The following is a 57,671-nucleotide window of genomic DNA, read 5'->3' as shown; positions in this document are numbered from 1 at the left end:
GAGGCTCGGGATGCCGGCCGAGGCGAAATGCCGCGCGACCATGCGCGCCACCACGAAACTCCCGTCCAGGATATCCAGCACCACCACGCCCGGCGCTTTGCCCTTCTGCTGCGCGGGCACGTAGTACTCGGCGTGGACGGTGTTGCATTCGGGCATCTCGTAGCGCCGCGGCGAGGGGAAGGTGACGTGGTAGACCACGTGGGTGTCGGCCGCGGCGGTGCGCTCCATTTGCCACGGAAACGGGTCGGGGGGGAAGTTGTAGCGCTGAAGATGCTCGTGGACCCTGGGGTCCGGGTCGCTGAGCGTCTCGAGCGAGCGGCCGCAGTGGATGGTGCCGCCCATCGGGCGCACGCGGGCGCAGGCCCAAGCGGCCAGGATCAGGCAGAGGGGGAGGAAGCGCCTCATCAGAGCCCCACGACCGAGTAAACGACGTCCTGGAGAATGCCCTCTCCGGCGAAGCGGGCGAGGATGGGGTCGAGTTCGCTGGGCGAGCCGGCGACGAAGTACGTGTAGATTCCGCGCTCCTGCTTCATCAATTCGCAGGTGATGAAGGCCTCGCGGCCGGCCACGTCGTGCGGCGACAGGCGGCGCGTGGTGTGGAGCAGGGCGCTCTTGCGCAAGGTCTCGGAGTCGTACGGATGCTCCTCGAGCGTGGTCACCTTGGTCAGGCGCTTGACCACCCGCACGATCTCGTCCTTCTCGGCCTCGGTGCACCAGAAGGTCACCACCACGGTGCCGTCGTGCCGCGTGGTGTAGGCGGCCCCGTGGCCGACCACGGTGTCAATCGAGATGCCGCGGTTCGAGAACGCCGACGCGATGCTGGTGAGCGCCCCGGCCCGGTCCGCCAGGCCCACGCGGAACACCCAATGCTTCTTCTCTTGCTCCTGAGCCATTTGTGCGATCCTCTGCGAAGCCCGAGAGGTGGAAGGCAGCAACGGTGCACGCTTCGAGCCGCGAGCGCCGCGCCTGAAGTCCCGTGATGCCGCTGCTCCGAAGGCCCATGGCCCGCTGCTCGGGGCTACCCGGGCGGCACGTAGCGGCGGGCCTGTTCCTGCCCCGCCAGCACGCGGCAGGCGCCCATGGCCATCTCCTCCATCTCCGGCGTCTCGCGGAGCACCAGGACGGGCAGGAGGTGGCTCAGGCGGTTCTTGAGCGAACGCACGATGAGCTCGGACCGGGCCAGGCCGCCGGTCAGGATCGCGGCCTCGCAGTCGGGCCCCACGGCCACGGCCATGGCCCCGATGTTCTTGGCGATCTGGTAGACCATGGCCTCGACGACGAGGCGCGCGCGCTCGTCTCCCGCCTGGATGCGTTTCTCGATCTCCTCCATGCGGTGGTCGCCCAGGTACGAGTGGAGCCCCCCGCGCTGGGTGAGCTCCTCGTAGAGTTCCTCCTTGGTGAACCGCCCGCTGTAGCACAGCTCGATGAGGTCCTTGAGCGGCAGCGTGCCCGCGCGCTGCGGAGTGAACGGGCCTTCGCCCAGAAGGGCGATGGTGTTGTCCACGATCCGCCCGCCGCGCACGGCCGCGATGGTGATGCCGCTGCCGAGGTGCGCGACCACGTAGTTGGCATGCTCGATGTGCGCCCCGGTCTTCTCGGCCATGCGGACCGCCGCCGACCGGACGCTCAGGACGTGCGCCACGCTGCGACGCACGATGGGCGCGTAGCCGGAGACCTCTGCCTCGGGGCTGAACTCGTCCACGACCACGGGGTCCACCACGAACGCGGGCACGCCGAACTCGCGGGCCAGCTCGGCCGCCATCGGGATGCCGAGATTCGATGCGTGGAGGCCCTCGGGGGTCTGTGTGATCGCGTGCACGAGCCCTTCGTCCACGACGACCTGCCCGTCGCGCACCTCGGCGATCACGTAGGTGCCGCCGGGCAGCTTGCCGGCCGGGCGCGGCAGCAGGCCGCCGCGCGCCACGATCGCGTTCAGCTCGCGGATGTCGTGGCGGCTCAGGAAGTCGCGGACCACGGCGTCGCGTCGCCGGGCCTCCGACTGAAGATCGCGCGCGGGCTCGGGCGGGGCCTCGTGCTGGACCTCGGCTGAGCGGAGGCACTTCTGGCCCTCGAAGAGCGCGATCTTGGTGGAGGTGGCCCCCGGGTTCAGCACAAAGACGCGGAAGGGCCTCGTCGGGGTGGCCGAAACGAGGGGACGCGGCGGCGGGGCTGCGCGGTGGCGCATGTCCATCCGCTCCGCCGCGATGCTGCACAGGGCGAGCGACTGGAGCTTCGTCTCCACGTTGTCGGCCCGCGACAGGATGACGTAGGGCACCTGCACGCCGACCGTGATGCCCGCGAACGTGCCGAGGCCGTAGCCGACCATCTGCATGATGACCTTGTAGAGCACGTTGGCCGATTCGATGTTCGGGCACACGAGGACGTCGGCCTGGCCGGCAACCTCGAGGGCCGCGCCGTGCGCGGGGAGGCCCTTGATGCCCACGGAGCCGGGGTCCACGGCGAGATCGAACGACAGCGGGCCGTAGACGACCGCGTTGTCCCAGTGACGGTGCGCCAGGGCATCGGCCATCTTGGTCGAGGGCAGCGAGTCGATCACCTTCTCGTTCGCCGAGAGCACGGCCACGCGGGGGCGCTCGATGCCCATGATCGCGCGGGCCACGTCCACCGCGTTCTCGATGAGGCCGACCATGCGGCCGAAGCTGCACACGGTGGTGACGCCGGGGTCGGTGAGCAGCATGGGCCGGCCGTTGGCGATGGGCGCCGCATCGAACATCGTGACGAGGCTGATCGTGTTGCGCACCACGATGCGCATCATCGCGCGGTTGAGGATGGGCGTGGAGATGTTGCCCTTGAGGATGATGTCCACGCCGCCCTGCTGCATGCGGTCCACCGTGCGGGCGGCCGTCTCCTCGGGGCTGGCGGTGGCCAGGATGTCGTCGTCGGCCACCGCGACGCCGATCGCGTGCGCCGCGCGGCGGATCGCCGTCTCGTCGCCGACCAGGATGCAGCGCTCGACGATGGCATGGTCGCGCGCCGATTCCACGAGACGCAGATCGTCCTCACGGTCGCCGCCGGCGATGAGGATGGTCTTGGGCCGGATGTGGCCCGCGATCAGCACCAGATCGCTCACGGCCTCGAGCGCCATCGGGCGGCGCCGATCGCCACGCGGAGTTGAAGACACAAGACCCCCTGCCTTCTTGTGGCCGGAAAGGGATGTGCGAGCCGGCGCCTACTGTACAGATGGCATCCGAGCCTGTCAACCGTTCCCGCGCCTTGAACGCACGCGGGGGATCGCATAGAATCCGCGCGGTGGTTCTTGTTGTGAGGTGCGCGATGAAGGCATGGGCGGCACTGGCCCTCATGTTCGGCGTGGCCGCGGCCGGCGAGGCCGTGCGGGTCTCGACCCCCGATGCCTTGCGTGAGGCGCTGGGCCGCGCGAAGCCGGGCTCCACGATCCTGGTGGAGCCGGGAGACTACCGCGGCTACTTCAGCGCGGCCCACCTCCACGGCACGGCCGAGCAGCCCATCGTCATCGCCGCCGCTGACCCGGCGAAGCCCCCCGTGTTCGTGGGGGCCGGGGGGTGCCTCCACCTGTCTTCCGTGAGCTTCGTGGTCCTGCGCGGCCTGGTTCTGGCGGGCGCCCGACTGAACGGCCTGAACATTGACGACGGCGGCACGATCACCGCGCCCTCGCACCACATTCTGCTCGAGGACCTGACGGTGCGCGACGTGGGGCCGCGCGGCAACTGCGACGGGATCAAGCTGTCGGGCGTGGACGATTTCCTGGTCCGGCGCTGCACCGTCGAGCGATGGGGCGCGGGGGGCTCGGGGGTGGACATGGTCGGCTGCCACCGCGGGCTCTTCGTGGACTGCACGCTCCGCCACACCGGCAGCGGCGCCAGCGGCATCCAGGCCAAGGGCGGGAGTTGCGACGTGGTGGTCTATCGCTGCCGCTTCCTCCACGCGGGACAGCGGGCGATCAACATGGGCGGCTCCACGGGCGCCCAGTTCTTCAGGCCGCCGTCGCCCGGCTACGAGGCCAGACGCATTGCCGCCATCGGCAACACCTTCATCGGCTCGATGGCGCCCATCGCGTTCGTGGGCAGCGACGAGTGCCTGGCCGCCTTCAACACGATCTACCGGCCCACGGCCTTCGTCCTGCGTATCCTCCAGGAGAGCCGGGGCGAGCAGTTCGTGCCATCGCGAAATGGCGCCTTCGGCCGCAACCTGGTCGTGTGGCGCGCGCGCGACCTGCGCGACGTAGCCAACATCGGCTCCCGCACCTCGCCGGCGACGTTCCGCTTCGAGAACAACTGGTGGTACTGCGAGGACCGGCCGGCCCGCAGCCAGCCGTCGCTGCCGGCCCCCGAGCGCGACCCGGTGGTCGGCCAGGACCCTGGCCTCGTCGTTCAGGACGATCGGGTCACAACCGGCCGCGACCTGGACTACGGGGCGGGCTCGCCGCGCGCCGCGACGCAGTTCGATCTCGTCGGCGCCGAGTTCGCCCCCTGGGCGTTCGGCAAGGCTCAGGATACGGGACCCCAGGCCAAGTGATGAAAGGAGTGGCAGCGTGCAAGACCTGCGGTATCAGACGAAGCGGCGCTCGCGCGAGGAGTTGCTCAAGCACCTCCAGACGTTTGAGCTGGACCTGAAGTTCGCGGTCGGCATCTGGTATTTCGCGCCCGGCGGGGGGCGGTTCCACGAGCGCTACGCGCCCGATATTGCGCTCGAGGACCGCATCGCGATGGCGGCCGAGTGGGCGAAGTGGGGGGTGGCCGGCATCGAAGCCCACTATCCCACCGAGGCCAACGAGGAGAACCTCCACCTCTACAAGAAGCTCGAGAGGGAGACGGGCATCCGCCTCACCAACATCGGGCCGTTCATCTTCTACGACAAGGACTTTGAGTTCGGCTCGCTCTCGAACCCCATCAGGGCCAATCGCGAGAAGGCCCGCGAGAGAGTGGTCCAGGCGCTGAAGTTCGTCCGGGCTGCCGAGGCCGACCACGTGGGCATCTGGCCAGGGATTGACGGCTACACCTACTCGCTCGGCACGCCCTTCTACACGATGTGGGACACGTTTGAGGAGGCCGTGGCCTCGGCGATGGACGAGGTGCCGGGGGTGCGCGTGGCGATCGAGCCGAAGCCCTACGAGCCGGCGCCGAACAACATCCTGCGCACCACGGCCGACGGCCTGCTCGCCTGCCACGACATCGAGGCCCGGCTGACTCACCCCGAGAATAAGCGCCGGCTCGCTGAGGGGCATAGGATGCTCGTCATGCAGCCCGAAATCGGCCACGTGTGCATGGGCTTCGAGGATGTGCCCTACGCCTTCGCCCGCTGCGCGCGCGAGGGACGCCTGGGGAACACCCACTGGAACAGCCAGCCCCTCGGCAACTACGACCAGGACCTCAACGTGGGCGTCGTGGGTTGGGAGCAGACCGAGGCGTTGCTCTACACCCTCAAGATGATCGGCTATCGGGGGTACTTCTGCTTCGACATCAACCCCGAGCGGATGCCCGTTGAGAAGGCCGTGGAAATCAACTGCCGCGTCCTGCGCATCATGAACGACCGCATCAACCGCCTGCCGCACGAACGGGTGCTCGACTGCTATTTCGAGCCCCACAAGCACCGCGGCGAGCTGGAGCTGATCCTGGCCGAGGCGAGGAGGTGAGCAGGCCGCTCAATGGCCGGGGCGCTTGTGCGAGGCCGCGTGGTGCCCGAAGCCGCCGAGGATCATCAGGCCCAGCGCGCCGCCCAGGCACACCATGCCCACCACGCCCATCAGCGAAAGAGCCTCCCACCTCGACACGATGAATGCGCCGGCCAGCAGGAGGATGACCGAGAAGAGCTTGGGCGCCGTGTTCAGCACGCCGATCGTCAGGCAGCGGCAGAAGAGATAGAGCATCGCCGCGGCGAGGAACAGGAAGAGGCCCCAGGGCTGCCGGCCCACCATGGTGATCAGCGTGCCCGCCGCCATCAGCGCGAGCGACCCGATCAGCCCTGCCCAGACCAGCGTGCGTTGCGGGCCGCTCCGGACCGGCTCCTCCTTCTCCTCACGCCGGGTGAGGTCAAAGTTGATCAGGCTATTGCGGTGCGGCGAACTCTCTGGAGGCGTTTCTTCCACGGTGTTCGTTCCCCCTGGGTGGCGAGGCGCTCAGCGCTTCTTGCGGCCGAGGACCTTGGCGACGATGGACTCGAATTGCCTGAGTTCGAGGAGGCCCTTCTGGCGAAGGGCTTCGTCCTTGACCTTCCGCAGGATGGCCATGAGCTGATCGTCGTCAGCCTCGTCGGCGCGGCCGAGGACTTCCATGTAGTGGCGCACGGTGTCAATGCCGCTCTTCTTGCCGATGAGCACCTTGGGGCCGCTCTGGCCCATGAGCGTCCAGTGGTAGGGGAACAGCTCGAGGGCGTGCTCGAGGCCGCAGTTGCGCAGCCAGCTCACGATGATGCCCGACTCGATCTCGAACACGCGGTCGCCCACGATCGGGGCGTTGGTGGGGAGCCTGTAGCCGCAGACCTTCTGCACGAGTTTCGAGAGGGCGTAGAGCTTCTCGCAGCGGATGCGGGTCTTCACGTTGTACATCGTCTTGAGGGCCAGGGCGACCTCCTGAAGCGAGGCATTGCCGCAGCGTTCGCCGATGCCGTTCACCGTCACGTGGGCCACCTCGCAGCCCGCGGCGATGCCCAGCAGCGTGTTCGCCGTGCCGCAGCCGAAGTCGTCGTGAAAATGCGTCTCGACGGGCACCTTGACCCGCTCTTTGACCTTGCGCACGAGGTAGCCCATCGCGCTGGGGCTCACGCCGCCGAAGGTGTCCACCAGCGCCAGCGCGTCCATGTGCCCCTCGGTCGCCACGCGGGCGATGGTCTGGAGAAACCAGTCCATCTCGGCCCGGCTGGCGTCAATGGGGAAGAAGACCGTGTAGAGACCGTTCTCGTGGGCGAAGCGGGTGGCCTCGATGGCCAGGCCGATGGCCTTCTCCAGCGGCCACTTGTAGGCGTGGCGGATGATGTGCTCGCTGCACGGAATCTCCACCACGATGCCGTCCACCCCCGTGTCGAGGGCGCGCTGGACATCGGGCACCATGCACCGGGCGAAGGAGAAGATCTTCGGGCCGAGCCTGGCCTGGACGATGGCCTTGATCGCCTGGGCGTCCTGCTTCGAGACAGCGGGCATGCCCGCCTCGATGCGGTCCACGCCCGCTTCGGCCAGGGCCTCGGCGATCCGGACCTTATCGCCCTTGCGGAAGCAGAGGCCCGACTGCTGCTCGCCGTCGCGCAGCGTGATGTCGTGGAACTGCACCTTGTGCGGCAGGTCGAGGCCGCTCGTGACCTCGGGCGCGTAGTTCCAGGGGCTGACGAAGTACTGGTCCGACTTCCAGGGGTGCCTTGCCATTGCGTGCTCCTGTCGCCAGTGGGGACGGCGATTGTAGCCGGTTGGTGCCCCTCAGTCAAAGCTTCCCGGCGTGCTGCTTGACACTCTCGGCCTGTTGCGCTAGCATGCACCCGATTCTGCGGTACGGGGATGGAGAGAGCTGGAGAGAGCAATGCCCGAAGATGCCCAGGAGAAGGTAGCCCCCGGAAAGGAGCCCTCGGCCGGCAAGGAAGAGAAGGAGATGAGCTTCGAGGAGGCCGTCGAGACGCCCGAGGCGAAGTTCACGATCCTCGTCTCCAGCCTGGCCACCCAAGTGCTCGTGAGCCTCGGCCAGATCGAGAACCCGCTGAGCAAGAAGAAAGAGGTGGACCTCAAGAGCGCCAGGTTCTCCATTGATCTGCTCCAGATGCTCTCGGACAAGACGCGCGGGAACCTGACCGACATCGAGAAGCGTTACCTGGATGGCGTGCTTTACCGGCTGCGCATGGGCTACGTCGAGGCCAGCAAGTAGCCCCCGACCGGCCCCCTGGAGCCCCCGAAGATGGATTTCCCCACCAGCCAGGCGATCAAGGATGTCATTGGGTCGCTGAAAGGCCGCCTGCCGCAGGCCGATTACGAGCGAGTCGCCCCTTTGCTGAGCGAACTCGTCGCGCTGCTCCAGCGCGCGCACGAGGAAGAGCGCAAGCAGCTCAAGGCCGAGCGCGCCGCCCTGGACCGAGACCGCGATGCCGTGAATCTCGCCCGCCGCGAGGTCGAGGCCAGCCGCGAGGCCCTTGCGAAGGAGCGCGAGGTCACCGAGCGCGAGAAGAAGGTCGCCCAGCGCTGGCGCGAGGCCGATGCCGCGATGGCCGCTGCCCAGGCCGTCGCTCCCCCCGCCCAGTCCGAGTGAGTCCCAGATCCCACATTCCACATTCCAGATTGGGGAGCGAAGAGCGGGGCCGCTGTTCGCCTTGCCCTCTTGGGTCCCCAATCTGTAACTTGCAGTCTGGTAGCCGGGATCACGCCTTGCCGTGCTCCGCTCGGCGCGCCTTCTCTCGTTCTCCGGCCTGACGGACCATTTCGGCGGCCTTTGCATCGAACGCCTCCCGCTCGCGTTCGGCCAGCTTCGCCGCCTTCTCCTTGGCGCCGAAGTGCCGCTGCCCCTTGAGTTCGCTGTCGCGGAGGCTGTAGCGGCGGGCGAAGGCTTCCGTCTCGGCAACATCGAACAGCGCATCGGCCAGGTCCATCGCCTTCTGCCACACTGGCAGGTCCTCGAAGCTCCTGTACGTCGCCAACGCCTCATCCTCCGTACCGAGGAACCCCTGGTTGCAGATTCCAGGTTGCAGAGGATCCGGGACCGCGGCGTGGGTGTACGCCGGCTCCTTGGAGCGATGAAGGCTGCCTGCCCGTTTCGTGAATCCGTAATCTGGGATGCGGAATCTGGGATTGCCCTCAAACAGCACGACCCGCCCAGGCTTTCGCCCGCGCGGGTCGCGTGTATCTCAGTGCAAGCGTGCGAGGCTCAGATGTACTCGTTGAGGATGTTCTCGAGCATCTCCTGCCGCCCGCTCTGAATCTTCGGCTCGCCGTTCCTGAGGGTATAGGCTTCGAGTTCCTTGAAGCCCACCTTGCCCGCCTCGATCTTCCTGCCGAGATCGGTCTTCCAGCCCGCGTAGCGCTGGGCGATGAACTTCTCGAGCTTGCCCTCCTTGAGCATCTTCGCCGCAGCCTTCAGCCCGCGGGCGAAGGCGTCCATGCCGCCAATGTGGGCGTAGAAGAGATCCTCGGGGTCAATGGACTGGCGCCGCACCTTGGCGTCGAAGTTGAGGCCGCCCGTGGTGAAGCCGCCGGCCTTGAGGATGATGTACATGGCCAGGGTGGTGTCGTAGAGATCGGTCGGGAACTGATCCGTGTCCCAGCCCAGCATCAGGTCGCCGCGATTGGCGTCCACCGAGCCGAAGATGCCGTTGGCCGCGGCAAAAGCCAGCTCGTGGTGGAACGTGTGCCCCGCCAGTGTGGCGTGGTTGGCCTCGATGTTCAGCTTCAGGTGGTCCACCAGCCCGTACTTCTGGAGGAAGGCATAGCACGCGGCGGCGTCGCTGTCGTACTGGTGCTTCGTCGGCTCCTTCGGCTTCGGCTCGATGTAGAACTGTCCCTTGAAGCCGATCTGCTTCTTGTAGTCCACGGCCATGTGCAGGAAGCGGGCCAGGTGGTCCAGCTCCCGGCCCATGTCGGTGTTGAGCAGCGTCTCGTAGCCCTCGCGGCCGCCCCAGAACACGTAGCCCGCGCCGCCGAGCTTCTTGGTGGCGTCCATCGCCCGCTTCACCTGGCTCGCCGCGTAGGCGAAGACCGCGGGGGAGGGATTCGTCGCCGCGCCGGCCATGAAGCGGCGGTTCGAGAACATGTTCGACGTGCCCCAGAGCAGCTTCACGCCGGTCTCGTTCTGGAGCTTAGCCGCCAGGCTCACCATCTTCTCGAACCGCTTGTTCGTCTCGGCCAGCGAGTCGGCCTCGGGCGCGATATCCAGGTCGTGGAAGCACCAGAAGCCCACGCCCAGCTTCGTGAAGAACTCGAAGGCCGCCCGCAGCGTGTTCTCGGCCTCGGTCATCGGGTCGCCGCCCTGGAACGAGCGCCGAATCGTCCCCGGCCCGAACGGGTCGCTGCCCGTGCCTTTGAACGTGTGCCAGAAGCACACGCTGAAGCGCAGGTGCTCGGCCATCGTCTTGCCCAGCACCTTCTGCTTCGGGTCGTAGTGCTTGAAGGCCAGCGGATTCTTCGAATCCGGCCCCTCGTACTTCACCTTGCCGATGCCAGGGAAGAATTCGCCCACGGCAGTCAACTCCTTTCCAGTCCCCAACCGAAGGTGCCCGCTCCCCGGCCCCACACAGTTTCCCTAGAATAGCCCCCCCTCCGACGCTTGTCAAGCCGAATCAACGCGGTCTGGCCCAGTTCATCCCGCCGTTTGGCAATTCTCGGCCATCCGGCTCAGAGTCGCACGGGGTTCTCCGTTCCGGGCGCGCCGAATCGCCGATTCTCGGCCTTTCCGCCGAGAGTCGCGCAGAGTCCCCTGCTTCCAGACTCGCGGATCGCCGATTCTCGGCCTTCCGGCTCAGAGTCGCCCAGACTTTGCAGACTCGCCCACTTCGGCGTGTGCGCTCGCGCGCGGTTGACACGGCTGGCGAGGCATGTATAGTCACAGGCTATGGGACATTGCCGCACCCGCCAGAGGCGATTCTGGTGAGGAAGCGTGGGCTTGCGACCACAGAGTTCTGCATCCTCCTGGGCGCCGTTGCCGCCGTGTGTGTGGCCGGCTGCGCCGAGTCGGGCCGCCTGGCGGCCTACCGCGACCCCGGAATCACCCTCCTCCCCAGCCAAGACGGCCCTCAAGCCCGGATTCCACGATATAGCTCTTCCCGGGATTTACAAGTCCCCGGCCCCGGTTCCGGAGCCGGTGCAGGAAGGAGACGTGACGGAGGAGACCGACCCTGACGAGGGAGTCCCGATCGAGGACATCCCCATCAAGCCGAAGACGGAGTCCGTGAGGTGGCTTTGGATGGGCAGCCTTCTGGCACCGCAGGGACTTGTGGTTGACGTAGCCGCGAGCGTTCCGCTTGCGGCTTCTCCGCCCGTTCGCCAAGCGGGACGCTTGTCGCGACGGGAGCCAGCGGCGGAAACCGCGACGTTTGGAGGCCAGGAATGTCGGAAGCAATGTCCTCCCGCGAGCGAATGCTTTGCGCCATCGAGGGGAAGGCGGCGGACTATGTGCCGCTGTCGTTCATGATCTTCTCGGCGTGCGAGCAGCGGTGCGCCGGCCCGTTCGAGTTCTTCGAACGCCAGGTGGAACTGGGCCTCGACCCCGTGGTGGACCTCTGGCACCTGAACGCCGATGAGGTGAGGGACGCCGGCGATGCGCCTGGGCCGCCCGTGACCTTCGGCCCCGAGGTCCGAGTGCGCGAGTGGCGCGAAGTGGTGAAGGGCGAACGCTACCCGCTCCTTCACAAGGAATACGCCACGCCCGCCGGCACGCTCGCCTGCACCGTGCAGCAGACCGACGACTGGGCGTCCGGCGACCACGTGCCGTTCCTCGACGACTACATCGAGGCCCGCGCGACGAAGCCGCTGGTGACGCGCTCCGATGACCTGCCCGCGCTCCGCTACCTTCTGGCCCCGCCGCGGCGGCACGAACTGAGCCGCACCCGCCAGCTCTGGGCCAAGGGCACCCGCTTCGCCCACGAGCGCGGCCTGCTCTCCGCTGCCGGCTGGGGCATCGGCGCCGACGCGCTCGCCTGGCTCTGCGGGCTCCAGGACTCCGTGATGATGGCGATGGACCAGCCCGAACTGCTCGACGCCGTCCTCGACGTCGTGAGCCGCTGGAATCACTGGCGGATGGAGGTGATGCTCGACGCGAAGCCCGACCTGCTCGTTCGCCGAGCCTGGTACGAGGGCACGGACTTCTGGTCGCCGGCGCTCTATCGCCGCTTCCTGTTCCCCCGCCTCGCGGCCGAGGTGAGGATGGCCCACCAGGCGGGGGCGAAGTTCGGCTACATCCTCACCAGCGGCGCCATGCCCCTCCTCGACATGATCATCGAGGCGGGCGTGGACGTGTTGATCGGCGTGGACCCGATTCAGGGCAAAGGCACGGACATGGCCGAGATGAAGCGTCGCACGGCGGGCAAGCTGGCCCTCTGGGGCGGCGTGAACGGCTTCCTCACGGTCGAGCGCGGCACGCCCGAGGGGATTCGCGAGGCCGTCCGCCTGGCCCTCGACACCCTGGGCCCCGACGGCTTCATCCTCAGCCCCGTGGACAATATCCGCGACACATCGGACGAGGTGTGGCGGAACACAATGGCGCTGATCGAAGCATGGAGGGAGATGAGGTAGCGTGAAACGTGATGCGTGATACGTGATGCGTGAGAAGAGAAGACAAGGAGCAGAGGTTTCGTGGCTCCTCCTCCGTCCTATCACGTATCACGCATCACGTATCACGCATCACGTTTCACGAATAGTGCGGCTTGAGCCTCGGGAGGACAGCCTTGTAAGCTGCGTAGAGCTTCTGATAGGCATCGCGCTGCCTCGACGGGCGGAAGACCGTCTCATTCAGCCTCATCGCCTTCTGGGCCGCCTTCACCGATGGGTAGACGCCCGTGCCGACGAAGGCGCAGATGGCCGCGCCCAGGACCGTGGCTTCCTTCTGCTCGATGGTGGTGACGGGCAGGCCGGTGACGTCGGCGCGAATCTGGTTCCACAGGTCGTTCTTCGAACCCCCGCCCACGACGCGGATGCCCTTGGGTGCGAAGCCCGTTGCGGTCTTGAGCATTTCAATCGCCAACTGAAGCTGGCAGGCCAGCCCCTCGAGCGCCGCGCGGTAGACCTGGCCCCGTTGTGTCGAGATGGTGAGGCCGAGAACCGTGCCCAGCGTGCCGTAGCGCTTGGTGGGCCCGGTGCCAGCCACGAAGCTCGGGATGAGCGTGACCCCGCCCGCGCCCGGAGCGAGCGCCGCCGCCTCGCCGATCATCGTGGGGTAGAGTTTCGGCGTCTCGCTCACGTCGGCGTAGAAGTGCCTCGCCAGCCACTCCAGCACGCCCGAGCCCATCATCAGCAGTTGGGGGTTGAAGAGGCCGGGGAGGGCATCGGCCTCGATGATGAGGCCGCCATCGAAGCCGGCGCGGTTGGCGGTGAACCTTGGCACGCGGGCCATGAGGATTTCCCACGTGCCGCTGCTCAGGATGGCTTCGCCCGGGCGAGCGCCGGAGCCGATGGGGGCGAACTGCGTGTCGTGGCCCGCGGCGGTGACGGGCGTGCCGGCGGGGATGCCCGTCGCTCGGCTCGTCTTCGCCGTGACCGTGCCGATGGTCTCGCCCGATTCCACGAAGCGGGGGAAGAAGCTGGCGTCCACGCCGGCCAGCTTGAGCAGCTTCGGCGACCAGGTGCGGCGGGCCAGGTCCATCGCCATCATCGTCGAGGCGCCCGTGTAGTCCATGCTCATTTCGCCGCACAGGCGGTGGCTGAGCAGGCCGGCCATCATCATCCAGGCCTTCGCGCCGTCGAGAGCCTCCGGGGCGTTCTCGCGGAGCCACAGGAGCCGGAGCAGCGTGTTGAACGAAATCACCTGGTAGCCCGTGGTGCGGAAGAGGTCCCAGGCCGACACCCTCTTCGTGATCGCCTCGGCGGTGGGCGCGGTGCGGGGACACTGCCAGCAGATGGGGGGATAGGTGAGTGTGCCGTCGGCGGCCACGGGCGCCCCGTCGGCGCCCCACGTGGTGATGGTGACGGCCGCGAGGTCGCTCGGCCTGATCCTCGCGCACACTTGTCTTGTGAGCCGGGCGAGACGCGTCCACAGCGCGTCGAGGTCCCACACGACCCAGCTCTTGTCGCCGCCGAGTTGCGGGCTGGGGCCGCTGCGCGCGCCCGCCTGGGCGACGAGCCGGCCCCGCTCGTCCACAGCCACGACGCGGGTGGTGGTGGAGCCACAGTCCATCACGAGGGCAATGCGGCGGGCCATTGGGAGTCTCCTCTCTCGTGCTGTAGGCGGGGCGTCGCTGCCCCGCGCTCAACTCTTCAACCGCTCGCGCGCATCCGCGTCCGCCAGGACGCCCAGGATCTGCCCGTAATAGAGCGTGTGGAAGTCGCCCGAGCGATAGCAGTCCTTCACCACGGCGGGCGCCAGGGCGTCGGGCATGACCTGGTTCTTGTGGATCGTGCGGCACTCGTAGGTGACGACGCACTCCTCGATGAGGGGCGCGGCCACGCGGGCGCTCGGCACCGGCGTCAAGCCGGTCTCGATGAACTTGTCGTAGTCGCGGCGGGACTTCGAGCCGCAGATGCCCACGGCCCGGCGCAGCTCGGGCGGGGGCACGTTCACGGTGAAGTCGCCGTTCTCCTCGAGCAGCGTCCACGTGTAGCGCGAGGGGCGGACGAGGACGACGAAGACCGGCCGCCCCCAGATGATCCCGAGGGTGCCCCAGCCGATGGTCATGGCGTTCTGCGTGCCGTCCTTGCCCTGGGTGGCGAGCAGGCAGCCGGGGTCGGCGAGGACAGCCATCGTCTCCCTGAGGTAGTCGGTGTACTCAACCGCGGTCTTCGGCATGGTGTGAACTCCTGAGGGGGATGACTGGATGATTGGATGGGTGGAGGACCGCCGGAAATCCATCCACTCACCCACTCATCCATTCATCCAGGTCGAACGTCATCCCGTCGCGTGCGGCGAGCACGCGCACGCCCGTCTCCTCGCTCATGCGCTCGGCGACAAGCCAGGGCTTGGCGTCGAGCACGGTCATGCCAAAGTGGGTGAGGATGGCCAGCTTGGGCCGCACCTCGCCCACGAGGCGCGTCGCATCGGCCAGGTCCATGTGCAGGATGCGCCTCTTGCGCTCGGGGTCCACCTGATAGAGGACCATGTGCACGATCAACACGTCGCACGGGGCGTAGTGCTGCACGAGTTCGGGGAAGTACGAGGTGTCGGCCACGTGGCTGATACGCTGGCGCGGCGTGTCGAGCCGCAGGCCGTAGGCCTCGCCGCTGTGCAGGTGGCGGACGGGGGTGGTGAGGGTGACGCCCGGGGTCAGCTCCCAGGTCCGCCCCTCGCCGAGCACCTCGATGCGCCCCACGTAGTGGCGCACGTAGCGCATCACGATGGGGTCGCCGTCGAGCGCCTCGCCGGGGGCGAAGAGCGTGCCGCGATGGCGGTGGCCGCCTTCGGTCATCGCCTCGAGCATCACGTTCACATCGCCCGCGTGGTCCAGATGGCCGTGGGTGAGCAGTATGGCGTCGAGCTTCGAAGGGTCCACCCTGGGGCGGCTGGCGTAGCACCGGACCAGGCAGCCGGGGCCGGGGTCCACGAGAAGCTGGAACCCGCCGAGCGAATAGAGCACGCCGGCCGAACTGCGCCGTTGCGTGATCATCACGAAGCGCGCGCCCGCGGTGCCGAGGAACTTGATGTAATCACCCGACGCTCTGGCCATAGCACCCCTTCACTGCCGCTATTCTAGGGGGTGGGCAGGCGCTGTCAAGAGAGGATGAGTGGATGCGTGGATGAATGGAAGAATGCGGGTTTCCCGCCCAGCCATCCAACCACCCAACCATCCAATCATCCAATCATCCATTCATCCATTCATCCGTTCATCCAATCTCTCCCCACCACCGGTTGCGTGTGCGGGCGGCGCCGCGTAGAATAGGCGGTAGGGGAGAGGAAGGCGCCGATGGCGAAGAAGCCGCCGCCAACCCACGTGATGAAGCGCAACGGGCGCCTCGAGGCGTTCGACCCGCGCAAGATCACCCAGGCCATTCTCAAAGCCCAGCGCGCCGTGGGCACGGCCGACCCCGCGTTCGCCGAGCGCTGCGCGGCGCGCGTCATCGCCCGCCTGCGCAGGCAGCCCACGGTGGAGCAGATCCAGGACGCGGTGGAGCGGGTGCTCGTGCGCGAGGGCCGGGCCGACCTGGCGAAGGCCTACATCCTCTATCGCCAGCGGCGGGCCGATCTGCGGCGCGTGAAGCGCCTGCTCGGCGTGGCCGACGACCTCAAGCTGCCCCTCAACGCCACCCAGGTGCTCGAGCGCCGCTACCTGCTCCGCGACGAGCGGGGCGAGGTGGCCGAGACGCCTCACGAGATGTTCGTGCGCGTGGCCCGCGCCATCGCGGCGCCCGACGCCAACTACCCGGAGGCCGATGTCGAGCGCGCGGAGCACGAGTTCCTCGAGATGATGGTGCGGCTGGAGTTCCTGCCCAATTCGCCCACGCTGATGAACGCGGGCACGCCGCTGGGGCAACTGGCCGCCTGCTTCGTGCTGCCCGTGGGCGATTCGCTGCGCGAGATCTTCGACACCGTGCGCGACATGGCCCTCATCCACCAGTCGGGCGGCGGCACGGGCTTCTCGTTCTCGCGCCTGCGCCCTAAGGGCGACCTCGTGCGCTCGACCGGCGGCGTCGCGTCCGGGCCGATCTCCTTCATGCACGTCTACGACGAAACCACCAACACGATCAAGCAGGGCGGCCGGCGCCGCGGCGCCAACATGGGCATCCTCCGCGTGGACCATCCCGACATCGTGGAGTTCGTCACCGCCAAGCTCGACGGGGCGACGCTGCGCAACTTCAACCTCTCGGTCGCCGTGACCGACGCCTTCATGGCCGCCGCCGCGAAGGGGCGGGACTACGACCTCGTGAACCCACGCACCGGCAAGACGGCGGGCCGCCACAATGCGCGCGAGATGCTCGACCTCATCGCCACCTCGGCCTGGCGCTGCGGCGACCCCGGCCTCGTGTTCCTCGACGAGATCAACCGCCACAACCCCACGCCCGCCGTGGGCGTCATCGAGGCCACCAATCCCTGCGGCGAGCAGCCCCTCCTGCCCTACGAAGCCTGCAACCTCGGCTCCATCAACCTCGCCGTGATGGTCCGCGACGGCGAGGTGGACTGGGCGCGTCTGGCCGATGTCGCGCGCAAGGGCGTGCACTTCCTGGACAACGTGATTGACGCCTCGCGCTACCCGCTCGACGCCATTGCGGCGAACACGCGGGCGAGCCGCAAGATCGGCCTGGGCGTGATGGGCTTCGCCGAGGCCCTCATCCGGCTGGGCGTGCCTTACGACTCCGACGAGGCGGTGGCCCTGGCCGAACGAATCATGGGCTTCGTGGCCGCCGAGGCGCGCAAGGCGTCGCAGGAACTCGGCGAGCGGCGCGGCTCATTCCCCCACTTCGCCCACAGCGTGTGGCCCGAGCGGGGCTTCGCCGCCCTGCGCAACGCCACGTGCACCACGGTGGCGCCCACGGGCACCATCAGCATCATCGCGGGCTGCTCCAGCGGCATCGAGCCCCTCTTCGCCCTCTCCTACGTGCGGCACGTGCTCGACGGCGCCACGCTGATCGAGGAGAACGCCCTCTTCCGCGAGGCGGCCGAGCGGGGCGGCTTCTACAGCGACGACCTGATTCGCGAGATCGCCCGCCGCGGCTCGTGCCGCGGCCTCAAGGGCGTGCCGAAGAGCGTCCAGCGCCTCTTCCCCACGGCCTTCGACATCGCGCCGGAGTGGCACGTAAGGCTTCAGGCCGCCTTCCAGCGCCACACCGACAGCGCCGTCTCGAAAACCTGCAACCTCCCGCAGGCCGCCGCCCCGGCCGACGTCCGCCACATCTTCGAGCTGGCCTGGAAGCTCCGCTGCAAGGGCATCACCGTCTACCGCTACGGCTCGGCGGCCGGCCAGGTGCTCGCCCTCGACGAGGACGCCTGCACCCGCTGCGAGCGGCCGCAAGGCGAGACGGCCTAGCTCCTGTGCCGGTTCCGCGTGCAGGTATGCGCGCCCTGTCTCTAACCTCCCGCAGGTTCGGAACCTGCGGGAGGTTCGGGCCGCCCTACGGCCTGCGGCCATACGCGCCGTGCTTGCGGACCAGCTCGATCACGCGGCGGTAGCTGGCGAAACTGACGTTGTCGGGCACGGAGTGGTCGGAGTGGTAGATATAGCCGCCGCCCTTCTTGGCCGTGCCGACCTTGGTGCGGATCTCGTCCTCCAGGGCCTTGGGGTGCTTGTCGGCCGCGGCCATCTTTCGCACGTCAATCCCGCCCATGAAGGCCAGCACGTCGCCATACCTCTTCTTCAACGCCAAGAGGTCCATGCCCGCCTTCACCTCGAGGGGCTGGAGACAGGTCCAGCCCGTCTCGATGAGGTCGGGGACCAGTTCGGTGACGTTGCCGCACGAGTGCAGGATGCAGGGCAGGCCGCGGCGCTTGAACGACTCGAGGTAACGGCGGTGGGCGGGCTGGAGCAACTCGCGGTAGGCCCGCGGCGCGAAGAAGAGGCCGTTCTTATAGCCCAGGTCGTCGTAATAGAACGCCGCGTCGAAGTCAATCCCCCGGGCGAACAGCTCCTCGACGATCTGGACGGCGAGGTCGGCCTGCATCATGAAGATCTCGGCCACCCAGTCGGGCTCCTCAACAATGGCGGTGAGGAGCCGCACGGGGCCGAGCAGGCTGCCGGAGTTGTGGTCGTAGCCGATGCCGCCTCCGAAGGTGAGGAAGAGGCCCCTCTTGCGGGCGTCCGCGTGGGTCTTCTTGACGTTCTCCCAGTTGAGGCGGGTCTCATCGAAGGCGAGGCGGGCCTTGTGCTCGTCCCAGTCGCGGCGGGTCTTGATTGTGAAGTCCACGAGTTCGGGCGTAGAGGTCTTGCCCTTCCAGTTGCGGTGGACGGCGCCGTTGGCGCCGCGCTGGGTGACGTAGGTGTCGGTTTCCTCAAGCTTCTCGGTGGGCAGTCGCAGCGAGAGGTCGGGGCCGATGCCGGCGAACTCGTAGCCGAAGAACTCGTGGGGGCCGACCTTCTCGGGCAGGCCCTCCGTGTGCCAGCGGGCGACAGTGGTGGCCCAAGGGCTGTCGTGGATGGCCACGCGGTCGGCCTCCTGGTGTTCGAGGGCGAGGCGCACGCGCTCGCGGGGGGGCAACTCCATGTCGAGCTCCTGAAGGCAAGGGCGATGCCAGCGACCGCCGCCGATTGTAGCGGCGGCGGGGGCCAAGTCAAGGCCAGGGGTGCCAACCGCCCGAAGTATCTATGTGTCAAGCTATTACGTCGCCGCGAAAAACGCACAGAAACGGCCTCTACAGCCCTCCGGAGCGGACATGAGACCTGGGGGTCATTGGCCCGCGATGAGGGGCCGCTCGCTCAACGCAAGTGAATACGGCCACCGTGCTTGCGGCGAGTCGCGTCTCGGGCCGGAATCCAGCGCGCAACGCATCCTGGGGCCTCTGGGCCATTAACGCGCATTAATCGGCGGTTCACAGGACGTGGAGCCGGCAGACCTTGCGGAAGTGGTGGCCATAGATGGCGAGGGTGACGGCGGTGGAGAGGAGTTCGGGACGGCGGAGCACCGTCCAGACGATGAGCTTCCAGTAGTGGAAGCGCTCGCTGCCCAGGATGCCGAGGCGGACGATCGAGCGGACGAATGCCCGCAGGTCGGCCAGGGTCACGCGGTTCCTGAGCTTGGGCGGCTGGTACTCGCACAGAAAGGTCTTGAGGCGCGCGTAGTAGTGCTTGGGCGAATAGATGTGGGCGAGGATGCGGCGATAGCCCTCGCGCAGCGTGTCGAGGCCCATCCGCGGCAGGATGTTCGTGGTGCCGTCCACGTTGTCGCCGGAGGTGGCGCCGGCGATGCGTCCCTCGCGCTGGAGGCGCTCGAACAATCGGGTGCCGGGCAGGGCCTCGAGCAGGCCGACCATGGCCGTGACGATGCCGCTCTGCTGGATGAAGGCGATCTGGCGCTCGAAGATTGAGGGCGTGTCGGAGTCGAAGCCCACGATGAAGCCGCCCTGCACCTGAAGGCCGGCGCGCTGGATGCGCTTGACGTCGGCCACGAGATCGCGGTTGGCGTTCTGGCTCTTCGAGCACTCGGCCAGGCCGGCCGCGTCGGGCGTCTCGATGCCCACGAACACGGTGGTGAAGCCGGCCCGCACCATGAGGTCCATCAGTTCAGGGTCGTCGGCCAGATTGATGGAGGCCTCGGTGAGGAAGCCGGAAATGGCGTGCTCCCGGCGCCAGGCGATGAGGGCAGGGAGCAACTCCGCCTTGAGGCGGTGCTTGTTGCCGATGAGGTTGTCGTCCACGAAGAACACCCCGCCGCGCCAGCCGGCACCGTAGAGGGCATCGAGTTCCGCGATCACCTGGGCGGCGCTCTTGGTACGGGGGCGGTGGCCGAAGAGGGCGGTGACGTTGCAGAAATCGCAGTTGAACGGGCAGCCGCGCGAGTACTGGAGGCTCAGGGTGGCATAGCGCGACAGGTCGGCGAGGCGCCAGAGAGGGACGGGGGTCCGATCCAGCTCGGGGAAGGCCGGGGCGATGTAGACCCGTCGGGCCTCGCCGCGTTCGAGGTCGGCCACAAGTTCGGGCAGGGCGCCTTCGGCCTCGCCGAGGACCAGGTGGTCGGGCTCAGGGAACGCCTCGGGTTCGGCCGTGAAGAGGGGGCCGCCGGCCACCACGCGCTTGCCCGCGCGCTGGCACCGGGCGATGAGGCGTTGCGCCGCCGCGCGCTGCACGGCCATGGCGCTCACGAACACGCAGTCGGCCCAGGCGATGTCGCGGTCGCGCAGCCGCCGCACATTGAGGTCTACCAGCCGCTTCTCCCAGTGCTCGGGCACCATGGCGGCCACGGTGAGCAGCCCGAGCGGCGGCAGCGACGCGCGCTTGCTCACGAACTTGAGCGCGTGCCTGAAGCTCCAGAAGGTGTCGGGAAACTCGGGGTAGACGAAGAGGGCCTTCACGGGAACTCCTGAGGCGCGATAGCCGGCGCCGTCGCCCGAGAGAGCAGGGGCCTGCGGCTCGCGCAGCCGCAGGCCCCTGAACGTTGCGTCCGTACGGATGAACCTGCGGTTCACCAGGAGGGGCGACGCTCGCTGCGGCCGCCACCGCCGCCGTAGCCGCCACGGCCGCCGCGCCCGCCACCGCCGCCGGAGCCGCCGCGGCTCTCACTGCGGGGGCGCGCCTCGTTGACGTTCAGCGTGCGACCGCCGAGGTCGGTGCCGTTGAGGGCGGCGATAGCCGCCTTGGCCTGCTCGGCCGAGGGCATCTCGACGAAGCCGAAGCCGCGCGACCGCCCGGTCTCCCTGTCCGTGATCACCGACGCCGAGGTCACCTCGCCGTGCGCCTCGAAGGCGGCGCGCAGCTCGGCGTCCCCCGTCTGGAAGGACAGGTTACCGACATAGATGTTCATGCACCATCTCCACAAGTTGGACCCCACCGTCCACCGCAGTAGGCCGCCTTGAGCTGGTCCGGGGCATCGGGCGCATCGCCAATCGCGGGCTCGACCGCGCGGCCCCTGAACGCTCAGGGGCTCCAGACGCGGTGAAAGTTGCCAATAGGAGCCTGAACCACAATGGCGAGCGCGTCACAAGGAGGGCGTTCCGGTCACATTCCGTCGCTTGCGCGTGTTCGTCAAACGCTCCATTCAACCCCCACATCATATCAGGCCCGGGGGCGATATGCAACCGAAAAGCGGGAATTTCGTGCGAACCCCGGGCTAAGGCCTCATCTTTGCCCACATGTCAGGACATTGTGGCCCGCGAACGCGGGCTACGGCTCAATCGCCCCCATTCGGGGGCTAAGCCCCAGCCCCCCCAAGATGTGGGCAAAGATCAGGGCTGAGAAACTGTCTCAGAACCCACGTAGGCTGCGACGCCCGCGGTTCTGGTCGCAGGCAAGGAGAGAGGAGGAGGGGATGCAGCGGAGGGCGTCGTTGACGGCGAACGACGTCGCCTGCGGCCAGAAGATGCGGCGTCCCTTCGGGTGGCGGCGGCAGCGGGGCGCCTGCCGCGTTGCGGCTCCTCAGCGATGCTCTCCGTGGTATCGCCTGCGTCGCCGCGCCTTGCATCCGCCCCGCTGGCGCCGGCAACGCAGCCCACGTGGGTTCTGAAATAGGGCTCATCAGGACTTGGCGATCCCGGCGCGGCCGCCATTGGGCAACGCGGGGCCGGTGCCGCGGCGCCCGCGGGGGCCATCCCATAGCCCTCTATGCCCCACTGCCTTACGCCCTCCGGCCAGTCCCGCTCCCATACTTGCTCATCGCGCAGATGAGCGAATATGGCCGGAACCGCGAGAATCGCCCATTCTCGCCCATCTGCCCATGCTGTATCACTTTCCTCCTCACAGGGTTGATACAGCATGGGCAGGCTACGCCCGCCAGCCGCTCGGCGGCGCCCTCCCGGGGAACCGCCCGGTCCGCCAGGAGCTGGCATGCCCACGCCCTGCACCGGGCCAGTCACGCCAGGGTCGCGAAACCCTGAAGACCCTGAGATAGTTTCTAAGGCCCGGGAGGCCGAATGTCCGCGCTCGGCCTCGCCTCGATGGTGTGCTTCAACGACAGGCTCTGACCCGGCGCCAGCGTGGCCGGCTGCGTGGAGAGCTCCAGGTTCACCCGATGGTCTCTCGCGCTGCGGTTCAGCAGGCACTGGCCGACCTGGGCGGGGTCGAAGCGGCAGACGATCTGGTAGCTCGCGGCCGGGTCGGCGATCCGCCACTCGCCGGCCGGCAGTTCCGCCGGAGCCAGCCACTCGTCCTTCTCGGGCGTGTCGGCGGGCAGGGCCAGGGGCCGCTGAAGCGCGGGCTTGCCAGGCACAGGCACCCACAACGCCGCCCTGCTGAGATCGCTCACCGCGAACGACGGGTGGGCGCGCAAACACGCCTGGCGCGGCTCCTTGCCGGCGTTGGTCAGTGTGGACTCGATCGTGGCCTTGGGCTCCTTGTCATCGAGCGTGATGGTGCGCGTGAGCACGAGGCCGCTCTTGAGCTTGGCTTCGAGGACGACCGACTGCTTGTCGCGCTTCACCACGCGGTAGGACTCATTCCAGCCGGCGCTGCGATATTGGCCCTCGGAGTACTCCTCGTAGCCGCCGGCGTCGGGCAGCTCGTTGCCTTCGCGGTCCTTGTAGCGCTTGAGGATGTCGCGGCCCGTGGGCTTGTGGACCATCTTCCAGATGCGTCCGCCCAGGCTGGGCAGGATGGCCAGCTCGAGCGAGTCGTTGGCGAGGCGCACGATGGGCAGCTTCTTGCCCGCGAAGCTCACGCTGGCCAGCCACTTGTCGAGGTTGCCGTACTGCTGATGCTCGCGGATCATCGTGAGCCCTTCCTTCCGCGCGATGGACTCGAAGCGCTTGAGCAGTTCGCCCTCGTCGTTGGTCGCCGTGTCCACCAGGGTGTCGCCCTCTTCCTTGAAGCCTTGAGTGGAGTTGACGATCTGCACGTAGAGGACCGGCAGGCGGGCGACCTGCACGCGGTGGAGGAGCACGGGGTCGGCGGCGACGGCCTTCTCGGCCTCGTCGAAGAGGCGGGACGCCTCGGCAATCGCCTTGTCGTTCAGGTAGGGGGCGTTCGGGCCCGTCCAGATGTGGATGTACATGTTGGGGTCCTTGAGGACCGGCTCGTGCATGAGGTTGATGTAGGCGCGGATGGGCTTGGCAGCCGCCCCGTAGTAGCCGGCGAGGAACTCGTCAATCGCCCGGTCGGTGTCGTAGCTGGGGTTCCACATCGCCTTGGCGATGATCCAGGTGCGCAGCTCGGCCAGTTCGGAGCCCTTGGTGAAGTAGCACGCCTCCTCGTAGAGGCCCTTGACGCCGTTGGCGATGAAGAAGCGGATGTTGGGGATGAGGGCGTAGAGGTTCGGCCACGGCATCACGCTGTGGCCGTAGTCAATGATGTAGTCCCAGATGTACAGCCGGTTGCAGAGCTTGTTCCAGCCCTGGATGTCTTTGACGAACTTCTGGTTCTGGGGGTGGGTGGACTGGTCGAGGGGGTGGGCGAAGTCGCACTCGATGGTGCACAGGCGCACGCACACGTTGGGTTCGACGCGCAGGGTCTTGGGCGGCGTGCGCGTGTACTGATAGGCCAGGGTGTCAACCAGCTTGCCGGGGTAGTCTTCTGCCACGTCGCGCGCGATGGCGTTCACGAAGGCGATCATCGTGGCGGCGTGGGTGCCCTCGGCGTCGTCGAGGGCCTTGCACTGGGCGCACTCGCAGAAGTTGTACCAGTCGTTCTGTGAGACCGAGAAGATGGTGGCCTTGGGCGCGTACTTCATCCAGTCGCGGACGGTCTTCTTGGCGATCGCGAGCACCTCGGGGTTAGTGAGGCAGAGCTGGGTGTTGCCGCCCTGGCGCTTGCCCTTGATCTCCGAGAAGTACTCCGGATGCTCTGCGAAGTGCTTGGCGGGGTCGAGGATGGAATTGAAGGTGTGGACGAAGGTGCCGTAGTCAATCTTGCCGCCGCGGCGCTCGTCTATCTGGGTCTGCGTGCCGTTGAGCTTATTGCGGACCGCGAAGTCGGCGGGGCGCGAGCAGGGGTAATCGGTCGAGCGGTACTCGAGGGGCGGGATGTGGTGCACGTTCAGGTCGGCGATATCGAACGCCCCCGTCTTCGGGATGACGGTGCACTCGGGCGTGAACCAGCGGCAGCCGCAGTAGTCCTCGAGGAAGGTGTAGACGGCGTAGAGGATGCCGCGCTGGTTGCCTGCGAGCACCAGGGCCGGCCCCTTGGTGCGGATGACGATGCCCTCGAGCCCCAGACCCTTGGTGTCGATGCGGACACCGAGCTTGCGGAGGGTCCTCGGGCAATTGCCTACGACGACGGGCACCTGCTGAGCGAGCGCGCTGTCGGTGACCATCGGCAGGTCGCGCCCCGTCAGGCGCTCGATGTGCGCGTTCAGGTCGTTGGCTGCGTGGTCTTCCTGGGGCGTGGGCTGGTCGGGCACGACGATGGCGTGCGTGGCGGGGTCGAGCGGCCTGCCGCCGATGCGGATGACGCACGAGCCGAGGTCGGCCCTGCGCTGGGCGATGGCTTCGCGGGCGGGCTTGAGCTTCGCGGTCACGGCCTGGGCCTCCTTTCGGGCGGGGGAGTTCTCGGGCGCCTGCTCGGCGAGCGCCCGGAGCTGGGCCTCGATCTGGCCGAGGCGCTCTTCGCCCAGGCGGCACGAGGCGTAGCGCGTGGCGTCAATCTGCTGGCCGAGTTCGGCCGCGGTGAGCGGCTTGGGCGGCTCGGCCTTCGCGGGGGGAAGCTCGGGCGCCGGCACGGTCATGCACGAGGCCGCGATCAGAACGAGACAGCCCGCCACCTTCTTCATCGCGTCTCCTCCTTGTCCCTGTGACCGGGAGCGGAACCGGTCGCATCATAGCCGGCTGTGGCCGCGCACGCAACCCGGCGCGCCGCCCGGCGATCCGCCGCCCAGAACGGCAGGTAGCACAGGCCGAACACCACGAGGGCCAACGCATCGAGAACGAGCATGTAATAAGGATACGGCCCCATCAGGTCGAGGAGCGAGGGGGTCTGCGGCTTCCGCATGATGAACAGGAAGTTCGTGCCCAGGGCTAGATTCACCGGAATGATGAGCAGCCCATAGGCGTTCGTGAGCAACCACACACGGATGACGGACCGGGGCGTGGGCCGCAGCCGCATGGCGAGCGTGGCATAGAAGGCGCTCGCCAGAATCAGCCCATGCCCCAGGAAGAACGCGATGCAGATGGGGGCGGGGAAGCCGCTGAAGAGCGGCGGCTGGGCGAGAGCCTGCGGCGCGCCGCCGACGCCCCAGAAGTAGAGCAGTTCGAAGGCATAGCGGTTGCCCGTCAGCAGCACCACGGGCGCGACCAGGATCGAGATGTCGCACAAGTGCAGCGGCAACACGCCCGTGAGCGCGATGCCAGCCGCCTCGAAGGCCACGCACGCCACGGCCAGCGCCCAGCGCGCTGCGCGGTCGAGGCGCGGCGTGCCCGCCTTGCGCACCCACAGCGCCAGCGCCAGGCCGCCCGCCACGGCCAGCACGCTCGCGCCCAAGTGCTCGGCCCCGAAGTGCACGAATTCCCGACTGCCCGAGAGCGTCAGCGCCAGCACGGCTACCCCTCGGCGAAGGGCTCGAGACCAGTCCTCCTGAACCCATCATAGCGGCTGCCCGCGCCGGACGCCAGTGGGGCTGTTGCCTCACGCCTGGCATCGCGCTACAGTGGGGCGGCGCCTGCACAGCCATGGTGTTCCGCTCGAGGAGATGATGCGCGATGGGCGATGGGGCGAGGGTTGCGATTCAGCCTGGCGTCGCGATACCGCTGGCGGAGCTGGCGTTCCGCTTCACGCGCAGCAGCGGCCCGGGCGGGCAACACGTGAACAAGGCGGCGACCCAGGCCGAACTGGCCTTCGACGTCGCGGGCTCGCCCAGCCTGTCCGCGGAGCAGAAGCAGCGCCTCATCGGGCGGCTTGGGGGCTACGTGAGCAAGGAGGGGGTGCTGCGCATCACCTGCCAGTCCAGCCGCAGCCAGGCGCAAAACCGTGAGGAGGCCCTCGAGCGCTTCGCGGTGCTGCTGCGCGCCGCGTTGCACGTGCCAAGGACGCGGCGGCGCACGCGCCCGCCGCGTGCGGCGGCCGAGCGGCGGCTGGCGGCAAAGCGCCGGCGGAGCGAGCTCAAGCGTGGGCGGGGGGCCGCCCGGGACGATTCCTGACTGGGGGCCGCGCTCCGTGTGCGCCCCCTCGCGCGGCGCACGGAATGCACAGCAGGCGGTCGCCGCGGCGACGCGTTCGGGTGGCCATGACCGGCTCGCCGCATCGCGAGCAGAGCACGGAGTCCCGGAGGGCCGCGGGAGCGGGCAGTTCGATGGTGGTGGGCTCGATCCAGAAGAGGTCGCCGGCGGGAGCGGCCAGCATCTGGTCGAGCGGCAGGCGGCGGCCCGGCTTGCTGCTCACGCGCACCGCGCGCCCCGATGGACGCACGGCGAACGTGTAGACGTGCTTCCCGTGGTCGCGGAAGAACAGGTTGCCCTTGCCGAACGTGCAGCCCGTGAGCACCTGCACGGCGTCCACGGCGCACGAGTCGTTCTCCACGATGGCGATGATCTCCTCGTCCACCGCCCGCGGCTTGCCCAGGTGTTCCAGGCCGATCTTGGCCGCGCGGTAGCCGATCAGGATTCCCCGGCAGAAGTGCCCGTGAAACCTCACCACCTGATCGAGGTCGTGCGGGTAACGCTTGTTGACCATGACGGATACCCCGCTGACGCGCACCTGCTGAGAGCGGCATTGCCGGGCCAGCGCCGCGTGCTAGGCTACCACAGTTGACCCTCGCGCACAAGTCTGCTATCCTTCGTCGCTCCCTGTGCTTGGCCGGCGGGCCGGATTGGGCGCGCATATGGACAGTTGGCAGATTGCGGTCTTTGCGGGCTGCTGTATCCTGGGCTCCGCCGTGCAAAGCGTCTCGAGCTTCGGCTTCGCCGTGGTGCTTGTGGCGCTGACGCCGTTGTTCGGGGCGGACCTCCGGGAGGTCGTGGTTCTCATCACCGTGCTGGTGGTGCCGAACATCGCGATCGCGCTGTGGCAGGTGCGGAGCGAGGTGCGGTTGCGGCCCGTGGCCTGGCTGCTCGCGGGCGTGCCGCTGGGCACGCCGTTCGGCCTCTACCTGCTGGCGTTCGGCCCCGAGTGGCTGCTGCGGGGGGCGTTGGGGCTGGTGCTGATCGGGGTCACGGCCGAGCCGTTCCTGCGCCAGCGAGCCGGGCCGCGGCCCGAGAGCCGGCTGTGGGCGTTCGTGGCCGGCGTGGCCAGCGGCGCGCTGGGCGCGGCCCTCAGCGCGGGCGGGCCGCCCGTCGTACTCTACTTCTACGGACGCCAGTGGAGCAAGCAGGCGACCAAGGCCGCCGTGACCCTGGCCTTCGCGGGAACGGTGAGCTGGCGTCTCATCGCCTACATCCTCCAGGCGCCCTTCACCGGACGCGAGCTCCTCACCGCGGGCCTGGCTCTGCGAGGGGTGGCGCTCTGGCCCGCCGTCATCGCCGGGGCGTTGCTGGGCGAGTGGGCGTTCGGCACGATCGGCCAGAATGGCTTCCGACGCGCCGTCGCGGCCATGCTGATCGCATGCGGCGTCTACCAGCTCGGCGTCGCCGCGGGAGCCTGGTAGGCCCGAGGCATCCCCCGCGCGCATTTCGCGTTGACTGAGCGGCGCATCGGGGTAGAATGCGGCCATGCGAAGGTTCCGCGCCATCCTGGTCGGCGCCGCGCTCGCCGCGCTCATCAATGTGTGGGAGCCGTTCGGCTACTACGTATCGCGCGGCCTCTGGATGCGCTTCGGCTATATCTCGGTGGCCGTGCTCCTGCCCTTCCTGCTGCTCGTGTTCCCCGTGAACGTGTCGCTGCGGGCGATTCGCCGCCACCTGGCCTTCGAGCCGTGGGAGCTGGTGATCGTGTTCTCGATGGGCATGGTGGCCGCCATCTTCCCGTCGCTCGGCATCATCGGGTTCCTGCTCAGCTACATTTCGGCGCCGTTCTACTATGCCTCGCCCGAGAACTTCTGGGCCGAGTGGATGAGCCGCACCATGCCGCGCTGGCTGGCACCCAGCGACACGGGGCATGCGGTCGAGTGGCTCTTCAACGGCCTGCCGCGCGCCGAGGCGATCCCGTGGGAGGCGTGGGTGATGCCCCTGTTCTGGTGGAGCCTGCTCATCGCCGCGCTCTTCTTGTGCTCGTTCTGCGCGATGGTGATCCTGCGGCGGCAATGGGTGGACCACGAGCGCCTGACTTTCCCGCTGGCCGAGCTTCCCATGCTCCTGATGGACGAGCGCCGCGACTCGCCCTGGCCGGCCATCGCCCACCAGCCGCTCTTCTGGATCGGCGCCGCCATCCCGTTCTCCGTGATCTGCTGGAACATGATCGCGTACTTCGACTGGGACTTCCCGACGATTCCGTTTCAGACCTGGGCCTACGTGCAGTTCAGCCCCAAGTTCCCGGCCATCCTGTGCAAGGCGAACTTCTTCGTGATGGGCTTCGCCTACTTCACGCCGCTGAACATCCTGTTCAGCGTCTGGTTCTTCCGCCTGCTGTTCCTCTTCGAGGCGGGCATCTTCAACACGGTGGGGCTGGACATCGGCCCGCCCGACAACTGGGGCTGCCCGTTCAGCGCGGCCTGCGGGTGGCAGAACTGGGGCGGGTTCCTGGCGCTCGTGCTGCTTGGCTTCTGGATGGCACGCGGGCATCTCGCGGGCGTGGTGCGGCGCGTGCTCGGCCTCCAGGGCGGCGCAGACGACACCCGCGAGGTCGTGAGCTACCGCACGGCGGCATTGGGCCTCCTGGTTGGCGGCAGCGTGGTGTTTGCGTGGTACACTCGGGCGGGCATGTCGGCCGGCGTTGCGCTGTTCTTCGTGCCGATCGGCTTCATCATCTACGTGGGGGTCACGCGCCTCGTCGCGCAGACGGGGCTGATCTACCTGTGGAGCCCCATCACGCCGCAGGAGGCGACCTTCTACACTCTGGGCTACGACAAGATGAGTTCCGCCGACCGCCTGATGGTGGGCCTGGGTTACTGCGTGAACTGCAACAACGAGCGGCTGATCCCGTACACTGCTGCGCACAACCTCCGAATGGCCGGGGCTGAGGCGCGGGCCCGCCGCGGCTTCCTGCTGATGATGGCCCTGGCCGCCGTCGTGTCGCTGGCCGTGGGCGTGGCCTACACGCTGTACCTGTGCTACACGCGCGGCGCGCACAACTTCGACGCCTTTGAATGGTCGCGCGGCCACGAGTGGATTTTCGGCTACCTCGCGAAGAAGGAGCTCAACCCAATGCCCACCGACTGGAACCGCCTGCTGTTCATGGGCATCGGGGCCGCGACCACGGGGGCCGTCGCTGCGCTTCAGTACCGCTACGCCTGGTGGCCCATCCATCCCGTGGGCATGGCCATCGGCGCGGGCGAAACCACCGGCTACGCCGCCTTCTCGATCTTCCTTACTTGGGTCATCAAGACGCTGATCATTAAGCTCGGCGGCATCCAGGCCTACCGGCGCTGGCGCGCGTTCTTCGTAGGCATCATGGTGGGCTATGTGGCCGGGTTGGGCGTGTCGTTCCTGGTGGATTGCATCTGGTTCCCCGGCGACGGGCACAAGATCCACGTCTGGTGAGCTACGTGCCCCAGGGCCACCACCGGAAGCGCGGGGCCTTCTCGGGCACATCCGTCACGCGCCACGAAAAACCCATGAGCGTCCAGAGCGTGTAGTAGGAGGTGCCGCTTACGGGCCCGACCGAGAGCACCTGCTTGCCCGAGCCCGTCTCGTAGGCGGCCAGGGCCACCTTGGCGATGCCCGTCTGCGCCACGCGCTTGACGAGGGCGACCTCGGGGGTCTGAACCGTCGCGCCTGTGGGCGTGGGCAGGACGAGGCGGGGGATGCCGATCAGAAACTCCGTGCGATCAATGGAGAGTGCGCCGGCGCGAGCGGCGGCAATAACCGCCGCCTCTTCCACCTTGGGGACAAGCAGGGCGCCCTTGTCGGCGGCTCGGCTGCTCAAGGAGCCGAGCGCATAGGCCTTGTCGGCGCCTTCGAAGTTCGTGGCGTCCACGAACACCTTCCGGCCCGACAGCGGCGCGAGGTCCAGCTGCTGCACGGCGCGGTCCGCCGCGGTGCTCAGCAGCAGTTGCTCGGTCGCCGTGCGGCCTGGATCGGTCATGCGCACGGTGGCGCACCCCGAGACAATGCACGCGATGAGCAGGAGAAGCGGGGCGCGGCTTGCGGGCATTCTGGCTCCTGCGAAGCGAGGGAGGCGAGGTTCCCGCCCTGTCCGGGCGTCGGCACACTATACGGATTCCGTTTCACGGGTCAAGCGCGGCTTGCTTCGCATTGGGCGAGTCGCTAGAGTCTGGCGGCATCGGGGGGAACACCAGGAGCACCGGCATGGCGAACGTCGTGATCATCGGCGCGGGGAGCGGCTTCGGCAAACGGCTGAGCCTCGATATTCTGGCCCACGAGGCGCTGCGCACGGGCAGCATTGCGCTCGTGGACATCAACGAGGAGAGCGCGCGCCACGTGGCCGAGTGGGTGCAGGCGCTCGTGCGGCAGCTCGGGGCGCCCGTGGAGGTGCGCTGGGCGACCGATCGCCGCGAGGTGCTGCCGGGCGCCGACTACGTGGTCGTGGCCATCGCCGTCGGCGGCCGCGCCTACGCCGGCTCGCCCTATTACGACGAAGTGATGATCCCCGCCGAATACGGCGTCGAGCAGTCGGTGGCCGACACGGTGGGCGTGGGCGGCGTGTTCCGCACGCTGCGCACGGCGCCCGAGATGCTGCGCATCTGCCGCGACATGGAAGAGCTGTGCCCCGACGCGCTGCTCATCAACTACACGAATCCCATGGCCATGCTCTGCTGGGCGATGAACGAAGCCACGGGCATCGAGGTCGTGGGCCTCTGCCACAGCGTGCAGGGCACGAGCGAGCAACTCGCCCGCTACATCAACAAGCCTTTTGGCGAGATGCGCTTCTGGGTGGCCGGCATCAACCACATGGCCTGGTTCCTCCAGCTCGAATGGAACGATGCGGACGCCTACCCGCTGCTCTTCGAGGCGGCGGAGAACCCCGAGATTCGAGCCAAGGACCCCGTGCGCTTCGAGATCCTCCGCCAGTTCGGCTGCTTCGTCACCGAGTCGTCCACCCACATGTCCGAATACGTGCCCTACTTCCGCAAGCGCCGCGAGCTGTGGGAGCCGTTCGGCCTCAAGGAGCGGCGGCCCGCCAGGGAAGTGACCGGCTCGCGGTGGGACTGGCAGGATCCCGACTTCCTCGCCCAGGTGCGCGGCGAGAAGCCCATCGAGGTCAAGGCGTCGCACGAGTACGCCTCGGGCATCATGAACGGCATCGAGAGCGGCGCGCCCTTCCGCTTCAACGGCAACGTGGCGAACGACGGCATCATCACCAACCTGCCGCCCGAGTGCGTCGTCGAGGTGCCCTGCTTCGCCGACCGCGAGGGCGTGCACCCGTGCGTCATCGGCGAACTGCCCACGCAGCTTGCCGCGCTCAACCTGTCGAACATCGTCGTGCAGGACCTCACGGTGCAGGCGGCGCTCGAGGGCGACCGCGAGAAGGCCATCCACGCCTGCATGCTGGACCCGCTGACGGCGGCCGTGTGCTCGCTGGCTGAGATCCGGACGATGTGCGACCGCCTGTTCGAGGCCGAGAAGCACCTGCTGGGATATCTCGAGTAGGGGGCGCGGCGCCTTCAGCGGCGGGCGTGCAGCGTCTCCATCATCGCCCAGAAGTTCGCCATTGGGGTCTGACAGACGACCAGGTTCGAACAGCCGACCATGATGCTGCCGAGCTCCCGCGCGGCGTCGAGGGCGGCGCGAGTCTCGCGCACCACGTCGCGCTTCGTGCCGCGATGGACCGTGTGCGAGCTGATACCACCCAGCAGCGCAAGGTGGGGGAAACGCTCGCGGAGCCGCCGCAGGTCCATGCCCGCCCGCAGGTCAATCTCATAGAAGGCGTCCACGCCCGACGCCCCGAACAAGTCGTCGGCCACGGGCCACAGGTTGCCGTCGCTGGCGAACATGTGGTAGACGCCGTGCCTGTGGCAGGCGTCGGAGACCTTCTGGAGCGCGGGCAACATCAGTTCGTGGAACGCGCGGGGCGAGTAGTTGGGGCCGTGGGTGCCGGCGAAGTCGCCGCCGCCGTGGGCGTAGCGCGCCCCCACGCGGCCGAGCAGCTCGGCGTTGCGGCAGGCCCGCTCGGCCTGGGCGTCGAGGTAGCGGCGGATCAGGTCGGGGCGTAGCGTCACCGCCATCAGCCACGCGGCGTCCTGATAGGGCAGGCCCACCCCGATGCCGAAGGCGTGGACCGCTCGCGTTCCGCCGTGGACGGCCATCGCCCGCTGCCAGTCCTTCACAAGGGATTCGGAAGGCGTGTAGCCGGCCAGGCTCGCCTCCAGCTCGGCCACGTGCCGCTCGATGTCTTCCATCGTCGTCTCGCGGCGCGGCTGCTGGTCAACCACCTGGTACAGCTCGGTCTCGGGGTCGAACCGCATCACGCGGTAGGCGCCGTCGGGGTCGCCGTAAAGGAAGGTGAACTCGTCAATCCGCCGCGTCGGCTGCTCGGCCAGCCGCCAGTACGAGGGACGCACATAGTCCAGGTCGAGCACGCGCGGCAGGTCCATCGCGTCCTGGAATGCCCGCTCGACGAACTCGGCGTGCGCGGCCGGCCCATTCCACAGGGCCTCGGACTCGTAGAACTGGACGACTCCCCCTCCGACGCACGCCCTCGGCCTGCCGAGGATGGCCGAGGCCACCCGCGACGAGAAGCTGCCCATGTAGAGGGGCACCCGATCGGTCGGGCGGTGCGCGAAGATGGCGGCGACACGTTCCTTGGGGAGCATGACAGAGCCCTTCACGGCGCCGGCCGCGTGGCGGCGAGGTACGAGGACAGCGCGTCGAGGTTGGCGATGAAGACCTTGCACTCGATCCAGCCGTCGGTGATCCAGCGCCCCCTGGCATCAAGCGCGTCGAGCACGCGGCGCACCTGGGGCTCCATCGTCCGCGCCCTGGCCTGAAGCTCGGAGGCGGCGGGCTTGCGGGCCCGCTCGGCCAGCAGGGCCTCGCGGCCTTTCTCCTTCGCGGCTCGGAAGGCGCGGACGGCGCTCTCGACGCCGTAGTCGCCCTGGAAGCTGTAGTGGGTGGGCAGGTTGTCGTCGCGATAGGTCAGCTCGTAGGTGTCCTTGACGAAGTAGAGGGGGCGGTTGGTGCCCAGCTCGTAGAAGCGCGCCCAGCGGGGCTTCTCGCCCGGGAGCTTCGAGCGCTCGAGCCAGTCGAGCGCAGGGGGGATCGGCTCCAGGTACTTGGCGTCGCCTGTGGCGAGCCAGATCTCGATGAGGGAGCGGATGTTGCGGACGGCCACGGCGGAGCAGGCGGCGGGCGGCTCGAACTTGCGCGCCCACTCGGGCTTGAGGTCGTGCGTGTACTGCTGCGCCCAGCCGGCCTGCGGGGGCTTGAGTTGCGAGAGAAGGATGAAGTCGCCCGCGCGCCGCGCCGCGTCGAGGTACTTCGCCTCCTTCGTCCGCTCGTGCGCCTCCAGGCACACGGCGATGCAGTCGTTGATCGCCCCATCGTTGAACGTGGCGTAGTGCCAGTAGCGGGTGGGGCGCTGGAGCGTCGTGCGCGTCCCATCCAGCTCGATCTTCACATAGGGGGCGAATTGCTGCTCGGGCTCGGGCAGGCCGAACACCTGGGGCCAGCCGCCCTTTGGGAGCTGGGCCTTGAGCAACGCGTCGAGGCCGTAGACGAGCGCCTCGTGCACCCTCTCGTCCTTCACCAACTCATCCACAGCCATCAGGAGGCGGAGGGCGGCCTGGGTCGTGTTGTCGTCGAGGACTGAGTGGGTGCGAACGCCCTTGGACTTCGGCTCCGGCAGGTGGCGGTAGGCGAAGCGCTTCGCGCCGGCCTCGCTGAAGTCAATCAGATACTGCCATCCGCCCGACCGCATCTGGCCGAAGACGAGCGCGTGGGCGGCGGCGAGGGCGGCGTCGAGGAATTGCTTGTCGCCGGTGGCCTGGTAGGCACGCACGAAGGCCAGGCCCACGGCGGGGGTGCCGGGCGGCTGCACCCACACCTGGGTCTCGGTGGCGGTGCCCTCGCCTTCGCGCTGCTTCAGGTCTTCCGAGTAGCGCCACAGGTAGCCGCCGTGGCAGGCCACCTCCCGCGTGAAGAACTCTGTTGCTCGCTTCATCCCGGCGAGCGCGTGGTCACGCAATTCCTGCGAACCATCCGCTGCATAGGGTGAGGGGCCGAGTGACATCAGGAACCCAAGGGCGGCTGCTCGCCTGGTCAGCAGCATCGGCTTCTCCAGTCTATAAGTCTTTGGGATGCAGAGGGCGTGGGGGAGGGAGCCCGTTCTGCCAGAAAGGGCTTCCTCCCTCGATGCCTCATCCCTTCAGCCTCAGAACCCGTCGGGCGTTGTCGCGGGTGATGCGGCGGCGGGCCTTGCGGCTGATGTCCACCTCGCGGATGTGGCGGATGATCGGACAATCCTGGCCGGGCCGCAGGTAGTCGGTGGCGAAGCAGAGGCGGTGGCTCCAGCGCTCGAGGAAGCCGCGGCCGAACTCGGGGTCGCGGGTGATGGCGTTGTAGCCTGAGAAGGCCGACAGGTCGCCGTAGATGTTGGGGAAGGCATCGAAAACCTGCTCGACAGCGCCGCCGGGGACCACGGGGCGCTTGGGGTAGCCGCCGCGGTCCTCCTCGCGCACGTCGGCGCTGATCTCGGCCCACCAGTGGGGCGCGTGGGCGAAGAACACCGTGTCGGGGCACGCGGCCAGCACGCGGCGGAGGCCGGGCAGACCGAGGGCGTCGGTGCCGCGGAGGTTGTCCATGTGCAGTGTCACCGCCAGGCCCAGGCGGCCGCACGCCGTGTAGATGGCCACGAGCCGCGGGTCGTCCACGGGCAGGCCCGAGAGCGACTCGCCGAAGCCGCGCGCCCCTTGGTCCACGTAGTCCTTGATGAGCGAGTAGAAGTCGGTCTTGGGGCTGGAGTTCTCGATGCGGGGATCCACGTTGCAGAAAGGCAACAGGCGGTCGGGGAAGCGGCGGCAGGCTTTGAGCACGTAGGGTGTGGGCACGTAGTAGTGCAGTTCCTCGGGATTCTCGATGGAATGGACGACCGCCTTCTCGATCCCGTGGCGGTCCATCCAGCGCACCAGTTTGCCTGCGGTGAGCCAGGGCCGCCCACGCCAGACCTTGCCGATGTGGGTGTGGATGTCAATCATCGCGTCGTCCTCGCTCTCAGTGCTCCTCCCCGTGAGGCAGTATATGGGCAACGCCAAGGGGTTTCAACCAGGCGTCAGGCGGGTTGACCCCGTGGGCATTTGCCACTATCATCGGAGGAGGAAACAGAGAGGAGCAGCCGGTGCACGAGTTCCCCTCGCGGCACGCGGCCTCGGTGCCGCGCAGCCGCATCCGCGAGCTGTCGGACCTGGCCACGCAGGTGGCCAATCCCCTGCGCCTGTACTTCGGCGAATCGAACGTGCCCACGCCGGCCTTCATCAAGGAGGCCGCCAAGCAGGCGATTGACGAGGGGCATACGTTCTACACCCTCAACGCAGGCTATCTCGACCTGCGCCAGGCCATCGCGGCGCAGACCCGCCGCCTCCACGGCTTCGACTACGACCCCGACGGCGAGGTGGTGGTGACCGCGGGCGGCGTGGAGGCGCTGTTCCTGGCCTTCGCGGCGACCCTCGAGCCCGGCTCGAAGGCGGTGATTCTGTCGCCCTGCTGGCCGAACGTGGCGGCCATTGTGCAGATGCTCGGCGCGACGCCCGTCGAGGTGCCGCTGGTCGAGAACGACGGCGCGTTTCGCGTGAACCACGACGCCCTGGCGGCCGCGCTGGACCCGTCGGTGCGCGTGCTCTTCGTCAACAGCCCGTCGAACCCGACCGGCTGGGTGATGTCGGGGGCCGAAGAGGCGTTCCTGGCCGATCTGGCCGCCGCGCGTGGCGTGTGCCTGATCCTCGACCAGGTGTACGAGCGGATCGTGTTCGACGGCCCCGTGGCGCCGGTGCGTCGCCTGGGACGGCTGCGCGAGCACCTGATGCTGCTGAACAGCCTGTCGAAGGCCTACAGCATGACGGGCTGGCGCGTGGGCTATGCCCTCGGCCCGCAGCAGATCGTGGAGCAGATGACGAAGCTCCAGGAGTTCGTGGTGAGCCATGCCCCCGCGCCCTCGCAGCGGGCAGCCCTTGCGGCGATCACCAAGGGCGAGGCATTCGTGCGCGAGATGCAGATGCGCTATCGCGCGTTGCGCGACCTGGCGTGCGAGCGCCTCGGCCACTGCCCGCGCGTGGAACTCGCGCGGCCCGCGGGAGCGTTCTATGTGTTCCCGCGCATCGAGGGCCTGACCGACTCGTTCGACTTCTGCCGCCGCCTCCTTCTCGATAGGGGGGTGGGCCTGGCGCCCGGCTGTGCCTTCGGCGCGGGCGGCGAGGGCCACGTGCGCCTGTGTTTCGCGGTCGAGGAGAGCATCCTCGCGCCCGCGCTCGACCGGCTGGCGGCGTTTCTTGCGAGACGAAAGGACGCGCGATGAAGGTGAAACACTACACGAACGTGGCGGCCCAGGAGGTGGAGGAAGGCGCCCGGGGCGTGAAGATCCGCTGGATCATCGCCGAAGGCGACGGCGCGGCGAACTTCGCGATGCGGCACTTCGAGATCGCGCCCGACGGCCACACGCCGCACCACGCGCACCCGTGGGAGCACGAGGTGTTCGTGCTGACTGGCGAGGGAGAGGCGGTGGGGCCGGACGGCGCCACGCCCCTGTCGCCCGGAACGGTGGTCTTTGTGCCGCCCAACGAGGAGCATCATTTCGGCAACACGGGCGTGGAGCCGCTCACGCTGCTGTGCCTTGTGCCGATGCCGAAGACGTGCACGGGCTGAGCGTATGGTTGGATGGGTGGATGAATGGATGGGTGATTGCCCGACATCCATTCATCCAGTCCTCCCCCGCAAGCGCACAGCCGGCGCGTGAGCTGCCGCCCAAGATCCCATCGAGGCCGGTGCCGCCCCTGTCACCGCGCGCCCTGTGCCGCCGTGGCCAGGAAATCGTGCGCCCTGCGGTACGCCGCATCGTCCTCCTGAGGCGGCACGATCAGGGGCGTGTCAAGTTCCAGAGCGTTGAGGAGCTTGAGGTATGTTGTGTAGTCGAGCGCCCCTTGGCCGAGGGGGACGCGCTCGAGAAGCGGCTCGTCAGCCCCCGCGGCGAGCCGCACGTCGGTGGCGCGGGCGATGGCGATGGCGTCGGCGAGGGTGGCGAAGATCTCGGCCAGGGCCTCTTTGGGCCGCACCGCCGCCTCGGCATTGAAGATGGCCGCAGGGTCGAGGGCGATGCGAACACTCACCGTGGCGACATCGGCCACCAGGGCCGCCAGGCTGTCGAGCGAGTTGAGCGTGGTGGTGGCGCACGGCTCGAAGCAGAGGCGGACTCCCACGTCCTCGACGCCATCGAGCAACGCCCAGATGCGACGGATGAGGAGGTCCCAGGTGGCATCGGCCCAGTTCTCGGGGTGGGGGGCGAGGGGCTGGCGGGGGTCGGGGCTGCGCGAGCCTACGTGGGTGACCACGTGGTCGCAGTTGAGCAAGGCTCCCGCTTCCATCGCCCGGGTCAGCGCATCGAAGCTGCGGCGCACCTCATCTTCCGACGGCGTGAGGAAGTTGCAGTGGGCCGTCAGTTCGACCACCTCGACCTGCTGCTCGTCCAGGGCCTGGCGGATGCCGAGGAGATCGGCATCGGTCCAGGCCGGGTTGAACGGGAGCGCGACGCCCTGGAACCCGAGGCCGGCCGCACGGAGCGCGAAGGCGGGCCAGCTCTCGCCTTTGTGAGGTTGGAGCGAGGCGGAGAGTTTCATCTCAGTAGTGTACCTTTCCGACCTTGAGGCGCAACTCGCGGATGACGCCGGCCATGTAGACGGCGCAAGCGATGCTGGCGAGCTTGGCGGGGGCGAGGTCGGCCCGCGAGGTGAGCACGATGGGGGCCTTGGCGCCCACGATCACGCCGGCCACGGTGAGCCCGCCGAGATAGACCAGCGACTTGGCGAGGATGTTGCCCGCCTCGATGTCGGGCACGATCAAGACGTCAGCTTTGCCGGCGACCGGCCCCCCGATCTTCTTGTGCTGAGCCGCGCGCTCGTCTATGGCATTGTCGAAGCCGAACGGCCCGTCAATCACGCACTTGGGCGAGAACTGGCGGCGCTCGGCCATGATGTGCAGCGTCGCGGCGTCCACGGTGGCCTGCATGGCGGGGTTGACCAGCTCGATGGCGGCGAGGACGGCGACCTTGGGTTCCTCGATGCCGAAGGCGTGGGCGGTGTGGACGGCGTTGAGGATGATGTCGGCCTTGCGCTCGAGGTCGGGCGCGATGTTCATGGCTCCATCGGAGAGGAACAGGAACTGCTCGCGGCGCGGGTGCTCGATGATGTAGACGTGGCTCATCACCGAGTGGGCCCGCAGGCCCCGCTCCTTGTCGAGCACGGCGCGCAGGAAGTCGTCGGTGTGGATGTAGCCCTTCATCAGGATGTCGGCCTCATGTGCGCTGACCATGGCCGTGGCCGTGGCCGCGGCGCGGATGGGGTCGCGCTCGTGGATGATCTTGGCCTCGCCGAGGTTGATGCCGTGCTCCTCGGCCGTCTTGTGGATCGCCATCTCGTTCCCGACGAGGATCGCCCGGACCATTTTCATCCGCATGGCCTCGGCGACGGCCTCCAGCACGGTGTGGTCCTCGGCGGCGGCCACGGCGAGGTCCTTCACGGGATACTCGCGCACGGCTTCCATGACTTCCGCAAACGAACGCATGGCGACAGCCTCCTGCAAGAGGGTGGAGAGGAACCGGCAGCACGCGCCCCGACTGCGGCGGGCCCCTGCGGGCGCTAGATCCCGAGGATGGCGAAGAAGCCGATCAGCAGGACGAAGAACAGGAGCGAGATGAGGTTGAAGTAGCGGTCAATGAAGCGGCGCACCGGTTTGCCGAAGGCGAAGATCAGTGCGCCGACCAGGAAGAAACGCATGGAGCGCCCGATGGCCGAGGCGAAGAGGAAGGGCACGAGGGGCATCTGCATCAGGCCGCTGAGGATGGTGAAAACCTTGTAGGGGATGGGCGTGAAGGCCGCGGCGAAGACGATCCAGAAGTCGTACTTCTCGTAGAGTGCGCGGGCCTGGTGATAAGTGTCGGTCATCAGGTAGGCCGGCTCGTCCACCGCCAGGGGCGCCGTGGTCTGCTGGACCTCGTACGAACTCTCGCCGATGGGCGGCGTGGTGGCGGCTCGCTCGCGGTGCAGCAGGTCGCGGTGGACCCGCATCATCGCCTCATTGCCGTCCAGCGCCGGCTCGGCGAGGCCGAGCCACTCCGACCACTTGCTCGCGTGGAGCGTGACGCCATGTGGCGCGCTCACCACCACCATGCGGCCCTCCACGCCTCGCACCAGCACCTCCTGGCTGGCCGGCGTGAGAAGGCGGAGCGACCGGAGGATGGGCGCGCCCACGGGATTCCAGAGCGCGTAGCCGATGAAGTAGCCGAACAGGCCCCCCAGCACCGAGGCCGCGGAGCACAGGAGCGCATAGTAGAACGACCGCCGGGGCCTGGCAATGCCCAGAGCCATCAGCAGCACGTCGGGCGGGATCGGGAAGAAGGACGACTCGGTGAACGACAGTGTGACGAGCGCCGGCGTGCCGTAGGGCGTGTCGGCCCAGTGCAGCACCCAGTGGTACAGGCGGCGGTGGAAATGCCACCAGGGGGTGGGCTTCGACGATGCCGCAGGCTCGGGCTGATGGTCTGAGTTGGCCAAGGGGGTGATTCCTGAACAAGGCGTCGTGATACGTGAAGCGTGATACGTGATACGTGAGAAGACAACAAAGCCTGGAGGTCGAGGCCCCTCCTCTCACGCATCACGTATCACGCATCACGCATCGCAGGCTTCACATCTGCTCCGGCGCCTCGATGCCCAGGAGGCCGAGGCCGCGCCGGAGCACGGTCTGGGTGGCCCGGCATAGTTCGAGCCGCGCGGCGATCAGGCCGGGGCTCTCGGCCTGAAGCACGGGGCTGTCGTGATAGAACTGGGCGAACGAGCGGGCGACCTCGAGCACGTGGCTGGCCACCCGCTGCGGGTTGCACGACTCCGCCGCGTCGCGCACGGCGGCGGGAAACTGCATCAGGAGCAGCCCGAGGGCCGTTTCGGCGTTGTTGCCGAGTGCGGCGAAGTCGGCCTCGCGGGGCAGGGACGCCCCGCCCACAGTTGCCTCCGCCTTGCGCAGGATGCCGCAGATGCGGGTGTGCGAGTACTGCACGTAGGGCCCCGTGTCGCCCTCGAAGCTCACGCTCGCGGCAGGGTCGAACGTGATGTCCTTCTCGAGGTTGACGGCGAGGAGGTAGAACTTGATGGCGCCCAGGGCGATCTGCGTCCCGCGGCGGGCGAGGTCGGCGGGCGCGATGTCGGCGTGCTTCTCGCGCACGGCCTCGGCGGCCAGCGCCTCCACCTCGTCCATCAGGTCGTCGGCATCCACCACCTTGCCCTCGCGGCTCTTCATCTTGCCTTCGGGCAGGTAGACCATGCCGTAGCTCACGTGGCGGCAGTTGGCGGCCCACTCATAGCCGAATCGCCGCAACAGGGCGAAGAGCACCCGGAAATGGTGGATCTGCTCGCTGGCGACGACGTAGTACATACGGTCGAAGCCCAGTTCGCCGTGCCGGGCAACGGCCGTGCCGAGGTCCTGGGTGATGTAGACTGTGGTGCCGTCGCGGCGGAGGAGGATCTTCTTGTCCAGGCCGTCGGCTTCCAGGTCGGCCTCCACGGCGCCGTCGGGCAGGCGGTAGCAGCGGCCCTCGGCGAGGGCCTTGAGCACGATGTCGCGCCCGTGGCGATACGTCTCGCTCTCGTGGTAGATGCGGTCGAACTCCACGCCCAGGCGGCGGTAGGTGGCGTCGAAGCCCTCGTAGACCCAGCCGTTCATCGTGCGCCAGAGGGCCACCACCTGGGGGTCGCCCTGCTCCCAGCGGCGCAGGAGGTCCTGGGCCTGATCTTTCAGGCTGGGGTCTTTCTCCGCCTCCCGGGCGAAACGCACGTAGTAGTCGCCCACGAAGTGGTCGCCCTTGCGGCCTGTGGATTGGGGCGTGGCGCCGTTGCCCCAGCGCTGGTAGGCGAGCATGGACTGGCAGATGTGGACGCCGCGGTCGTTGATGAGGTTGAGCTTGAGCACACGGTGGCCCGCCGCCTCGAGGATGCGGGCGAGGGCCATGCCCAGCACGTTGTTCCGCACGTGGCCCAGGTGCTGCGGCTTGTTCGTGTTGGGCGAGGAGAACTCGAGGGCGATCGTCTGGCCGCTGGGGGCCTCGGCGTTGCCATAGGCCTGCCCGGCCGCGGCGATCTCGCGGCACAGCGCTCCCAGGAATGCCCCGCGGTCGAGGAACAGGTTGAGGTAGGGTCCCACGGCCTGGGTCTTGCGGAACAGGGGCGGGAGCTGAATCGTCTCGGCCAGCGTCGCCGCAACGTCGTGCGGCTTGCGCCGCAGCACCTTGGCTAGTGGGAAGCACCCGAAGCCCAGGTCGCCCACGTCGGGACTCGGCGTCGGGGCGAACTGCACAGCTAACCCACCCAGGTCCACGTCGCCAAAGGCGCGCGCCGCGGCTTCAGCCAGCGCGGCCTGGAATCCCGTCACCAGCGCTCGTTCCAGCATCGGTCGCCTCCGATGGATAGACCCTCTATTATGCCCATGGGGCGGTTTGTTGCAAACGGGAAACACGGCAGAAGGGCGGGGTTGCCTCAGAGCGCGGCGCTACGGCTGCCAGGGGATCCGCGGCGCATCGCCCCAGAGCATCTCGAGGGCGTAGAAGGCGCGGGCCTCGCGGCTGAACAGATGCACGACCACATCCACATAGTCCATCAGGACCCAGCCGCCGGTGGGCTCGCCCTCGATGCCGAGGTGGGTGATGCCCCGGGCCTTGAGGTCGCGGTGGAGGCGGTCGGCGATGGCCTTGAGCTGGCGCTCGCTGGCAGCCGTGGCCAACACGAAACAGTCGGTGATCGAGGTGAGCTTTCGCAGGTCGAGGATCAGGAGGTCCTCGGCCTTCAGGTCGTCCGCGATGCGGGCACACGCAATGGCGAGTTCCTGGGGAGTCAGGCGGTTTCTCCTAGGTTCCGAGGCTGGCTTCGCGGCGCCCCGCACACTCCATCCAGGGCCGTGTGCCTGGCGCATCCTGCGTCCCTATGATTTTGGCCAACGGGCGGCGTTTGTCAAGCGCCGGTTGTTTGTGCTGAGGCGGTTGCGATGTCACCTTGGGCTTTCGCCAGCAGCAGGACCTGAGGGCCTCACGAAGGTACTGGAACCTTCGGGACGGAACTTGAGAGAAGGGCCTCTTCGGGGTCTGCCGGTCCTGCCTCGACTGGCCGGTGCAGGGCGTGGGCATGCCCTCTCCCTGCGGACCTGGCGGTTCCTGGGGAGGGCCCTGCCGAGGGGCTGGCGGGCGCAGCCTGCGCATGCTGTATCAACCCTGTGAGGGGGGGAAGTGATACAGCATGGATGGAAGGGCGAGGATCGGCGATTCTCGCGGCTCCGGCCATATTCGCTCATCTGCGGGATGAGCAAGTATGGGTGCAGGAATGGCCGGAGGGCGTAAGGCGTTGGGGCATAGAGGGTTATGGGACGGTCCTCGCTGGCGCCGCATCTCCCGTCGCGCGCTCCCCAGCGGGGGCCGCGTCGGGATGGTCAAACCGTGGCGGGTCCGACATCTGAAGCCTCAGGCGAACGGTCCGCCCGCAGGAACGTCCGACATCGCAACCGCCTGGTTTGTGCTGCTCCTTGACACGGCCCCCCCCGCCGACGCACAATGAAGGCACCTTGCCCTGCGCAAAGGGGACCCAGGCATGAGCGACGTCCTTCGCCAGCTCGATGTGCTCATTCGCGCCCGCTACCCGATCCTCTACCTGGTCACGTGGGAGGAGGACCGGGCGATGTACCTGCTGCTGCGGATCGCGCGGGCTCAGAAGAAGAACTTGGCCGTGTGGACGGCTACCGATGGCATGCGCACCGTGGAGGTGGCCAGCGGCCTGCGCGAGGCGGGCGACATGGGCCGCAAGCCGCTCGAGGCCCTCAACGCCGTGCTCCAGGACGCCCAGCCGTGCATCTACGTGCTCAAGGACTTCCACCCCTATCTCAAGGACCCCGTGGTGGTGCGCCAGCTTCGCGACCTGTGCCACTCGCTGCGGCGGTCATACAAGACGGTCGTCTTCCTCTCGCCCCTGCTCGAGCTGCCCTTTGAGCTTCAGAAGTCGGTGACGGTGGTGGACCTGCCGGTGCCCGGCCGCCAGGTGATGGAAGGATTGCTTGCCGACCTGGCGCGCGAGGTGACCGAGGCCGGCACCGCCCGGGTGAATCTTTCGCCCGCGGACCGCGACCGGCTGGTGACGGCTGTGCTGGGCCTGACGCTGGACGAGGCCGAGCGCGTCTTCTCGCAGGCTCTGGTGCGTGACGCCAAGCTCGACGCCAGCGACATCGAGGCCGTGATCAGCGAGAAGAAACAGATCATCCGCAAGTCGGGCCTGCTCGAATACTATGACCCTCGCGAGGGCATGGGCGACGTGGGGGGGCTGGACATCCTGAAGGAGTGGCTGCGCAAGCGCGCCCGCGCCTTCACCGACGAGGCACGCGCCTACGGCCTGCCGCGCCCGAAGGGCGTGCTGCTGCTCGGCGTGCAGGGCTGCGGCAAGAGCCTCACCGCCAAGGCCGTGGCCCAGCTCTGGGGTGTGCCGCTGCTGCGGTTCGACATCAGCCGCATCTTCGACCGCTTCATCGGCTCGTCCGAGAGCAACATGCGGCATGCCCTCCAGGTCGCCGAGTCCATCGCCCCCGCCATTCTGTGGGTGGACGAGATCGAGAAGGCATTCTCTGGCACGGAGAGCTCGGGCATCAGCGACGCGGGGACCACGGCGCGCGTCTTCGGCACGTTCATCACCTGGCTTCAGGAGACGAATGCCCTGGTGTTCACCATTGCCACGGCGAACAACATCGGCGCCCTGCCGCCCGAACTGTTGCGGAAGGGCCGCTTCGACGAAATCTTCTTCATAGACCTCCCCAGCCGCGCCGAGCGGGAGGAAATCTTCGCGATCCACCTGCGCAAGCGGCGGCGTGACCCGAAGCTGTGCAACCTGGGCGAACTGGCCGCGCTCACCGAAGGTTTCAGCGGGGCCGAGATCGAGCAGGCTATCGTCTCTGCCCTCTACGATGCCTTCGACCAGGGGCGCGAAGTCGAGCAGCGCGACATCGTCGCCTGCGTCAAGGAGTCCGTGCCCCTCTCCGTCACGATGCGCGAGGACATTGCCGGCCTGCGCGAGTGGGCGGCCGACCGCGCGCGGCCGGCGTCGCGCGCGCAGGCGAGGGATACCTGATGCCTCCCGGCCTCGTTCCCGTCCTCGAGCCCCTCGCCTCCTGGCCCCGGCGCCCGCATGGGGCGGTGAATGGGACATTCCGCGTCCATGCCGGTGACCGCGGAGCGGTCGGCGGACCGTCCCCACGCAGAGCGTAGGGACGAGATGCGTCTTCGTCTCGCCCCCCACACCGAACACCCATCCCCAACACCGTGCCGTTCTCGGGGCTGGCTTAGGGATAGAACGTCCGCACGGTCTTGGCATCGAGGCGCTTGACGGCCTCGACGATCAAGCGGACGGCGTTGTCGTAGTCGTCGCTGTGAAGGACGCCGGCGGGGCTGTGGATGTAGCGGGTGGCCAGGCCGATGTAGACGGTGGGCACGCCGAGGCCGTGGATGTGGATTGGCCGCCCGTCCGTCGCGCCGCCGCTGAGCATGGAGATCTGGTAGGGAATCTTCTTCTCCTCGGCCAGGTCCACCAGGAAGTCGCGGAGCTTGAGGTTGGGGATCATGCCGCCATCGAGGAAGCAAATCTGGGGCCCCTTGCCGAGCGTGCCCTTCTCCTTGTCCTCCTTGGGGAAGCCGGGGGTGTCGCTGGCGATGCCGACCTCCATGACGAGGCACACGTCGGGCTCGACGGCGTGGGCGGCGGTCTGCGCGCCGCGCGTGCCCACCTCCTCCTGAACCGTGCCCACGCCGTAGACGGTGTTGGGGTGCTTCGCGCCCACGAGCTTGCGGAGGGTGTCAATGAACATGGCGACGCCCACGCGGTCATCGAATGCCTTGCCGAGGAGGAGTTTCTTGTTATGCATCGTGCCGAAGGGGCAGATGGGCACCACCGGATCGCCCACACGGATGCCGAGCTTCTTCGTCGCGTCCTTCTTGTCCTTCGCCCCGACGTCCACGAACATGTCTTCCCGCTTGACGAATTTCTGCCGTTCCTCCGGGGTGAGCACGTGGGGGGCCTTGGAGCCGATGATGCCGGGGTAGGCGCCTTTGGAGGAGTGGACGGTGACGCGCTGGGCGAGGATCACGTGGTCCCACCAGCCGCCGAGGGCGGAGAAGCGCAGGTAGCCTTCGTCGGTGATGCCGCTGACGACGAAGCCGATCTCGTCCATGTGGCCGGGCAGCATCACGCGCGGGCCGGCGGGGTCGCCCGTTTTCTTGCACACGATGTTGCCCATGCGGTCGTAGCTCACGTCGGCGAGGCCCTCAACGCGGCGGGCGACGATCTGGCGGACCGCCTCCTCGTGGCCCGGCAGGCCGGGCGCCTCGGTGAGTTCCTTGAGCAGGTCGAGCGTCTGAGGGTCCATGGCTTTCCCCTGAATGCGGTTCCTGGTTCGTAGTGCGGCCTTCAGGCCGTATCTGGCTTCGTTCTGGCATTCGACGGATACGGGCTGAAGCCGGCACTACGAGTGGAGGCGACAACGCCCGCACTATGGCCAAGGGGGATTATATCCGCTGCGGGATTGACGCGCCAGGGGCCACGCGGTAGAATCCCTGTGTAACATTCCGATGCCCCATTCCCCGACTGCGAGGCCCACCGATGAAGCCAGGCCGCCTGTGTGTCAGGTCGCTCGTGTTGCTGCTGGGGCTAGGCGCGGCGTTCGGGGCCGAACGGGACCTCACGAGCTACCTGCCGGCCGAGGCCTGGCTCGTGATTCACTACGACGGCACGCACCCGGGCGTGCGCGAGACGCCGCTCCATGCCTTCTTCCAGGAGCCTGAGGTAAAGGCCGCTCTTGAGAAGCTCAAGCCGCTTTACGACAAGATTCTCGAAGAGATGCGGAGGAACGACGAGGCCGATCCCGAACTGCTCGTGCGGTGGCTGTCGGGGTGCGAGTGCGCCCTGGCCCTCCTGGCGCCGCGCGCGGGGCGCGACGAACCCGACATTGCGCTCGTCGCCAACGTGGGCACAGGGGAGGCCGCCACGCGCCGCCAGGCCGAGGAGTTCCTCAAGCAGGTGCTGGCCAAGGCCAAGCCCGACACGGCGCGCCAGGTGGCGATCGGGGCGCTCCAGGCCACGTGCTACGTGGACAGGAAGGGGCAGCCGAACGCATTCGTCTTCGACGGACCTTTCCTCGTCGCCTGCGACGGCGAGGAGCTGTTGCGCAAGGCGCTCGACCCCGCCGCCCCGAAGGCCCCTGGACCCGCCGGCGGCGAGCGGGCGGCGCTGCGCGTGCGCTACGACCACCAGGTCATGCTCAAGGCCTTTGGCGCGCAGATGGACGCCGAGGCGAGGCGCGTGCTCGGCGCGCTCGGCCTCAACGCCGTGAATGCGGCGGAACTGGCCTTTGTGCCCCGCGACAAGCGGCTGGTGACGAGCTTCGCCCTCGACATGCCCGACGCCGCAAAGCAGCCGGGCCTGCTCAAAGGCCTGGCCGAGGCGCCCCCGTTCGACCCCGCCCTGCTCAAGATGGTGCCGCGCGAAGCCACGCTCTTCTGGCTTGCATCGTCGGACTTCACGTGGCTCTGGGACGAGATCTGGGCGATGATCGCCCGCGTGGACGCGCAGGCCGCCGCGGACGGACGCCAGGGGCTAGCCGCCCTCGAGCAAAAGGCCGGCATCAAGCTTCGCGACGGCCTGCTGGCTCCGCTCGGCAGCGGCACGCTCGCCCTGTCGTGGAACGAGGGGGCGTGGGTGGGCTGCAACGTGCTCGTCCAGCGCGTGCGCGACGGCGTGGCCCTCGACAAGGCCATCGCCCAGCTCGTCGCGCGTCTCGACCTCCTGTTGATGGGCCTGCCCGACGTGGGCGCTGTGCGCACCGATCTGAAAGCCTTCCAGTACCGCGGCACCAGTTGCCGCTACCTGTGGATGGCGGGCCGGCCCGCGCTGATGATGCCCGGCTGGACCCCCTGCTACGCTAGCCTGGGCGACACATTCGTCTTCGCCTCGCACCCATTGCATCTGAAGGCGTACCTGGATTTCCTGGCCGACAAGAGGCCGACGATCCTCGACAGCCCCGAGTACCAGCGGCTTGCCCCGCTTGTGCCAAAGGGCGCGACCTCCGTGGCCTACGGCTACTGGCCCGACACGATGGAAGGCCTGTACAACACCCTGGCGCCCTTCCTGATGCTCGCCCAGATGGCGGCCGACTTCAAGCCCGCGCTCGACCTGGCCAACATGCCCTCGTCGCGCGTCATCCGCCGCTACAGCCGCGGATCGATCGCCTACACCGCCTTCGAGAACGGCCGCCTGCGGGCCGAGGTGCAGGGCGAGGGCCTCGACGTGTTCAGCCCCACGCTCCTGCCCGCGGGGGCCGCTGCCGTCGCCGCGGGCATCACGCTGCCCGCCCTCACCACGGCGCGCACCGAGGCGCGCCTCATTCGAGACCGCAACAACCTCAACCAGATTGCCCTCGGCTGCGCCACCTACCTGAACGAGCACGGCGACAACCGCTGGTACCCGAAGAGCCTGGCCGAGCTGGTGGACAAGAAGATCATCGAGAAGGAGTTCCTCGTCTCCCCCCTCGACGACGACCCGCCCAAGCTCCCCAACGGCGTGCCATGCAGCTACGTGAGCTGCTTCGAGAAGCACCCCAACCATCGCTTCATGGACGACTTTCCACCCAACGTGATCATGGCGTGGGACCGCAAGCCGTTCACCGAGGGGCGCCGGAGCATCCTCTTCTTCGACTCCCACGTGGAGGTCGTGGACGAGGCCCGCTTCCAAGACGAATTGCGGCGGCTCGATGACGAGGTGAAGCAGCGGGCGAAGCAGGCTCCGCCACCCAAAGCCGGCCCCGCCAAGGGCGAGTTCTAGGCGGTTCCGTAGGCGGGGCGTCTCTGCCCCGCGTCTCTCGCGGGCCGGGCGTGGCCCGCCACAATTGCTGCAAGGAGCCACCAATGGCCCGCCGAGTTCCACTCCTGTGCTTTCTGACCCTTGCTCTCGCTGTCTCGGCCCTTGCGGGTGAGACCAGCATCGAGCACCATCTGCCCGCCGACGCCATGGTGACGCTGTGCTATTACGGCGACAACCCCGACATCGAGAAGACGGCGTTGGCCACCCTGCTCAAGGAACCCGAGGTGGCCGAATGGCTCGCTTCGGTGAACACGGCCATCGGGGGAGCCAATCAGCTTCTTGCGACGTTCCTGCGGGTGAACCCTGCGCTGCTCCGGCCGCTGCTCGGCTGCCGCGTGGGGCTGGCGCTCATGCCGCCGCCAGGGCAGGGCGGGCCGCCGGCCGCGTTGTTCGTGGCCAGGGTCGGCGCGCCGGGGAGCCCCGCGCGGGAGCAGGTGAGTGCCTTCCTCGTACAGGTGGGCGGCGCTGTCGGCCTCGCCGCGCAGAAGCTCCAGATCGCTGGCCTCGACGCCACGCAGCTCGGCCCGGGCCCCGACGGCCTGTGCTTCGGCCTGCGCGACTCGTTCCTCTTCTTCTCCTCGTCCCGGGCAGCGCTGGAGCGCGCCCTGGCCGCAAACACGCCCAAGTTGGCCGATCAGGCGGCTTTCCGGGGGGCCGCGGCCTCGAGCGGTTCGCCGGTGGCCCTGCTGCTCTACGACCATGCAGCCCTGATGGAGCGCTTCGGCGCGGAGATGCCGCCGGAGGCCCGGGCAGTCCTCGGCGCGCTGGGCCTCAACGGCCTGCGGGCCGCTGGCGTGCGTCTGGGGGCCAAAGACCGCGCCCTGGTGGGCTCTTTCTTCGCCCAGACGGCGGGCGAGCGGCAGGGTCTTCTCCGTACGCTGGCGGGCCAGCCGGTGGACCGCTCGCTGCTCAAGCTGGCGCCGCGCGATGCCGGGCTCGCGTGGATTACCAGCACCAGTCCCGCGGAGCTGTACGACTTGGCCATCGGGGTGTTCGGCGCAGCCGCGGGCCGCGGCGCGGTGGACGAAACCCTCGCCGAGTTCCACAGGCAAGCCGGCTTCCACGTGCGCGACGACCTGTTCGGGTCGCTGGCCACGGGGACGCTCATCACGACGTCGGGCAAGTCGCTGCTGCCGGCCCTCATCGTGTCGTTGGGGCTGAAGGATGGCGACCGATTCGATGGGGCCATGACCAAGCTCGTTGCCCAACTCCACCGCATCATCAAGGCCGAAGACGAGGAGGCGGGGGCCGAGCTTCGCACCATCGCCTTTGGTGCGCACACCATCCGCTACCTGGCGACGCCCGGCATCGGCGTGCCCCTGGCCCCCTGCTATGCGCGGCGCGACGGGCGTGTGATCTTCGCCCTCTCGCCGATCCACCTGAAAGACTACCTGGCGTTCCTCGACGCCGGCGAACCCTCGATTCTCGAGGACCCTGGCTTCCGCGAGATGCAGGCCCTGGTGCCCCAGGAGGCCACTTCCATCGCCTACTCCGACTTCGGCGAGGCATTCGTCTCCGGCTACGCCATCCTGGGGCCGCTCCTGACCCTCGTGCACGCCATCCCCGGCAACCCCGTGCCGATTGATCTCGCGAACCTGCCCTCCATTCGCACGGTCCGCAAGCACATGTTCCCCGCCATCTCCTACTCCTATGCGACGGAGCAGGCGATCTTCAGCGAGACGCATTCGCCCATCGGCCTGAGCGCCATCGGGCCGGCCCCCGCGGCATTTCTCCTGGGCGTGGGGGCGGGTTTCGCGCTGCCGGCGGTGGCCTCGGCTCGCGGCGCCGCGCGAAACACGGTGTCTATGAACAACTTGCGCCAGATCTCGATGGCCCTGATCCTACACGAGCAGGACCGCGGCGCGCTGCCTACGAACCTCGCGGCGTTGCTGGACGCCAAGCTGATCCAGGACCCCGCGATGCTCGTGGCCCCCAACGACCCCGACCCGCCACAGGTCGCGGGCAAGGCGTGCAGTTACGTCTACTTCCTGGACGGCCAGGTGGGCGCCAAGCTCCGCCTCGCGGAGGTCGAGGATGCGGCGGGCACGCCAGTCGTTTGGGAGCGGCAGCCGTTTCGGGAGGGCCGCCGGGCCGTCGCCTTCGCCGACGGCCACGTGGAGGCGATGACCGAGCCCGATTTCCAGCGGGCGCTGGAGCGTGTGGACAAGGCCCTCAAGGGCCAGCGCAAAGCAGGCGAGCTGTAGGAGCGGGCCGTGGCCATCCTCGGCACCGGCATTGACATTGTGGAGGTGGACCGCCTGGAGGAAACCATCGTCCGCCGCGGCGAGCGGCTCCTCGATCGCGTGTTCACTCCCGCCGAACGGGCCTACTGCGACCAGCGCCCGCGTCCCGTCATGCACTATGCCGGGCGCTTCGCGGTCAAGGAGGCCGTGCTCAAGGCCATCCGCACCGGCTGGGTGCAGGGCATCGGCTGGAAGGACATCGAGGTGGAGCTGGGCGCGGGCGGCGAGCCGTCGGTGCGCCTGACCGGCGGTGCGCTAGCTCGGGCCAACGAGATGGGCATTGAGAACATCCACATCTCCATCTCGCACACCGAGCGCTATGCCGTGGCCAGCGCCGTGGCGGAGGGAAGACCGGATGCGTGACGCGTGAGCCTGTTTCCCGCCTTGCCTGCTCACGTATCGCGCATCACGCGCTCTGAGCGGAGACGACCGTGGGACTTGACGGAAAGGTTGCGTTGGTGACCGGCGCATCCCGCGGCATAGGCCGCGCCATCGCGCTCGCCCTGGCCCGCGACGGAGCGAACGTGGTGGTCAACTGCCGCGAGCGCTCCGACGCCGCGGCGGAGGTAGTCGCGGCGATCACGGCGCTCGGGCGCCAGGCTGTCAGCGTGCAGGCCGACGTTCGTCAGCCCGACCAGGTGAAAGCCCTGTTCGAGCAGGCTAAGGCCGCCCTGGGCGGCGTGCACATTCTCGTGAACAACGCGGGCATCGTGCGCGACAACTTCCTGGCCTTCATGAGCGAGAGCGAATGGGACGACGTGGTGGACACCTCGCTCAAGGGCGCGTTCCTGTGCACCAAGGCCGCCTCGCGGCAGATGACGCGGGGGAAGTGGGGCCGCATCCTCAACATTTCGTCCGACGCAGCCCTGCTGGGCGACATGCAGCGGGCCAACTACTGCTCGGCCAAGGCCGGCCTGCTCGGCCTCACCCGCGCAGCGGCGCGCGAGCTGGCGCCCCACGGAGTTACCGTGAACGCCATCGCCCCCGGTATTATCGAGACGGACCTGACGAGCGGCCTGCCCGAGGCCAAGCGAGCCGCGCTCCTCAGCCTCATCCCGCTCCAGCGCTTCGGGCAGCCGGACGACGTGGCCGGCCTGGCCGCCTTCCTGGCCAGCGATGCCGCCCGCTACATCACGGGGCAAGTGTTCTGCGTGGACGGCGGGCTCAATCTCTAGGACTGCCGTGAGAAGCCACCTTTCGTCCCTCCTGCTGGCCGTGCTTCTGGGCGCGGCCCCCGGCGCGCCGGCGCAGCCCAGCTTGCTCGACCAGCTCTTCGAGCGGCACGTGCGGGTCAAGTCGGCCGCGAGCGACGGCGTGCTGCACCTGCTCTACGAGCGCAAGACGGACCCTCAGGCGCCGCCCTCGTCGTGCTACCGGCGGCTTGTGAGCGGCCAGGGCTGGCTCGCCGAGGAGCGCCTCTACGGCGGCCATCGCTGCGTGGCGTTCCTCCACGACAGCCTCTATGTCTTCCGCGGCGACAACTACTCCATCTACCGGGCCCCCAACTGGCGGGCGGAGGCGATCTTCCCCGCGTTGGGGGCCGGCGGGGGGCACAAGAGCGCGTGGCAGTCGTGCGCCTGGCCCCTGGCATGGCCGCCCGAGGCGGCCTGTCCGGTGGGCGGCGACCTGTGGGTCTTCGGTGTCGAGGCGGTGGACGGGAAGGGCCGGGTCCGCGCTGCGCGCCTCACGCCCACGCCGCCTGGCCGGCGGCCAGCCAGCCCCGCCGTGCTGGGCCAGCCCCTCGCGCTCGGCGTCGCCGCCAGCGACGTGGCGGCGCTGTCCGGAGAGGGGACCGCGATGGTTTTCTGGCACCAGCCCGCGCCCGGGGGCCGAGGGAACGAGGTCTGGCATGCGACCTTCGATGGCGATGCGTGGGGCACGCCCCGCTCGGTGCCGGTTCCCTACCCGAACAGCGACTACGCCGTCGCCAGTCACGGAGGCAGTATCTGGGTCATCTGCAAGGCGCGTGGCCAGCGCCTCAAGGCGGAACGGCCCCTGGTGGCCCTCACCGCGGCCGGTGGCCAATGGAGTGCGCCCATCCCCATCCCCGGCGCTGCCGACCGCCGATGGCTGGACTGGACGCTCGACATAGACGCCATCTCATTCGGCGGCTCGCTCTTCGTATTCCGCGCCTGCATGGACCGTGTGGTGGCTCACCAATGGGTGGCGGGCCAATGGCGCGAGGCCGAGACTCTTCTGCGCCTCTCCCCCTGGCCCACCTACCTCTTCTGGTGGCTGCTGGGTAACGTTGCGCTGAGCTTCGTGTTGCTGCCCATGGTGGGGTGGGCAGCCTTCTGGGCGCGGGCGAGGCCACAAGGCACGCTGCGTCTGGCAGGCGCCGACGTGCGGGTAGCCACCTGGACTCGCCGTGTGGCGGCGCAGTTGGTGGACTTCCTGATCGCCTTGCTCCTGTGCTCAGCGGCGCTGGGCTGGGTGGGGCAGGGGGACGGTTCGCTCGATGCCGACGCCGGCGGCCTGATCACCACGTTGAGCATCTGTTCAGGCATCTTCTTCACGTACTTCGTCGTGAGCGAGAGCCTCTCCGGGCAGAGCTTTGGGAAACTGCTTCTGGGCATTCTGGTGATTGGGGCCGATGGGCGCCGCGCCGCTCTCGGGCGCGTGGTCCTGCGCAACCTGCTTCGGCCCTGGCCGTTCCTCGTGCCCGCCGCCTACCTGGTTGGCTCGCTGTGTGTCCTTCTCACGCGGACGGGCCGGCGAGTCGGCGACCTGTTGGCAGGGACCGTGGTCGTGGATGCGCCGCCGCCCGCTCCGGCCGAGGGCGACTGAGGCTCGACAGCCTAGGCTTTCCGCGCTATAATAAGGGCTTCTGCGACCTTCCCACACAGGACAGGACGCCCTGATGCACCGCTTCTACCGCCCCGACATGGGGACGGAAAACCACCTGTGGCTGGACGGCGACGAGGCCCACCATGCCATCCGCGTACTGCGCCTGCGCACGGGGGAGGAGGTGGGGGTGTTCGATGGCTCCGGCACCGAATGCACGGGCCGTGTCGAGCGGATCGAGCGTGGGAGGGTCCGCATTGACGTTGCGCGACGCGAGCGGGTGGACCGTGATCCGGCGCTCCGAGTAACGCTCGGCTGCTCGTTGGTGAAGGCGAAGGCGATGGACGAGCTGATTGACCGGTGCTGCGAGCTGGGGCTCCGCGAGCTGGTGCCGATCGAGACGCGCCGGAGCGTGCCGAAGATCGAACGCAAGGAGGCCGCCCATCTGGCTCGATGGGAGCGCATCGCCATCGAGGCATCGAAGCAGTGCGGGCGAACGACGGTGACCCGCATCGCCGCGCCGAGGCCTCTGATGGCACTCCTCGAGAAGGCGGCCCAGTGGGACCTCCGCCTGATCTTCTCGCCCGACGACGTGGCGGCCCCCCTGCGCGAGGTGTTGCAGGCGCATCCACGCCCTGCGTCCGTGCTCTACCTCATCGGCCCCGAGGGCGGCTTCGAACTCGCGGAGCTCCGCCTGGCGATCGGGGCGGGGTTCCTGCCCGTCCGCCTGGGCCGCAGCACGCTGCGTGCCGAGACGGCGGCCGCGGCAGCCCTGGCGGCCATTCTGTACCACTACGAGCAGGGAGGCGACCCGCTCGCCTGAGACGCCATGTCCCTCATCTCCATGCACAACGTCACCAAGGCCTATGGCACCCGCGTGCTGATCGAGAACGCGAGCCTGACGCTTCACGAGACCGACCGCGTCGGCGTGGTCGGGGCGAACGGTTCTGGGAAGACGACGCTTCTGCAGCTGCTGACAGGCCAGGGCGAGCCCACCAAGGGCGACGTGCACATCGCGCGCGGCGCCACCGTGGGGTATCTTGAGCAAGAGCCCGACTTCACCGGCCACGGCACGGTGCTGGAGGCCGCGCTCTCGGCCTTCGCGCGCGTGCACGCGCTCGAGGCCGAGATCACCAGCCTCCGCGAGCGCGTGGCGCACCATCCGCAGGAGGCGCGCGGCCTGCTGAGCCGCCTGGGCGAGCTCGAGCACGAGTTCGAACGCCTCAACGGCTACACCTGCCGCCAGCGTGCCGAAGCCGTGCTGCATGGCATGGGCTTCCGAGACCAGGCCCTGCACGCCGCCACGGAGCGCCTCAGCGGCGGCGAGCGCAGCCGGCTGGCTATCGCCCACCTGCTGCTGCAAGAGCCCGACGCGCTGCTGCTGGATGAGCCGACGAACCACCTGGATGTCGAAGCCCTCGAATGGCTCGAGGGCTTCCTCAAGAGCTTCCGCGGCGCGGTGGTCGTGGTGTCGCACGATCGCCGCTTTCTCGACAACTTCGCCGAGCGTATCCTGGAGATTGATGGCGCGCGCGTCGAATCCTACAAGGGCAACTACACGGCCTATACCCGCCAGAGGGCCGAGCGCGTGTCGCGCCAGAACAAGCTCTACGAACAGCAGCAAGCCCATATTGCGAGCGAACAAGCCTTCATTCAGAAGTATGCGGCAGGGCAGCGGAGCAAGGGGGCCAAGGGGCGGCGGAAACTTCTCGAACGCCTCGAGCCGGTCGAGCGGCGGCAGGAGCGCAAGAAGGCCATCCACGTGCGCATCGAGCCCGTCGTGCGCGGCGGCAACGAGGTGCTGAACCTGGAGCGGGTCGGCAAAGAGTTCAACGGTCGGCGCCTCTTCGGCGACCTGACGCTCCAGGTGCTCCGCGGCGACCGTGTGGGCATCGTGGGCCCCAACGGCGCGGGGAAGACGACCCTGTTCCGTCTCATCGTGGGCGAGGACAAGCCCACCAGCGGCTCCGTGCGCCTCGGGCACAACATCCGCCTCGCCTACTATCGCCAGGACCGCCTCGATCTCACGCCGGAGCTTACCGTGCTCGATCAGGTGTGGATGCAGGCCCCGCAATCGAGGGCCGGCGAGATCCGCAGCTTGCTGGGCATGTTCCTGTTCACCGAGGACGACGTGTTCAAGAAGGTGGGCGACCTCAGCGGCGGCGAGCAGGCGCGCCTGGCTCTGGCGAAGGTCATCCTCTCAGCACCCAACTTCCTGCTGCTCGATGAGCCCACGAACCACCTCGACATTCCGTCGCGCGAGTGCCTCGAGAATGCTCTCCTGGCTTACGAGGGCACGGTGCTGATCGTCTCGCATGATCGCTACGTTCTCGAGCGCGTGGCCACGAAGATTCTGGAGATCAAGGACGGGCAGGCGAAACTCTATCCGGGACCCTTCTCGCGCTATCTCGAGTTGGCCCACGCGGCCGCGGCGCCGGCCGAGGAGACGATACAGGAGCGCCGGCGCGCCGTCAGCCGGGGCACGAAGCGGGCGGCGGCGGGCCGTCGGGCTCGGCCGGTGAGCGTGCTCGAGGGACTCATCATCGAGCGCGAGCAGGCCATTGAGAACCTGCAACACGCGATGAGCGACCCCGAGATGTACAAGAGCCCGGACACGATCCGCACTCTCACGGCCCAGATGGCCGAAGTGCGCAGGGAGCTTGCCGCGCTTTACCAGGAGTGGGAGCTGGCCGCCGAGAACGAAGGCTCCTGAAACGGGCACAGCCGGCTGCGCGCACGCGGCCGGCTGTGTGAGTGTTCCCGGTCTGCCCTTGCCTGGGCAGGTTGTGTAGCGTCGGCTACTCCTCCTTCGCCGGTGGTGCCGGGGCTGGGGCTTCGGCCGGCTTCGTGGCGGGAGGGGCCTCGGCCGGCTTGTCCGCTGGCGGCGTGGCCGGCTTCTCCTCGGCCTTGGGGGCGGCCGCAGGAGCAGGGGCCTTGCCGAGGAGGCGGTCCACCATATCCACCATATTGCCCGGCACCCCGCCCTTGAGGCCGAACGCCAGGGCGGCCGCGTTGCGGAAATCGGGGTCGCTGTCCGAGGCGGCGTGGATCAGGACCTCGGTGGCCCGCTTGTCCACGTCTTCCGGGAGTGGCTTGGCAGCGCCTGCGCACGCGCCCAGGGCGCGGAGAATGGCGAGACGCAGCTCCTTAGAGCCCTTGGCATCTGTGTAGGCCTGCACCAGGAACGGCACGGCCCGCGGGCTTGCCGCGTGGCGCACGGCTTCGCAGCAGGGGATGCGCACCGCATCGGGCTGCGTCGCGGCGGCCAGTGTTTCGAGGAGCGCGTCCAGTGCATCGTCGAGCCTGAAGATCGAGGCCGCGGGCTGGATGGAGGCCAGTGTACGGGCGGCGGAGGCCGCATGGCGTGCTGCCGCATCGCGGTTCTTGGGCTCGGGCGCGCCCTTGAGAACCTCTTCCACGGCGGCTCGGACGGCGCCGACCGTGAGCGGGCGGGTGAGAACGATGGGCTTCTCCTTGCTCAGACGCTCGCGGATGGCGGCCTCTTCCGCCTTGGGGGCGAGGACGATGAGCGGCGCCCCCGCCACCGTGTAGACCCGGCGCAGGTTGGCGATCGCTTCCGCCACGTCCACCCGCTTCAACTCGCCGCTTACAATGAGCAGGTCCTTCGGTGGAAGCTCCCGAGCAGCGCTCAGGGCATCGGTGGGTGTGCGGACCAGGACTGGCAGCACGCCCGCGTCGCGGAGCAGGGGCCGGATCTCCTCGGCGCGACTCTCGTCCTCCTCGAACAGCAGGGCGACGTGGAACGCGGTTTCGGAGAGGGCCTGGGCGAGGTTGGCCATGACCTTGGGCGCATCGCGGATGACCTCGGTGGGCGCGATCGCCACGATCGCCTCGGCGGCCGCGTAGCGCACCCGCCGGTCAGGGAAGCTCAAGGCGTCCACCAGCGGGGAGCCGTCGAGCTGGATGCTGAAGGGGCTGGCAGCGGGCGGGGGAGGCGCCGGTTCCGCCTTCTCGTCGGCGCCGTACCAGACCATAATGCGGCGGCGCTTGGGCGGCTCCTTCTTCTTGGCGGCCTTCTGCATCTCCTCTTCGGAGAGGGGCGGTGTGGGGAGCGAGGCGGGGGTGGCGATCTCCCCCAGCACGCGGATGCAGGAGATGGCCACTTCCGAGCGGCCGTCGCGCAGGGCGCGCTGGAGCGCCGCGTAGACGAACTTCTGGCCGGCGGCGCGGGCGATGGCGGGGGCCATCTGGAGGCGCTCGCGCAACGGCTTGGCGAGGTCGGCCTCGGCCTGCTCGTCTTTGCTGAGCGGCTGCTTGCCTTCGAGGCTGACGAAGAAGGCCTCGAGCAGGTTCTGCTGCGCGAAGCCCGCGCAGAGGAGCAAGGGGATGGCCGGCTCGTAGTCGGGGTTGGCCAGGAGCGCGTTGCGGCACATCTCCTCGGCCATTCGGAGCGCGTA

The 57,671-nt window shown here is 68.3% G+C and carries 47 protein-coding genes and 1 pseudogene (2 of these 48 cut by a window edge); 20 read left to right on the top strand and 28 right to left on the bottom strand.

The features are described from left to right. The 3 genes from PLE19_04425 to buk all read right to left on the bottom strand — a co-directional run. Positions 1-405: the start of an alpha/beta hydrolase family protein gene (locus tag PLE19_04425; protein HPD14167.1), read on the bottom strand. Its footprint begins 618 nt before the window's first position; 405 of the gene's 1,023 nt are visible here — the first part of the coding sequence; the start codon lies at positions 403-405; its stop codon lies beyond the left edge, outside the window. Then, positions 405-893, bottom strand: coding sequence for a hypothetical protein (locus PLE19_04420; protein HPD14166.1), 489 nt, complete (start codon positions 891-893; stop codon positions 405-407). The genes PLE19_04425 and PLE19_04420 overlap by 1 nt, the downstream gene beginning before the upstream one ends. A gap of 125 nt (positions 894-1,018) precedes the next feature. Beyond that, positions 1,019-3,106 (bottom strand): butyrate kinase, encoded by a 2,088-nt coding sequence (gene buk / locus PLE19_04415; protein ID HPD14165.1) that lies wholly within the window; start codon positions 3,104-3,106, stop codon positions 1,019-1,021. Between the two features lie 188 nt (positions 3,107-3,294). Here buk and PLE19_04410 point away from each other — a divergent pair, with 188 nt between their 5' ends. Both PLE19_04410 and PLE19_04405 read left to right on the top strand, forming a co-directional pair. Next, positions 3,295-4,515, top strand: a complete 1,221-nt coding sequence (locus tag PLE19_04410) for a right-handed parallel beta-helix repeat-containing protein (GenBank protein ID HPD14164.1) — start codon at positions 3,295-3,297, stop codon at positions 4,513-4,515. A gap of 16 nt (positions 4,516-4,531) precedes the next feature. Further along, the gene (locus PLE19_04405; GenBank protein ID HPD14163.1) at positions 4,532-5,632 is read left to right on the top strand and encodes a TIM barrel protein; all 1,101 of its coding nucleotides are present in this window, start codon (positions 4,532-4,534) and stop codon (positions 5,630-5,632) included. A gap of 9 nt (positions 5,633-5,641) precedes the next feature. On the opposite strand, the gene PLE19_04400 is transcribed toward PLE19_04405, so the two are convergent. Both PLE19_04400 and PLE19_04395 read right to left on the bottom strand, forming a co-directional pair. Beyond that, positions 5,642-6,085 (bottom strand): hypothetical protein, encoded by a 444-nt coding sequence (locus PLE19_04400; protein ID HPD14162.1) that lies wholly within the window; start codon positions 6,083-6,085, stop codon positions 5,642-5,644. A 30-nt stretch (positions 6,086-6,115) separates the two neighbouring features. After that, positions 6,116-7,354: a pyruvate carboxyltransferase gene (locus PLE19_04395; protein ID HPD14161.1), complete on the bottom strand. Its 1,239-nt coding sequence runs from the start codon at positions 7,352-7,354 to the stop codon at positions 6,116-6,118. A gap of 151 nt (positions 7,355-7,505) precedes the next feature. Between PLE19_04395 and PLE19_04390 the strand changes: the two genes are divergently transcribed. Both PLE19_04390 and PLE19_04385 read left to right on the top strand, forming a co-directional pair. After that, entirely contained in the window at positions 7,506-7,844 is a 339-nt protein-coding gene (locus tag PLE19_04390; protein HPD14160.1) for a DUF1844 domain-containing protein, read from the top strand. A 30-nt stretch (positions 7,845-7,874) separates the two neighbouring features. Further along, complete coding sequence (locus PLE19_04385; GenBank protein ID HPD14159.1) at positions 7,875-8,222, top strand: hypothetical protein; 348 nt, start codon at positions 7,875-7,877, stop codon at positions 8,220-8,222. 109 nt (positions 8,223-8,331) lie between these two features. Here the strand turns inward: PLE19_04385 and PLE19_04380 are convergent, their stop codons facing one another. Next, on the bottom strand, positions 8,332-8,607 hold the full coding sequence (locus PLE19_04380; protein HPD14158.1) for a four helix bundle protein: 276 nt from the start codon (positions 8,605-8,607) through the stop codon (positions 8,332-8,334). Between the two features lie 227 nt (positions 8,608-8,834). Then, positions 8,835-10,142 carry a xylose isomerase gene (gene xylA, locus PLE19_04375; protein HPD14157.1) on the bottom strand — a complete coding sequence of 436 codons (1,308 nt, stop codon included), beginning with the start codon at positions 10,140-10,142 and terminating at the stop codon, positions 8,835-8,837. Between the two features lie 866 nt (positions 10,143-11,008). Here xylA and PLE19_04370 point away from each other — a divergent pair. After that, a complete protein-coding gene (locus PLE19_04370; GenBank protein ID HPD14156.1) occupies positions 11,009-12,193 on the top strand; it encodes a uroporphyrinogen decarboxylase family protein in 1,185 nt (394 codons plus the stop codon). Positions 12,194-12,308: 115 nt separating this feature from the next. On the opposite strand, the gene PLE19_04365 is transcribed toward PLE19_04370, so the two are convergent. The 3 genes from PLE19_04365 to PLE19_04355 form a co-directional block, all read right to left on the bottom strand. After that, positions 12,309-13,814, bottom strand: coding sequence for an FGGY family carbohydrate kinase (locus PLE19_04365; protein ID HPD14155.1), 1,506 nt, complete (start codon positions 13,812-13,814; stop codon positions 12,309-12,311). A gap of 48 nt (positions 13,815-13,862) precedes the next feature. Then, complete coding sequence (locus tag PLE19_04360; GenBank protein HPD14154.1) at positions 13,863-14,399, bottom strand: flavin reductase family protein; 537 nt, start codon at positions 14,397-14,399, stop codon at positions 13,863-13,865. A 67-nt stretch (positions 14,400-14,466) separates the two neighbouring features. Next, positions 14,467-15,273 carry an MBL fold metallo-hydrolase gene (locus PLE19_04355; GenBank protein HPD14153.1) on the bottom strand — a complete coding sequence of 269 codons (807 nt, stop codon included), beginning with the start codon at positions 15,271-15,273 and terminating at the stop codon, positions 14,467-14,469. A gap of 237 nt (positions 15,274-15,510) precedes the next feature. On the opposite strand from PLE19_04355, the gene PLE19_04350 reads away from it, so the two are divergent. Further along, the gene (locus PLE19_04350) at positions 15,511-17,568 is read left to right on the top strand and encodes an adenosylcobalamin-dependent ribonucleoside-diphosphate reductase (protein ID HPD14152.1); all 2,058 of its coding nucleotides are present in this window, start codon (positions 15,511-15,513) and stop codon (positions 17,566-17,568) included. A gap of 85 nt (positions 17,569-17,653) precedes the next feature. On the opposite strand, the gene PLE19_04345 is transcribed toward PLE19_04350, so the two are convergent. From PLE19_04345 to PLE19_04325, 5 genes are all read right to left on the bottom strand, one after another. Beyond that, complete coding sequence (locus PLE19_04345) at positions 17,654-18,739, bottom strand: uroporphyrinogen decarboxylase family protein (GenBank protein ID HPD14151.1); 1,086 nt, start codon at positions 18,737-18,739, stop codon at positions 17,654-17,656. Between the two features lie 325 nt (positions 18,740-19,064). Then, the gene (locus PLE19_04340) at positions 19,065-20,543 is read right to left on the bottom strand and encodes a DUF4070 domain-containing protein (GenBank protein ID HPD14150.1); all 1,479 of its coding nucleotides are present in this window, start codon (positions 20,541-20,543) and stop codon (positions 19,065-19,067) included. 110 nt (positions 20,544-20,653) lie between these two features. Beyond that, positions 20,654-20,992 carry an RNA-binding protein gene (locus PLE19_04335; protein ID HPD14149.1) on the bottom strand — a complete coding sequence of 113 codons (339 nt, stop codon included), beginning with the start codon at positions 20,990-20,992 and terminating at the stop codon, positions 20,654-20,656. A 1,086-nt stretch (positions 20,993-22,078) separates the two neighbouring features. Beyond that, positions 22,079-24,886 carry a DUF4838 domain-containing protein gene (locus PLE19_04330; GenBank protein HPD14148.1) on the bottom strand — a complete coding sequence of 936 codons (2,808 nt, stop codon included), beginning with the start codon at positions 24,884-24,886 and terminating at the stop codon, positions 22,079-22,081. Further along, positions 24,883-25,650, bottom strand: coding sequence for a TIGR02206 family membrane protein (locus PLE19_04325; GenBank protein ID HPD14147.1), 768 nt, complete (start codon positions 25,648-25,650; stop codon positions 24,883-24,885). The genes PLE19_04330 and PLE19_04325 overlap by 4 nt, the downstream gene beginning before the upstream one ends. A gap of 161 nt (positions 25,651-25,811) precedes the next feature. On the opposite strand from PLE19_04325, the gene arfB reads away from it, so the two are divergent. Continuing rightward, on the top strand, positions 25,812-26,249 hold the full coding sequence (arfB, locus tag PLE19_04320) for an alternative ribosome rescue aminoacyl-tRNA hydrolase ArfB (protein ID HPD14146.1): 438 nt from the start codon (positions 25,812-25,814) through the stop codon (positions 26,247-26,249). On the opposite strand, the gene PLE19_04315 is transcribed toward arfB, so the two are convergent. Continuing rightward, positions 26,212-26,781: an FmdE family protein gene (locus PLE19_04315; GenBank protein ID HPD14145.1), complete on the bottom strand. Its 570-nt coding sequence runs from the start codon at positions 26,779-26,781 to the stop codon at positions 26,212-26,214. The genes arfB and PLE19_04315 overlap by 38 nt on opposite strands. Before the next feature lie 148 nt (positions 26,782-26,929). Between PLE19_04315 and PLE19_04310 the strand changes: the two genes are divergently transcribed. Both PLE19_04310 and PLE19_04305 read left to right on the top strand, forming a co-directional pair. Next, positions 26,930-27,691: a sulfite exporter TauE/SafE family protein gene (locus PLE19_04310; protein HPD14144.1), complete on the top strand. Its 762-nt coding sequence runs from the start codon at positions 26,930-26,932 to the stop codon at positions 27,689-27,691. 64 nt (positions 27,692-27,755) lie between these two features. After that, positions 27,756-29,681, top strand: coding sequence for a hypothetical protein (locus PLE19_04305; protein ID HPD14143.1), 1,926 nt, complete (start codon positions 27,756-27,758; stop codon positions 29,679-29,681). 1 nt (position 29,682) lies between these two features. Here the strand turns inward: PLE19_04305 and PLE19_04300 are convergent, their stop codons facing one another. Then, positions 29,683-30,294: a hypothetical protein gene (locus PLE19_04300; GenBank protein HPD14142.1), complete on the bottom strand. Its 612-nt coding sequence runs from the start codon at positions 30,292-30,294 to the stop codon at positions 29,683-29,685. A gap of 155 nt (positions 30,295-30,449) precedes the next feature. Here PLE19_04300 and melA point away from each other — a divergent pair, with 155 nt between their 5' ends. Continuing rightward, positions 30,450-31,751, top strand: coding sequence for an alpha-galactosidase (melA, locus tag PLE19_04295; GenBank protein HPD14141.1), 1,302 nt, complete (start codon positions 30,450-30,452; stop codon positions 31,749-31,751). Between the two features lie 14 nt (positions 31,752-31,765). On the opposite strand, the gene PLE19_04290 is transcribed toward melA, so the two are convergent. The 3 genes from PLE19_04290 to PLE19_04280 form a co-directional block, all read right to left on the bottom strand. After that, on the bottom strand, positions 31,766-32,914 hold the full coding sequence (locus PLE19_04290; GenBank protein ID HPD14140.1) for a uroporphyrinogen decarboxylase family protein: 1,149 nt from the start codon (positions 32,912-32,914) through the stop codon (positions 31,766-31,768). A gap of 11 nt (positions 32,915-32,925) precedes the next feature. Further along, positions 32,926-34,260, bottom strand: coding sequence for a pectate lyase (locus PLE19_04285; GenBank protein ID HPD14139.1), 1,335 nt, complete (start codon positions 34,258-34,260; stop codon positions 32,926-32,928). A gap of 196 nt (positions 34,261-34,456) precedes the next feature. Then, positions 34,457-35,293, bottom strand: coding sequence for an amidohydrolase family protein (locus PLE19_04280; GenBank protein HPD14138.1), 837 nt, complete (start codon positions 35,291-35,293; stop codon positions 34,457-34,459). A gap of 140 nt (positions 35,294-35,433) precedes the next feature. Here PLE19_04280 and PLE19_04275 point away from each other — a divergent pair, with 140 nt between their 5' ends. Both PLE19_04275 and PLE19_04270 read left to right on the top strand, forming a co-directional pair. Continuing rightward, positions 35,434-36,606 (top strand): aminotransferase class I/II-fold pyridoxal phosphate-dependent enzyme, encoded by a 1,173-nt coding sequence (locus PLE19_04275; protein ID HPD14137.1) that lies wholly within the window; start codon positions 35,434-35,436, stop codon positions 36,604-36,606. Then, a complete protein-coding gene (locus PLE19_04270) occupies positions 36,603-36,953 on the top strand; it encodes a cupin domain-containing protein (protein ID HPD14136.1) in 351 nt (116 codons plus the stop codon). Before PLE19_04275 ends, PLE19_04270 begins: the two co-directional genes overlap by 4 nt. Positions 36,954-37,084: 131 nt before the next feature. Here PLE19_04270 and PLE19_04265 read toward each other — a convergent pair whose 3' ends face one another. The 6 genes and pseudogenes from PLE19_04265 to rsfS form a co-directional block, all read right to left on the bottom strand. Then, positions 37,085-37,921 (bottom strand): sugar phosphate isomerase/epimerase family protein, encoded by an 837-nt coding sequence (locus tag PLE19_04265; GenBank protein HPD14135.1) that lies wholly within the window; start codon positions 37,919-37,921, stop codon positions 37,085-37,087. A 1-nt stretch (position 37,922) separates the two neighbouring features. Beyond that, positions 37,923-38,864 (bottom strand): bifunctional enoyl-CoA hydratase/phosphate acetyltransferase, encoded by a 942-nt coding sequence (locus PLE19_04260; GenBank protein HPD14134.1) that lies wholly within the window; start codon positions 38,862-38,864, stop codon positions 37,923-37,925. Between the two features lie 74 nt (positions 38,865-38,938). Beyond that, positions 38,939-39,244: a VTT domain-containing protein gene (locus PLE19_04255; protein HPD14133.1), complete on the bottom strand. Its 306-nt coding sequence runs from the start codon at positions 39,242-39,244 to the stop codon at positions 38,939-38,941. A gap of 312 nt (positions 39,245-39,556) precedes the next feature. After that, positions 39,557-39,778 (bottom strand): annotated as a pseudogene (locus tag PLE19_04250) (DedA family protein). Positions 39,779-39,983: 205 nt separating this feature from the next. Next, positions 39,984-41,738, bottom strand: a complete 1,755-nt coding sequence (argS, locus tag PLE19_04245) for an arginine--tRNA ligase (protein ID HPD14132.1) — start codon at positions 41,736-41,738, stop codon at positions 39,984-39,986. Between the two features lie 99 nt (positions 41,739-41,837). Further along, positions 41,838-42,227, bottom strand: coding sequence for a ribosome silencing factor (gene rsfS, locus PLE19_04240; GenBank protein ID HPD14131.1), 390 nt, complete (start codon positions 42,225-42,227; stop codon positions 41,838-41,840). Positions 42,228-42,925: 698 nt separating this feature from the next. Between rsfS and PLE19_04235 the strand changes: the two genes are divergently transcribed. Further along, entirely contained in the window at positions 42,926-44,446 is a 1,521-nt protein-coding gene (locus tag PLE19_04235) for an AAA family ATPase (GenBank protein ID HPD14130.1), read from the top strand. Positions 44,447-44,657: 211 nt separating this feature from the next. Here PLE19_04235 and PLE19_04230 read toward each other — a convergent pair whose 3' ends face one another. Further along, complete coding sequence (locus PLE19_04230) at positions 44,658-45,737, bottom strand: M42 family metallopeptidase (protein HPD14129.1); 1,080 nt, start codon at positions 45,735-45,737, stop codon at positions 44,658-44,660. A gap of 233 nt (positions 45,738-45,970) precedes the next feature. Here PLE19_04230 and PLE19_04225 point away from each other — a divergent pair, with 233 nt between their 5' ends. The 7 genes from PLE19_04225 (at position 45,971) to PLE19_04195 (ending at position 55,966) form a co-directional block, all read left to right on the top strand. Beyond that, positions 45,971-48,187 carry a hypothetical protein gene (locus PLE19_04225; GenBank protein HPD14128.1) on the top strand — a complete coding sequence of 739 codons (2,217 nt, stop codon included), beginning with the start codon at positions 45,971-45,973 and terminating at the stop codon, positions 48,185-48,187. A gap of 83 nt (positions 48,188-48,270) precedes the next feature. Next, on the top strand, positions 48,271-50,430 hold the full coding sequence (locus PLE19_04220) for a hypothetical protein (protein HPD14127.1): 2,160 nt from the start codon (positions 48,271-48,273) through the stop codon (positions 50,428-50,430). Between the two features lie 9 nt (positions 50,431-50,439). Further along, complete coding sequence (acpS, locus tag PLE19_04215) at positions 50,440-50,832, top strand: holo-ACP synthase (protein ID HPD14126.1); 393 nt, start codon at positions 50,440-50,442, stop codon at positions 50,830-50,832. Positions 50,833-50,900: 68 nt separating this feature from the next. After that, entirely contained in the window at positions 50,901-51,644 is a 744-nt protein-coding gene (locus PLE19_04210) for a 3-oxoacyl-ACP reductase family protein (protein HPD14125.1), read from the top strand. A gap of 7 nt (positions 51,645-51,651) precedes the next feature. Beyond that, positions 51,652-53,256 (top strand): RDD family protein, encoded by a 1,605-nt coding sequence (locus PLE19_04205; protein ID HPD14124.1) that lies wholly within the window; start codon positions 51,652-51,654, stop codon positions 53,254-53,256. A gap of 73 nt (positions 53,257-53,329) precedes the next feature. Then, positions 53,330-54,076: a 16S rRNA (uracil(1498)-N(3))-methyltransferase gene (locus PLE19_04200; GenBank protein ID HPD14123.1), complete on the top strand. Its 747-nt coding sequence runs from the start codon at positions 53,330-53,332 to the stop codon at positions 54,074-54,076. A 6-nt stretch (positions 54,077-54,082) separates the two neighbouring features. Continuing rightward, positions 54,083-55,966, top strand: coding sequence for an ABC-F family ATP-binding cassette domain-containing protein (locus PLE19_04195; protein ID HPD14122.1), 1,884 nt, complete (start codon positions 54,083-54,085; stop codon positions 55,964-55,966). 85 nt (positions 55,967-56,051) lie between these two features. Here the strand turns inward: PLE19_04195 and PLE19_04190 are convergent, their stop codons facing one another. Continuing rightward, a protein-coding gene (locus tag PLE19_04190; protein ID HPD14121.1) for a HEAT repeat domain-containing protein crosses the window boundary here: on the bottom strand, positions 56,052-57,671 show its 3' end. Its footprint extends 1,839 nt past the window's final position; only the last 1,620 of its 3,459 coding nucleotides appear in the window; its start codon lies off the right edge, out of view; the stop codon is at positions 56,052-56,054.

Source organism: Planctomycetota bacterium, from assembly GCA_035384565.1.
Taxonomy (GTDB): Bacteria; Planctomycetota; PUPC01; order DSUN01; family DSUN01; genus DAOOIT01.
The sequence above is the reverse complement of the archived record's forward strand: the minus strand, read 5'-3'. Positions and strand labels throughout refer to the sequence as shown.

Coding starts and splice junctions, on each gene's coding strand:
- PLE19_04420 (HPD14166.1), bottom strand. CDS start 893: ATGGCTCAGGAGCAAGAGAAGAAGCATTGGGTGTTCCGCGTGGGCCTG.
- buk (HPD14165.1), bottom strand. CDS start 3,106: ATGGCGCTCGAGGCCGTGAGCGATCTGGTGCTGATCGCGGGCCACATC.
- PLE19_04410 (HPD14164.1), top strand. CDS start 3,295: ATGAAGGCATGGGCGGCACTGGCCCTCATGTTCGGCGTGGCCGCGGCC.
- PLE19_04395 (HPD14161.1), bottom strand. CDS start 7,354: ATGGCAAGGCACCCCTGGAAGTCGGACCAGTACTTCGTCAGCCCCTGG.
- PLE19_04390 (HPD14160.1), top strand. CDS start 7,506: ATGCCCGAAGATGCCCAGGAGAAGGTAGCCCCCGGAAAGGAGCCCTCG.
- PLE19_04385 (HPD14159.1), top strand. CDS start 7,875: ATGGATTTCCCCACCAGCCAGGCGATCAAGGATGTCATTGGGTCGCTG.
- PLE19_04370 (HPD14156.1), top strand. CDS start 11,009: ATGTCGGAAGCAATGTCCTCCCGCGAGCGAATGCTTTGCGCCATCGAG.
- PLE19_04365 (HPD14155.1), bottom strand. CDS start 13,814: ATGGCCCGCCGCATTGCCCTCGTGATGGACTGTGGCTCCACCACCACC.
- PLE19_04360 (HPD14154.1), bottom strand. CDS start 14,399: ATGCCGAAGACCGCGGTTGAGTACACCGACTACCTCAGGGAGACGATG.
- PLE19_04355 (HPD14153.1), bottom strand. CDS start 15,273: ATGGCCAGAGCGTCGGGTGATTACATCAAGTTCCTCGGCACCGCGGGC.
- PLE19_04350 (HPD14152.1), top strand. CDS start 15,511: ATGGCGAAGAAGCCGCCGCCAACCCACGTGATGAAGCGCAACGGGCGC.
- PLE19_04345 (HPD14151.1), bottom strand. CDS start 18,739: ATGGAGTTGCCCCCCCGCGAGCGCGTGCGCCTCGCCCTCGAACACCAG.
- PLE19_04335 (HPD14149.1), bottom strand. CDS start 20,992: ATGAACATCTATGTCGGTAACCTGTCCTTCCAGACGGGGGACGCCGAG.
- PLE19_04330 (HPD14148.1), bottom strand. CDS start 24,886: ATGAAGAAGGTGGCGGGCTGTCTCGTTCTGATCGCGGCCTCGTGCATG.
- arfB (HPD14146.1), top strand. CDS start 25,812: ATGGGCGATGGGGCGAGGGTTGCGATTCAGCCTGGCGTCGCGATACCG.
- PLE19_04315 (HPD14145.1), bottom strand. CDS start 26,781: ATGGTCAACAAGCGTTACCCGCACGACCTCGATCAGGTGGTGAGGTTT.
- PLE19_04310 (HPD14144.1), top strand. CDS start 26,930: ATGGACAGTTGGCAGATTGCGGTCTTTGCGGGCTGCTGTATCCTGGGC.
- PLE19_04305 (HPD14143.1), top strand. CDS start 27,756: ATGCGAAGGTTCCGCGCCATCCTGGTCGGCGCCGCGCTCGCCGCGCTC.
- PLE19_04300 (HPD14142.1), bottom strand. CDS start 30,294: ATGCCCGCAAGCCGCGCCCCGCTTCTCCTGCTCATCGCGTGCATTGTC.
- melA (HPD14141.1), top strand. CDS start 30,450: ATGGCGAACGTCGTGATCATCGGCGCGGGGAGCGGCTTCGGCAAACGG.
- PLE19_04290 (HPD14140.1), bottom strand. CDS start 32,914: ATGCTCCCCAAGGAACGTGTCGCCGCCATCTTCGCGCACCGCCCGACC.
- PLE19_04285 (HPD14139.1), bottom strand. CDS start 34,260: ATGAAGCGAGCAACAGAGTTCTTCACGCGGGAGGTGGCCTGCCACGGC.
- PLE19_04280 (HPD14138.1), bottom strand. CDS start 35,293: ATGATTGACATCCACACCCACATCGGCAAGGTCTGGCGTGGGCGGCCC.
- PLE19_04270 (HPD14136.1), top strand. CDS start 36,603: ATGAAGGTGAAACACTACACGAACGTGGCGGCCCAGGAGGTGGAGGAA.
- PLE19_04265 (HPD14135.1), bottom strand. CDS start 37,921: ATGAAACTCTCCGCCTCGCTCCAACCTCACAAAGGCGAGAGCTGGCCC.
- PLE19_04260 (HPD14134.1), bottom strand. CDS start 38,864: ATGCGTTCGTTTGCGGAAGTCATGGAAGCCGTGCGCGAGTATCCCGTG.
- PLE19_04255 (HPD14133.1), bottom strand. CDS start 39,244: ATGACCGACACTTATCACCAGGCCCGCGCACTCTACGAGAAGTACGAC.
- argS (HPD14132.1), bottom strand. CDS start 41,738: ATGCTGGAACGAGCGCTGGTGACGGGATTCCAGGCCGCGCTGGCTGAA.
- PLE19_04235 (HPD14130.1), top strand. CDS start 42,926: ATGAGCGACGTCCTTCGCCAGCTCGATGTGCTCATTCGCGCCCGCTAC.
- PLE19_04230 (HPD14129.1), bottom strand. CDS start 45,737: ATGGACCCTCAGACGCTCGACCTGCTCAAGGAACTCACCGAGGCGCCC.
- PLE19_04225 (HPD14128.1), top strand. CDS start 45,971: ATGAAGCCAGGCCGCCTGTGTGTCAGGTCGCTCGTGTTGCTGCTGGGG.
- PLE19_04220 (HPD14127.1), top strand. CDS start 48,271: ATGGCCCGCCGAGTTCCACTCCTGTGCTTTCTGACCCTTGCTCTCGCT.
- PLE19_04200 (HPD14123.1), top strand. CDS start 53,330: ATGCACCGCTTCTACCGCCCCGACATGGGGACGGAAAACCACCTGTGG.
- PLE19_04195 (HPD14122.1), top strand. CDS start 54,083: ATGTCCCTCATCTCCATGCACAACGTCACCAAGGCCTATGGCACCCGC.